The sequence below is a fragment of the Algoriphagus formosus genome (genome assembly GCF_002807035.1).
Taxonomy (GTDB): Bacteria; Bacteroidota; Bacteroidia; order Cytophagales; family Cyclobacteriaceae; genus Algoriphagus; species Algoriphagus formosus.
The window spans coordinates 57,672-115,162 of sequence record NZ_NIUC01000005.1; the positions used below are offsets into that span (position 1 = coordinate 57,672).

General features: G+C 42.1%; 60 protein-coding genes (2 of these 60 cut by a window edge). 33 read left to right on the top strand and 27 right to left on the bottom strand.

The genetic code is table 11. The features are described from left to right. On the top strand, window positions 1–336 hold the 3' portion of the coding sequence (locus CDH51_RS19145; protein WP_100630189.1) for a DinB family protein. 105 nt of this gene lie to the left of the window's left edge; the window shows 336 of its 441 coding nt (coding positions 106–441); the start codon falls outside the window, past its left edge; it ends in the stop codon at window positions 334–336. Between the two features lie 34 nt (window positions 337–370). Here the strand turns inward: CDH51_RS19145 and CDH51_RS19150 are convergent, their stop codons facing one another. Then, a complete protein-coding gene (locus CDH51_RS19150; protein WP_100630190.1) occupies window positions 371–2,896 on the bottom strand; it encodes an ABC transporter permease in 2,526 nt (841 codons plus the stop codon). Further along, on the bottom strand, window positions 2,889–3,566 hold the full coding sequence (locus CDH51_RS19155) for an ABC transporter ATP-binding protein (protein ID WP_026946913.1): 678 nt from the start codon (window positions 3,564–3,566) through the stop codon (window positions 2,889–2,891). The genes CDH51_RS19150 and CDH51_RS19155 overlap by 8 nt, the downstream gene beginning before the upstream one ends. Before the next feature lie 198 nt (window positions 3,567–3,764). Here CDH51_RS19155 and CDH51_RS19160 point away from each other — a divergent pair, with 198 nt between their 5' ends. Beyond that, the gene (locus CDH51_RS19160) at window positions 3,765–4,466 is read left to right on the top strand and encodes an arylesterase (RefSeq protein WP_100630191.1); all 702 of its coding nucleotides are present in this window, start codon (window positions 3,765–3,767) and stop codon (window positions 4,464–4,466) included. A 15-nt stretch (window positions 4,467–4,481) separates the two neighbouring features. Here CDH51_RS19160 and CDH51_RS19165 read toward each other — a convergent pair whose 3' ends face one another. From CDH51_RS19165 to CDH51_RS19175, 3 genes are read right to left on the bottom strand one after another with little or no spacing between them, the layout of a single operon-like run. After that, complete coding sequence (locus CDH51_RS19165) at window positions 4,482–5,174, bottom strand: LbetaH domain-containing protein (protein ID WP_100630192.1); 693 nt, start codon at window positions 5,172–5,174, stop codon at window positions 4,482–4,484. Window positions 5,175–5,181: 7 nt separating this feature from the next. After that, complete coding sequence (locus CDH51_RS19170; protein WP_100630193.1) at window positions 5,182–6,021, bottom strand: glycosyltransferase family 2 protein; 840 nt, start codon at window positions 6,019–6,021, stop codon at window positions 5,182–5,184. Window positions 6,022–6,027: 6 nt separating this feature from the next. Continuing rightward, window positions 6,028–6,867: a BKACE family enzyme gene (locus CDH51_RS19175; RefSeq protein ID WP_100630194.1), complete on the bottom strand. Its 840-nt coding sequence runs from the start codon at window positions 6,865–6,867 to the stop codon at window positions 6,028–6,030. Window positions 6,868–7,385: 518 nt separating this feature from the next. On the opposite strand from CDH51_RS19175, the gene CDH51_RS19180 reads away from it, so the two are divergent. The 5 genes from CDH51_RS19180 to CDH51_RS19200 all read left to right on the top strand — a co-directional run bounded on the left by CDH51_RS19180 (window position 7,386) and on the right by CDH51_RS19200 (window position 15,053). Continuing rightward, window positions 7,386–9,128, top strand: a complete 1,743-nt coding sequence (locus CDH51_RS19180) for a GMC family oxidoreductase (RefSeq protein WP_026946911.1) — start codon at window positions 7,386–7,388, stop codon at window positions 9,126–9,128. A gap of 3 nt (window positions 9,129–9,131) precedes the next feature. Continuing rightward, window positions 9,132–9,836 (top strand): gluconate 2-dehydrogenase subunit 3 family protein, encoded by a 705-nt coding sequence (locus CDH51_RS19185; RefSeq protein WP_100630195.1) that lies wholly within the window; start codon window positions 9,132–9,134, stop codon window positions 9,834–9,836. A gap of 70 nt (window positions 9,837–9,906) precedes the next feature. Then, window positions 9,907–11,103, top strand: coding sequence for a hypothetical protein (locus tag CDH51_RS19190; protein ID WP_100630196.1), 1,197 nt, complete (start codon window positions 9,907–9,909; stop codon window positions 11,101–11,103). 73 nt (window positions 11,104–11,176) lie between these two features. Beyond that, window positions 11,177–12,343, top strand: coding sequence for a hypothetical protein (locus CDH51_RS19195; RefSeq protein ID WP_100630197.1), 1,167 nt, complete (start codon window positions 11,177–11,179; stop codon window positions 12,341–12,343). 205 nt (window positions 12,344–12,548) lie between these two features. After that, the gene (locus CDH51_RS19200) at window positions 12,549–15,053 is read left to right on the top strand and encodes a VPS10 domain-containing protein (protein ID WP_100630198.1); all 2,505 of its coding nucleotides are present in this window, start codon (window positions 12,549–12,551) and stop codon (window positions 15,051–15,053) included. Window positions 15,054–15,124: 71 nt separating this feature from the next. On the opposite strand, the gene CDH51_RS19205 is transcribed toward CDH51_RS19200, so the two are convergent. The 11 genes from CDH51_RS19205 to CDH51_RS19255 form a co-directional block, all read right to left on the bottom strand. Next, the gene (locus tag CDH51_RS19205; protein WP_100630199.1) at window positions 15,125–15,718 is read right to left on the bottom strand and encodes a porin family protein; all 594 of its coding nucleotides are present in this window, start codon (window positions 15,716–15,718) and stop codon (window positions 15,125–15,127) included. 67 nt (window positions 15,719–15,785) lie between these two features. Next, a complete protein-coding gene (locus CDH51_RS19210) occupies window positions 15,786–16,157 on the bottom strand; it encodes a response regulator (RefSeq protein WP_100630200.1) in 372 nt (123 codons plus the stop codon). Window positions 16,158–16,292: 135 nt separating this feature from the next. After that, window positions 16,293–17,678, bottom strand: a complete 1,386-nt coding sequence (locus CDH51_RS19215; protein ID WP_100630201.1) for a sodium-dependent transporter — start codon at window positions 17,676–17,678, stop codon at window positions 16,293–16,295. Between the two features lie 39 nt (window positions 17,679–17,717). Beyond that, entirely contained in the window at window positions 17,718–18,635 is a 918-nt protein-coding gene (locus CDH51_RS19220) for an SDR family oxidoreductase (RefSeq protein WP_100630202.1), read from the bottom strand. Further along, window positions 18,625–19,470: a peptidylprolyl isomerase gene (locus CDH51_RS19225; RefSeq protein ID WP_100630203.1), complete on the bottom strand. Its 846-nt coding sequence runs from the start codon at window positions 19,468–19,470 to the stop codon at window positions 18,625–18,627. The genes CDH51_RS19220 and CDH51_RS19225 overlap by 11 nt, the downstream gene beginning before the upstream one ends. After that, on the bottom strand, window positions 19,467–20,402 hold the full coding sequence (gene hemC / locus CDH51_RS19230) for a hydroxymethylbilane synthase (RefSeq protein ID WP_100630204.1): 936 nt from the start codon (window positions 20,400–20,402) through the stop codon (window positions 19,467–19,469). The genes CDH51_RS19225 and hemC overlap by 4 nt, the downstream gene beginning before the upstream one ends. Then, a complete protein-coding gene (gene rimK / locus CDH51_RS19235; RefSeq protein WP_100630205.1) occupies window positions 20,399–21,307 on the bottom strand; it encodes a 30S ribosomal protein S6--L-glutamate ligase in 909 nt (302 codons plus the stop codon). Before rimK ends, hemC begins: the two co-directional genes overlap by 4 nt. Next, the gene (locus CDH51_RS19240) at window positions 21,304–21,756 is read right to left on the bottom strand and encodes an ATP-dependent zinc protease family protein (RefSeq protein ID WP_100630206.1); all 453 of its coding nucleotides are present in this window, start codon (window positions 21,754–21,756) and stop codon (window positions 21,304–21,306) included. Before CDH51_RS19240 ends, rimK begins: the two co-directional genes overlap by 4 nt. Then, window positions 21,740–22,888 carry a DNA polymerase III subunit gene (locus tag CDH51_RS19245; protein WP_100630207.1) on the bottom strand — a complete coding sequence of 383 codons (1,149 nt, stop codon included), beginning with the start codon at window positions 22,886–22,888 and terminating at the stop codon, window positions 21,740–21,742. The genes CDH51_RS19240 and CDH51_RS19245 overlap by 17 nt, the downstream gene beginning before the upstream one ends. A 17-nt stretch (window positions 22,889–22,905) precedes the next feature. Then, a complete protein-coding gene (locus CDH51_RS19250) occupies window positions 22,906–24,096 on the bottom strand; it encodes a GlmU family protein (RefSeq protein ID WP_100630208.1) in 1,191 nt (396 codons plus the stop codon). A gap of 69 nt (window positions 24,097–24,165) precedes the next feature. Continuing rightward, complete coding sequence (locus CDH51_RS19255) at window positions 24,166–24,408, bottom strand: type B 50S ribosomal protein L31 (RefSeq protein ID WP_100630209.1); 243 nt, start codon at window positions 24,406–24,408, stop codon at window positions 24,166–24,168. Window positions 24,409–24,615: 207 nt separating this feature from the next. Here CDH51_RS19255 and CDH51_RS19260 point away from each other — a divergent pair, with 207 nt between their 5' ends. The 7 genes from CDH51_RS19260 (at window position 24,616) to CDH51_RS19290 (ending at window position 32,825) form a co-directional block, all read left to right on the top strand. After that, complete coding sequence (locus CDH51_RS19260) at window positions 24,616–26,319, top strand: hypothetical protein (protein ID WP_232724866.1); 1,704 nt, start codon at window positions 24,616–24,618, stop codon at window positions 26,317–26,319. A gap of 100 nt (window positions 26,320–26,419) precedes the next feature. After that, on the top strand, window positions 26,420–28,252 hold the full coding sequence (locus tag CDH51_RS19265; protein ID WP_100630210.1) for an ABC transporter ATP-binding protein: 1,833 nt from the start codon (window positions 26,420–26,422) through the stop codon (window positions 28,250–28,252). Between the two features lie 29 nt (window positions 28,253–28,281). Continuing rightward, window positions 28,282–28,653, top strand: coding sequence for a hypothetical protein (locus CDH51_RS19270; RefSeq protein ID WP_100630211.1), 372 nt, complete (start codon window positions 28,282–28,284; stop codon window positions 28,651–28,653). 57 nt (window positions 28,654–28,710) lie between these two features. Next, entirely contained in the window at window positions 28,711–30,249 is a 1,539-nt protein-coding gene (locus CDH51_RS19275; protein WP_100630212.1) for a YifB family Mg chelatase-like AAA ATPase, read from the top strand. A 14-nt stretch (window positions 30,250–30,263) separates the two neighbouring features. Beyond that, a complete protein-coding gene (locus tag CDH51_RS19280; protein WP_100630213.1) occupies window positions 30,264–31,139 on the top strand; it encodes an ORF6N domain-containing protein in 876 nt (291 codons plus the stop codon). An 87-nt stretch (window positions 31,140–31,226) separates the two neighbouring features. Then, complete coding sequence (locus CDH51_RS19285) at window positions 31,227–32,108, top strand: restriction endonuclease (RefSeq protein WP_100630214.1); 882 nt, start codon at window positions 31,227–31,229, stop codon at window positions 32,106–32,108. A gap of 9 nt (window positions 32,109–32,117) precedes the next feature. Next, window positions 32,118–32,825, top strand: a complete 708-nt coding sequence (locus CDH51_RS19290) for a hypothetical protein (RefSeq protein WP_100630215.1) — start codon at window positions 32,118–32,120, stop codon at window positions 32,823–32,825. Between the two features lie 51 nt (window positions 32,826–32,876). Here the strand turns inward: CDH51_RS19290 and CDH51_RS19295 are convergent, their stop codons facing one another. After that, window positions 32,877–33,269: a DUF2784 domain-containing protein gene (locus CDH51_RS19295; RefSeq protein ID WP_232724867.1), complete on the bottom strand. Its 393-nt coding sequence runs from the start codon at window positions 33,267–33,269 to the stop codon at window positions 32,877–32,879. A 246-nt stretch (window positions 33,270–33,515) separates the two neighbouring features. Here CDH51_RS19295 and CDH51_RS19300 point away from each other — a divergent pair, with 246 nt between their 5' ends. Continuing rightward, entirely contained in the window at window positions 33,516–34,796 is a 1,281-nt protein-coding gene (locus tag CDH51_RS19300) for a metal-dependent hydrolase family protein (RefSeq protein WP_100630217.1), read from the top strand. Window positions 34,797–34,813: 17 nt separating this feature from the next. Here the strand turns inward: CDH51_RS19300 and CDH51_RS19305 are convergent, their stop codons facing one another. Then, complete coding sequence (locus CDH51_RS19305; protein ID WP_100630218.1) at window positions 34,814–35,371, bottom strand: HdeD family acid-resistance protein; 558 nt, start codon at window positions 35,369–35,371, stop codon at window positions 34,814–34,816. Between the two features lie 292 nt (window positions 35,372–35,663). Between CDH51_RS19305 and CDH51_RS19310 the strand changes: the two genes are divergently transcribed. Then, window positions 35,664–36,410 (top strand): MBL fold metallo-hydrolase, encoded by a 747-nt coding sequence (locus tag CDH51_RS19310; RefSeq protein WP_100630219.1) that lies wholly within the window; start codon window positions 35,664–35,666, stop codon window positions 36,408–36,410. A 20-nt stretch (window positions 36,411–36,430) separates the two neighbouring features. Next, the gene (locus CDH51_RS19315; protein ID WP_100630249.1) at window positions 36,431–36,868 is read left to right on the top strand and encodes a DUF2214 family protein; all 438 of its coding nucleotides are present in this window, start codon (window positions 36,431–36,433) and stop codon (window positions 36,866–36,868) included. On the opposite strand, the gene CDH51_RS19320 is transcribed toward CDH51_RS19315, so the two are convergent. The 5 genes from CDH51_RS19320 to CDH51_RS19340 all read right to left on the bottom strand — a co-directional run bounded on the left by CDH51_RS19320 (window position 36,865) and on the right by CDH51_RS19340 (window position 41,216). Next, on the bottom strand, window positions 36,865–37,956 hold the full coding sequence (locus CDH51_RS19320) for a 6-phosphofructokinase (protein WP_100630220.1): 1,092 nt from the start codon (window positions 37,954–37,956) through the stop codon (window positions 36,865–36,867). The two genes, CDH51_RS19315 and CDH51_RS19320, sit on opposite strands and share 4 nt — an antisense overlap. Before the next feature lie 224 nt (window positions 37,957–38,180). After that, entirely contained in the window at window positions 38,181–39,023 is an 843-nt protein-coding gene (locus tag CDH51_RS19325; RefSeq protein ID WP_100630221.1) for an MBL fold metallo-hydrolase, read from the bottom strand. Then, window positions 39,020–39,412, bottom strand: a complete 393-nt coding sequence (locus tag CDH51_RS19330; protein WP_026946877.1) for a PAS domain-containing protein — start codon at window positions 39,410–39,412, stop codon at window positions 39,020–39,022. The genes CDH51_RS19325 and CDH51_RS19330 overlap by 4 nt, the downstream gene beginning before the upstream one ends. Before the next feature lie 97 nt (window positions 39,413–39,509). Further along, window positions 39,510–40,622: a trans-sulfuration enzyme family protein gene (locus CDH51_RS19335; RefSeq protein ID WP_100630222.1), complete on the bottom strand. Its 1,113-nt coding sequence runs from the start codon at window positions 40,620–40,622 to the stop codon at window positions 39,510–39,512. Window positions 40,623–40,733: 111 nt separating this feature from the next. After that, window positions 40,734–41,216: a DUF4293 domain-containing protein gene (locus tag CDH51_RS19340; RefSeq protein ID WP_100630223.1), complete on the bottom strand. Its 483-nt coding sequence runs from the start codon at window positions 41,214–41,216 to the stop codon at window positions 40,734–40,736. Between the two features lie 101 nt (window positions 41,217–41,317). On the opposite strand from CDH51_RS19340, the gene truA reads away from it, so the two are divergent. The 8 genes from truA (at window position 41,318) to CDH51_RS19380 (ending at window position 48,261) form a co-directional block, all read left to right on the top strand. Further along, window positions 41,318–42,076, top strand: coding sequence for a tRNA pseudouridine(38-40) synthase TruA (gene truA, locus CDH51_RS19345; protein ID WP_100630224.1), 759 nt, complete (start codon window positions 41,318–41,320; stop codon window positions 42,074–42,076). Window positions 42,077–42,082: 6 nt separating this feature from the next. After that, complete coding sequence (locus CDH51_RS19350) at window positions 42,083–43,855, top strand: ABC transporter ATP-binding protein (RefSeq protein ID WP_100630225.1); 1,773 nt, start codon at window positions 42,083–42,085, stop codon at window positions 43,853–43,855. A 43-nt stretch (window positions 43,856–43,898) separates the two neighbouring features. Then, entirely contained in the window at window positions 43,899–44,480 is a 582-nt protein-coding gene (locus tag CDH51_RS19355) for a hypothetical protein (protein WP_100630226.1), read from the top strand. 1 nt (window position 44,481) lies between these two features. Then, window positions 44,482–45,000: a hypothetical protein gene (locus CDH51_RS19360; protein WP_100630227.1), complete on the top strand. Its 519-nt coding sequence runs from the start codon at window positions 44,482–44,484 to the stop codon at window positions 44,998–45,000. A 78-nt stretch (window positions 45,001–45,078) separates the two neighbouring features. After that, complete coding sequence (locus CDH51_RS19365; protein WP_100630228.1) at window positions 45,079–45,564, top strand: hypothetical protein; 486 nt, start codon at window positions 45,079–45,081, stop codon at window positions 45,562–45,564. 5 nt (window positions 45,565–45,569) lie between these two features. Further along, complete coding sequence (locus CDH51_RS19370; RefSeq protein ID WP_100630229.1) at window positions 45,570–46,091, top strand: hypothetical protein; 522 nt, start codon at window positions 45,570–45,572, stop codon at window positions 46,089–46,091. Window positions 46,092–46,204: 113 nt separating this feature from the next. Then, window positions 46,205–47,230: a uroporphyrinogen decarboxylase gene (hemE, locus tag CDH51_RS19375; protein ID WP_100630230.1), complete on the top strand. Its 1,026-nt coding sequence runs from the start codon at window positions 46,205–46,207 to the stop codon at window positions 47,228–47,230. A 290-nt stretch (window positions 47,231–47,520) separates the two neighbouring features. Beyond that, window positions 47,521–48,261, top strand: a complete 741-nt coding sequence (locus CDH51_RS19380) for a DUF6733 family protein (RefSeq protein ID WP_232724868.1) — start codon at window positions 47,521–47,523, stop codon at window positions 48,259–48,261. 48 nt (window positions 48,262–48,309) lie between these two features. On the opposite strand, the gene CDH51_RS19385 is transcribed toward CDH51_RS19380, so the two are convergent. Beyond that, window positions 48,310–49,107, bottom strand: a complete 798-nt coding sequence (locus CDH51_RS19385) for an MOSC domain-containing protein (protein WP_100630231.1) — start codon at window positions 49,105–49,107, stop codon at window positions 48,310–48,312. 400 nt (window positions 49,108–49,507) lie between these two features. On the opposite strand from CDH51_RS19385, the gene dnaK reads away from it, so the two are divergent. Both dnaK and CDH51_RS19395 read left to right on the top strand, forming a co-directional pair. Further along, on the top strand, window positions 49,508–51,424 hold the full coding sequence (dnaK, locus tag CDH51_RS19390; RefSeq protein WP_026946863.1) for a molecular chaperone DnaK: 1,917 nt from the start codon (window positions 49,508–49,510) through the stop codon (window positions 51,422–51,424). Window positions 51,425–51,501: 77 nt separating this feature from the next. After that, entirely contained in the window at window positions 51,502–51,876 is a 375-nt protein-coding gene (locus tag CDH51_RS19395) for a co-chaperone GroES (RefSeq protein ID WP_026946862.1), read from the top strand. 32 nt (window positions 51,877–51,908) lie between these two features. On the opposite strand, the gene hemB is transcribed toward CDH51_RS19395, so the two are convergent. The 3 genes from hemB to rocD all read right to left on the bottom strand — a co-directional run bounded on the left by hemB (window position 51,909) and on the right by rocD (window position 54,864). Next, window positions 51,909–52,877: a porphobilinogen synthase gene (gene hemB, locus CDH51_RS19400; protein ID WP_100630232.1), complete on the bottom strand. Its 969-nt coding sequence runs from the start codon at window positions 52,875–52,877 to the stop codon at window positions 51,909–51,911. A 2-nt stretch (window positions 52,878–52,879) separates the two neighbouring features. Further along, window positions 52,880–53,527, bottom strand: coding sequence for an HAD family hydrolase (locus tag CDH51_RS19405; protein ID WP_100630233.1), 648 nt, complete (start codon window positions 53,525–53,527; stop codon window positions 52,880–52,882). Window positions 53,528–53,595: 68 nt separating this feature from the next. Beyond that, window positions 53,596–54,864 carry an ornithine--oxo-acid transaminase gene (gene rocD / locus CDH51_RS19410; RefSeq protein ID WP_100630234.1) on the bottom strand — a complete coding sequence of 423 codons (1,269 nt, stop codon included), beginning with the start codon at window positions 54,862–54,864 and terminating at the stop codon, window positions 53,596–53,598. 72 nt (window positions 54,865–54,936) lie between these two features. On the opposite strand from rocD, the gene CDH51_RS20230 reads away from it, so the two are divergent. The 6 genes from CDH51_RS20230 to CDH51_RS19435 all read left to right on the top strand — a co-directional run. Further along, the gene (locus CDH51_RS20230) at window positions 54,937–55,095 is read left to right on the top strand and encodes a DUF5522 domain-containing protein (RefSeq protein ID WP_162142704.1); all 159 of its coding nucleotides are present in this window, start codon (window positions 54,937–54,939) and stop codon (window positions 55,093–55,095) included. Window positions 55,096–55,198: 103 nt separating this feature from the next. Then, window positions 55,199–55,441, top strand: a complete 243-nt coding sequence (gene rpmB, locus CDH51_RS19415; RefSeq protein WP_026946858.1) for a 50S ribosomal protein L28 — start codon at window positions 55,199–55,201, stop codon at window positions 55,439–55,441. Window positions 55,442–55,470: 29 nt separating this feature from the next. Beyond that, the gene (gene rpmG / locus CDH51_RS19420) at window positions 55,471–55,653 is read left to right on the top strand and encodes a 50S ribosomal protein L33 (RefSeq protein WP_026946857.1); all 183 of its coding nucleotides are present in this window, start codon (window positions 55,471–55,473) and stop codon (window positions 55,651–55,653) included. A 33-nt stretch (window positions 55,654–55,686) separates the two neighbouring features. Next, complete coding sequence (locus tag CDH51_RS19425) at window positions 55,687–55,839, top strand: DUF4295 domain-containing protein (RefSeq protein ID WP_081701440.1); 153 nt, start codon at window positions 55,687–55,689, stop codon at window positions 55,837–55,839. Window positions 55,840–55,932: 93 nt separating this feature from the next. Continuing rightward, window positions 55,933–56,889 (top strand): signal recognition particle-docking protein FtsY, encoded by a 957-nt coding sequence (gene ftsY / locus CDH51_RS19430; protein ID WP_026946856.1) that lies wholly within the window; start codon window positions 55,933–55,935, stop codon window positions 56,887–56,889. A 117-nt stretch (window positions 56,890–57,006) separates the two neighbouring features. After that, window positions 57,007–57,491: the 5' portion of an SPFH domain-containing protein gene (locus tag CDH51_RS19435; RefSeq protein WP_100630235.1), read on the top strand. Its footprint extends 364 nt past the window's final position; only the first 485 of its 849 coding nucleotides appear in the window; the start codon lies at window positions 57,007–57,009; its stop codon lies off the right edge, out of view.

The following is a 57,491-nucleotide window of genomic DNA, read 5'->3' on the forward strand; positions in this document are numbered from 1 at the left end:
ACAGTCAAGCTTTCCACCGGCAGAATTAAAATCCCTGAATTCACCCCTTCGGAAAAACAGTTAGAAATGAAACGTCTTTTACTCGATACTGAGATGGAATTTCCCAAAGGGATCAAAGCTCCAAATGATACCGGTGACCTTCCTGAGCTTCGCCACCCAAACTTGGATACGGCCAAAGAAAAGCTGGTACAAAGCCTCGAAGAGTTTGAGGAAAAGTATAAACAAGAACCTGACTTTAAGGCTATTCATCCTCGCTTTGGCTATTTAAATCACCAAGAATGGCTGCGCTTTCATGCGAAGCACTTCAAACATCATCTCAGCCAGTTTGGAATTTGACATAAAAAAAGGGCGAAACGCCCTTTTTTCCTTTTTATCCATTTCCTCTCAGGATTTCCATAGGAGGTTGATTGATGATTTTTCGACCATTCAACCAGCCTAGCACAATCGTAAGTCCTGTAATCGCCAAATAGAGCATCAGGCCTGCGCCCCAAGCCGGTCTAAAGTTCATATCGAACACAAATGCGCTCAAGAGCCAAGTAGCTGCAAAAGACAAGATTATCCCTGACAGTGAGGCTAGACTACCTAGGAAGAAATACTCCAGCGTATTGATCTTACTTACAGTTCCAGAACCGGCACCAAGCGTTCTGAGAAGAATACTTTCTCGCATCCGCTGATATTTGCTGATGATGAGTGAAGAAATCAAAACCAAAATTCCCGTAGCAATACTGAAAAATGCCATAAACTGGATCACAAAGCTAATTTTGTTCAAAATATCTTCCAGCGTTTCGACGATCACTCCCAGGTTGACTATAGAAATATTGGGAAATTCCCGCACCACTTCAGATTGAATAGCCGCAGATTCCCGATCATTTTTGGTCCGTGTAATGATCACATGGAATTTAGGAGCTTGCTCTAATACCCCATTTGGAAACAGTACAATAAAGTTGGTCGAGACTTGATTGAACTTCACATTCCGAAAGCTTCCAATGTAGGTTTTGATTGGTCGGCCCTGCACATTGAATTCGATCTCATCACCGATTTTCAGATTATTTCCCTCTGCAAAACTGGCTGAAAGACTCACAAAAATGGAATCTCCCCGAGCACCAACTGGGATCAGTTCACCTTCTGCTATTGTCTCGGTATCAATCAATGTATCCCGGTAAGTGACTCGATATTCCCGGTTGTACATCCATCGAGAGTAATTTTCATCATCCGGAAGCTCTTCATTTTCTCGCTTATCTACTCCGTTGATCTCATTCAATTGCATCGTCACAATAGGGACCTCCTGCAAAATCCTCAGATCACGTCCAGTCACTTTTTCCTTTACAGCCTCCAATTGGGGTGTTTGAATATCAAACATTAGCAAATTGGGCTGATCTTCCTTATCAGCAAATTTTGCTTCTTCGAGCAATTGATTTTGAAGAAAGAAAAGCGTACTAATCATCGCTGTACCCAAGCCGATGGTAGCAATCAATGAGATGGTTTGATTATTGGGTCGATAAAGATTAGATAAGGCCTGACGCACAGTATATCGGAGTGAAATCGGTAAAAACTTCCGTACTGCCCACATGATCAATTGGCCAACTCCCCATAGAATACCAAAGGCAAAAACTACAAACCCGGTAAAGCCAAAAGCTAGCTGTGCTGATCCAAGTAAGTAATAGCTAAAACCCCAAATGAAAATCAAAATCCCGGCAATCACAGCCCATCGAGAGGGATCCTTCATCAATCTAGAATCTGCCGTCTCAGGACGAAGCGTAGCCATTGGGGACACATTTCGAACCTTTAACAATGGTAAAAGCGCAAATAATACCGAGACAAAGAGTCCGGTAATCACTCCAAAGCCTACCGAAAGCCAAGAAATTCCGACTGTCACTTCCACTGGCAAGAAATCTGCAAAAACAGCAGGGAGAATAAATTGTAACAATGTCCCGAGTATGGAACCTAAAATCGCCCCAAAAAGCCCCATCACAAGAATCTCAAAAAGATAGATCAAAAGGACATCCCGTGAGGAAACTCCCAAGCAGCGTAAAACTGCCACGGAGGCTAGTTTTTCCTTCACAAATACATTGACAGCAGAAGCCACACCTACACAGCCCAAGAGTAGAGCTATAAATGCAACCAAGCTCAAGAAATTGGACAGATTTTCAAATGACCTCCCTGTTGATCGCTTTCTATCTTCTACCGTATCTGCGTCAATCCGCTCGATTTCCCATTCATCCTCGAAAGGCTCGATAAGTAAATCAATGTCTGTATTTTCGGCAAATACAAAATAGCGGTTATACTCCACACGACTTCCGTATTGGACCAAGCCAGTTTCTTCCAGGTAAGCCATTGGAATATAGACGGCAGGAGCCACAGTGGCAGTGATTCCGGTTTGACCAGGCACCGACTGAAGTTCTCCGGCAATTTCAAATTCTACCTCTCCTACCTTGATGATGTCTCCCACCTGAGCATCAAACTGGGCCATCAAAATTTTCTCGACCAGAGCTTTTTTTCCTCCAGCTCGAAAATCTGCATCCCCCGAAGCTGGAATTGTCTCTAGATAACCGTAAAATGGAAAATCCCCTTCCAAGGCACGAACCTGAGTCAATCGACTAGCCCCTGTGGCTGGAAAGGCAACCATTGATGCAAAATTGACCTCGGAAGCTGTATTTAAAGCCATCGAATCGATGGGCTGATCTCCGATAGGTTTGTTGTTTTCAAGAACCAAATCCGCCCCTAAAAGCTCTTTAGCTTGATTATCAATATCCGAAGTGAGGTTTTCACCAAAACTGCTTATAGCTACCAAAGCGGCTATACCAACCACGATGGAACTGACAAAGAGGAGTAAACGTGAGATATTTTTTCGGAAATCCCGAAAAGCCATCCTTAGAATCCAAGCAAAATCAGGCATGGGCATCCTCCTGTATTTTTCCTCCTTTGATGTGTATGATTCGCTGAGTCTTACCTGCTAATTCAGTATCGTGTGTGACCAAGACAAGCGTGGTCCCCTTTTCTTTATTCAAGTCGAAGATCAGCTTTTCAATCATTTCACCAGTCTCAGTATCTAGATTCCCTGTTGGCTCGTCCGCGAAAAGAATTTTGGGTTCATTGGCGAAAGCCCTTGCGATTGAAACCCGCTGCTGCTCTCCTCCTGAAAGTTGCGTGGGATAGTGAGTCGCCCGGTCGCCGAGTCCTACTTTTTCCAAAAGCTCTAAGGCCTTGGTTCTGGCATCTTTTCGCTTTTTAAGTTCCAAAGGGACCATGACATTTTCGAGGGCGGTGAGCGTTGGAAGCAATTGAAAATTTTGAAAAATAAATCCAACATCTTGATTTCTGACTGCTGCTCTTTGGTCTTCACTTAGCTTTTCAAGTGCTTGACCATTTAACTGAACTGATCCGGTAGAAGCAGAGTCCAAACCTGCACAAAGCCCCAAAAGGGTGGTTTTACCACTACCTGAAGGTCCGACAATAGAGATAGTCTCCCCTGCCTGGATATCAAAATTCACCTGATCAAGAACAGTCAAACTACGACTACCACTTTTATAGGTTTTACTCAGGTCTTTTACTGAAAGAATATTCATGAAATGTTATTTCGTTTTGGATTTTGCTCATAGCTAGATCAACTCTAACTGCCAATATATTTTGAAAGAAAATTTTTTATTGAGTGAATCTAAACCAATTATTGATGAAAATTGTAGAAGAAACTGTCAAACGGTCCAAATTGGTTCCTATTTGACTACTTATCAGAACATTTAACCACAGAAAGCGCTTTTGAAATAATGAACAAACTCCAAACCTCCTCTTCATACCTACTATTGTTGATTTTATTTTCGGTTACCATATTTTCATCCTGCAGTGAAAATAAAACTTCGAAAACTGAAGAACTTGGCAGCGTAGAGAATGAACCTGTAGAAAAAGAGTCCAAGAAGACAATCCTTTTCTTTGGAAATAGTTTGACTGCTGGATATGGAATAGATAAGGAAGACTCTTTTGCCGGGCTTACCCAGCAGCGTTTGGATAGTTTGGGTTTAGATTACCGCGTGATCAATGGGGGGCTAAGCGGGGAAACTACTGCAGGTGGATTTAGTCGATTAGATTGGTTTTTAGAAGAAGAGCCTTACATTTTTGTGCTGGAACTCGGTGGTAATGATGGTCTGAGAGGCATCCAACTTAGCGAAACACGTAGCAATCTGGAGAAAATTATCGACCAGGTTAGAAGTAAGTATCCTGAGACTCATATCATTTTGGCAGGAATGCAAATCCCACCGAATATGGGTCAAGAATATACCGATGAATTCAAATCCATTTACCCAGAAGTGGCTGCTGAAAAGAACGTGACACTTATTCCCTTTCTCCTTGAAGGGGTCGCAGGAAATCCAGATTTGAACCTACCAGACGGAATTCATCCTACTGAAGAAGGGCATCAGATCGTCTTTGAAACGGTTTGGCCTTATATCAGAGACTTGGTTACGAATAGCTAAGATTTTTAAAATAGACTAGACATCTTTCCAAATGGAATTCTCTTTTACCACTTTGCAGGGATTTCCATAAGCAATCACTCCGTCAGGAATGTCTTTTGTCACGACGCTACCAGCACCAATCAGGGATCGCTTGCCGATTTTGACGTTATTAGAAATAACTGCCCCCGATCCAATCTCACTTCCTTCACCCACTTCCACATATCCCGATAAAACTGCAGCTGGATTGATACTTACAAAATCCCCCAAGGAAGCATGATGCCCTACTGACGCAGAACGTTTTACAGAAACACCGAAACCCAGCCGAGAAAATGAAGAAACAACCGCTTGAGGTTCAATCAAAACACCTCCCTGATAGCTAGCACTCGGAGCAACATAACTTAGTCTGTGCCTTACCGGTAGATAATCTTCTTGGGAGATTCCTCCTAATTCATTGAAATGTTGAAATAAAATAAACCGTATATGGGATTGCTGAACGCCAAACTGGACCATAAAAGGCTTATTCGCTTCGAAATCATACTCTCTATCAGAAAAGTAATGGATATCATATAAGGAAGGGACAAATTGGCAATCCGGCAAATCGACATTTTTCACCACATCAAACTGAGAAATTCCAAAGCTTTCGTTTACAAGATCTGTCATTAAACCAACACCTGCTTCACTATGCCCCAATAGTATCAGCTTAAATTTTTCTTCTTTTGAAATCATCATTAGGAGATTAATTTATCAAATGAGCAAAATATCTTTTCAACTCATAAGAAAAGGAACGGAAGAAATGTGTGAAATCCTGATCGATATATCTGAATTTGTACCAAGCATTAGAAATATTCACTAAATGCTTATTCTTATTGGTTTGACTTAGATATAACCCGTTGGGATTGTAACGATACACACTGGTAATATCGGAGAGGTAAAAAATATCTCCCATTTGCTTATAAAAAGCAAACAATATGGCATCCAAGGGTAATGGTTTTTTAATGATTCTATTCTTTAAGAGTAAATTCATTCTATTTCTGACCAACCAACAAGAAACATGTCCAAAATAAGACATTTTCTTATGCTCTTTTTTTGTAAATATCTTATTTCCCTGAGGGATTTTTACTTCCCCTTCATTAGTGCCTATGCTATAATTGGTAATGCACATGTAAGCTTCAGGATATGATTCTAATGCATCTACTTGCTTTTGTAGCTTCAGTGGATCTAACCAGAAATCATCTCCATCACAAAATGCAACATACTTCCCTCTTGCTGACCCATACAATCCCAATTGATTTCCTCTACCTGCCTTTTTGCCAAAAAGTTTGATTTTTTTTGAGTCTTTTCTTAAAAATAATCTAATCTTATCTTGATTTTCGAGGGCAATTTTTTTGCATATTTCTCGAGTACGGTCCGGGCTTTCGTCTTCGCCTATCAAAATCTCAAATGGAAAGTCCGTTTTCTGGTTTAATATACTAGCTAGACATTCCTCAATGAATTTTTCATGCTGAAAAGTGGGGACACAAACCGATACTAAAGGTTCGATAGAATTAACTGGTTTCGACTCACCTAGATATTCCATTAAAAATTACAATTCAACTTGCTTTAGGGTATTGTAAAAACCCAACCTGCCAAATTCTTTTGGCTCCATAAAAGTTTTTTGATTGAGTTTGATAAGCTCATGAACTCGTTTTACCAACTGAGCATTAGTAGCTTTCTGATCTTTCGCTCGATCCCACCAAATGTTGTCTTCTAACCCAACTCTGACACCAAGACCCTGCGATATTGCCATCGAGTTGATTGACAGCTGATATTTGCCCAATCCTGCTAGAGACACATAATGATCACTTGGAATCTCTTGTAGAGCTGTAGCTACATGATTTAATTGAGCTTGGAATCCAGCGATATTCCCAAACAGTAAGTTCCAATAATAGGGGCCTTCCACAATTCCCTTTTGAATTAAATATTTTCCAAAATTGATCATTCCAAGATCAAAGCACTCTAGTTCTGGAATGACACCATTTTCTTTCATTTTATTGGCTAGACCAATTATGATATCAGGAGCATTTACTGAAGCTTGCTTCAAAAAGTTTAAAGAAGACAAGGTAAGTGAGCACATATCAGGCTGCAGTTCCAACAACTCAGAACGCTTTTCGAACTCTGGAAAATTTCTCCCCGAACTGCTTCCACAAATAACCAAATCTGGACAGTGCTTTCGTACACCTTCAAAGATCTCTTGATAAATACTTGCTTTGTAGGTAGGAACTCCATCTTTTTCCCTAGCATGAAGATGCGCTATAGTAATTCCAATTTCGTATGCCTCATGTGTCTGTTCTATGATTTCTGAAGGTGATACAGGCACATGAGGTGTCATCTCCTTGGTTGGAACCATGCCGGTAGGACAAAAATTGATTATTATTTTACTCATCTGATTCTTTTTGATTTATAGAAAAACCCTTAATCAAATATTCTATTAATTAGTGGAAACACAAAAAGTTTTTTGGAGTGAATAATGTGAAAAACAGTTAGTTTATTGATTTGACTCTCTTTGGTAAAAACTAAAATTGATCTGAGGAATTGATTAAAAATCTCCTAAATCAAATAAAAAGTAAGCTTATGAGAGGAAAGTCTTTGATGATAGCGGATGAAGCACTCAAATTAATGTTAATTCAAAATCAACGAGAAATAGAACTGTGATATAAAGGTGGATTTTCAAATACAAAAAGTCAGTAATTGCTCTATACAATAGATCAAATATGTCTTTTTTAATATTTGTTTTCTCTCCTTTACAAACAGAACCAACCTAAAGCTATCATTAAAAGAAAGTCTAAACCTGTTCCTAGCGAGTCACATTTTCAAAAACAAAAAAATTTAAGATGAATTACAAAGATTCCTTAATTTAAAAAAATCGTGTTATATTTTCGACTTCATTAAAATTTTTAAAAAATGAGCTTTCAAATCAAAGAGACTCCGGATACCTATGATGTGATTATTGTAGGCTCCGGTGCCGGAGGAGGCATGGCTTCCAAGGTTCTTTCAGAGGCCGGCCTTTCGGTAGCCGTTGTAGAGGCAGGTGGCGACTTTGATCCGGCTAAGGACGAAGACCGGACTCAACTCAGACCACCATGGGAATCACCAAGAAGAGGAGCAGGAACAAGAATTCGCCCCTTTGGAGATTTTGATGCAGCTATCGGCGGATGGGATATCGAAGGTGAACCTTACACTAGAAAAAACGGCACTCAATTCGACTGGTTCAGATCTCGTATGGTCGGAGGCCGAACAAATCACTGGGGAAGAATATCTCTTCGATTTGGTCCGAATGATTTCAAAAGAGCAAGCATTGACGGCATGGGTGATGACTGGCCTATCGGCTATGATGAGTTAAAGCCCTACTATGACCGTGTCGATAAGTTGATCGGAGTTTTTGGCACCAAAGAAGGTATTTACAACGAGCCTGATGGCTTTTTCCTTCCTCCACCAAAACCTAGGCTTCATGAACTATTTATAAAGAAAGGAGCAGATCGTGCCGGAATCCCTATGATTCCATCACGCCTCTCCATGCTGACCCGCCCTATCAATAATGAGCGGGGCGTTTGCTTTTTCTGCAACCAATGTAATCGAGCTTGTCAGGCCTATGCAGACTTTTCTGCAGGAACTTGTCTCGTACATCCTGCCATGAAAAAAGGAAAGGTTGACCTTTACACTTTTTCAATGGTACGCAAAGTAACGACCGATGATCAAGGTAAAGCAACTGGTGTTTCTTTTGTATCCAAAGTGGATATGAAAGAGTACAAACTCCGATCTCGGGTAGTCGTCCTTGGTGCTTCTGCTTGTGAATCAGCACGGATCATGATGAACTCCAAATCGAAGTCTCACCCGAATGGAATCGGCGGGGACTCAGGCGTTCTTGGAAGATATTTACATGATTCTACAGGTGCTGACCGAATGGGAATCATGCCTGACTTGATTGATCGAGAACGATATAATGAAGACGGTGTTGGTGGCATGCACATGTACACCCCTTGGTGGTTAGATAATAAGAAGTTGGACTTTGCAAGAGGCTACCACATTGAATACTGGGGAGGTATGGGGCAACCTGCCTACGGTACCGGTATGAGCATGGATAGCATGCGAAAATATATCAAAGATGAATTTGGTAATCCAAGTCCAAATGGCGGCTATGGAGAGGGACTGAAAAAAGATATTCGAAGAATTTATGGCTCCACACTGGGAATGTCAGGAAGAGGTGAAAGTATTCCTCGCTACGACAACTACTGTGAGATCGATCCGAATGTAGTCGACAAATATGGAATTCCTGTACTTCGATTTAATTATACTTGGTCTGATCAGGAAATCAAGCAGGCGAAACATATGCAGGATACCTTTGAGGAAATCCTGACCAATGCTGGGGCGATATTGCTAGGTTCAAAACCCGGACCTGAAAGCAAGTATGGACTAGCGGCACCTGGGCGAATCATTCACGAGGTCGGCACAACCCGAATGGGTAATGATGCTAAATCGTCCGTGGTCAACTCCAATTGCCAAGCCCATGACTGCGACAATTTATTCGTAGTCGACGCAGGACCTTTTGTCTCACAGGCAGACAAAAACCCAACTTGGACCATTCTTGCCTTGTCTTGGAGAACTTCCGATTACATTGTAGATCAGTTGAAACAAAAAAATATCTAAGCCATGAACAGAAGAGAAAACCTCAAATTGCTTTTCACAGGCTCTCTGGGAGCGGGCTTGATGATGACTGGATGCGAACCAGAGGAGCAAGCTGTTACCGGACAGATTTTCGAAGGCGGCACCCCAGGAGGTCGAACCGCTGAGGAAAAGGCAAGAGACGCCAAACTTTTGGCTGACTCCTTTTTCACAGAGGAGGAGCGCAAAAAACTGGATACCCTGGTAGATATCATTATGCCGGCTGATTCCGAGTCTCCGGCAGCTACTGAATTGAAAGTGACTGATTTCATGGACTTTATGATGCTGGATCAGCCAGGCTATCAGACTCCTATGCGGGGTGGTTTGATGTGGCTGGACTTTGAAGCTGACGAGAAATTTGGCAAGCCTTTCAATGAGCTTTCCAAAAATCAAGTGATTGAAATCGTCGAATTGGTAGCTTGGCCAGATAAGGCTGACCCTGCTTATGAAGGAGGAGTTCGCTGGTTCAATTTGCTTCGAAATCTAACCTGCACAGGCTATTTTACCACAGAGGCAGGCTGGAGGTACATGGGCTACAAAGGAAACACACCGAATGTCTGGGACGGAATTCCACAGCAGGTCTTGGATAAACATGGACTTTCCAATCCCGAAAAATATACAGCATTTTACCTCAAACCTGAAGACCGGGGTAAAGTCGTCGAATGGGACGATGATGGAAATATTGTTGGTTAATCAACTATAAAATCCACGATAACTTCGTGGATTTTTTTATTTTTAAAATTAAACTTAACCAACTCCTTTGATGAAACACAATGGATACTCCCTTCCTGCAGTGATGATTGCTGCTTTTATTCTTTTTTCCTGCGGAGAAAGCAATCAAACAGAAGAGGGACTTGAAGAAATGAATCCCCTCTCCATCGAAAAAGTAGACTCAGTAGATTACAAGCTTCTGGGGGACCCAATTTTGGCTGATGTGAGTCAAGATGGAAGCCATATCATGATCTATGATTATGCAGGCCAGGAAATCATCACCTTTGATCAAGCAGGGAATCTCTTAGGGAAATTTTCAAAAACGGAAGATACCCCTGACGCTTATGGGTTTATGATGGAATTACCCGGATTTCTAGGAAACGACCAAGTTGTGGTGAATGGGATGCGAGGTATTTTTATTTATGATTTGGAAGGAAATCAGATCAAAAAAATTGATCATCCTGAATCAGTCGGTGGAGCTGCATTCATGCCGCAGGTCGGCAAATCCATCGAAACCTTCACTCTCCAAAACCAGGAATTCATCTTATCAAAATCCGTTCGACCCAGAGATACCTACCCGGGAGAACAAGCTTTTTATGATCGTTTCAGGGCTTTGGAGTGGGTCAATGTAGCCTCAGGTGAATCCACCGAAATCATCCCTTTTGAAACTGGTAGTATTTTTAAAAACGGGAAAGGCTACATCGAGAGTGACTATACACCCTCTTTTGAATGGATAAATAGCAAACTATACATCAGCTTAGGCGGAGAACCTATCTTGAGAGTGTATGACTTGGCAGATAATACTGCCAAATTGGACACTACGATTAACTTGACTATTCCAGAATTTAAGGAGCTACCGGTTCGTGAAAGAAATGAGTTCTCCGAGGGATCCGTTGCCTTAGATGGTAGTACAGCTTCTATCCGGAATATTCATCGAGTAGGTAACAAATTGATCCTTCATTATTATGCGGGCATGGACCCCGAGAAAGTAAAAGAAGCTGGAGAGCTTTGGCAGTCCGGAAATGAAGAGGAAGCGGGGTTACTGTTTGATAAATTGGAAGCAGAAGTACCCAAGGGCTTTTTGGTTTTTGATCTGGAAACACTCCAGCTGCTAGATAGGGTAGATTTACCCCAAGGAGTGAATTTGGGAGGTTTTTTAGCTGCTGGCAATTCCCTCTGGTTTCAAAAAGCCCCTTCTGAGGAAGTAGAGGAAGATTTCGTGAGGATTTATGAATACAAGTTGGACTGATTTAGTTTTTTGTTTGTACTGAATAAATCATTGACAGAATAAGCTTACTTTTAAAATATTAATTAGAGCACAAATGAGATTTAATATCATCCTTTTTTCAATCCTCTTGGGATTTTTGGTTGCCTGTGGTGAAGCGGAAAGCGAAAAACCAAAAGCCCCTTTAAGCGAACAACAATTAAAATTCGAAATCTACGATTCCTTGGTGGTGGATTATTTGGGAAACCTTATGCTGATGGACATCAGTCCAGATGGGCAAAACTACCTCATGATCGATCAAAATACCGACACTGTTTTTGTTACCGATCCTCAGGGGGAAATCAAGCACAAATACTACCGAAACGGCGATGACCCGGAAGCTATTCCTGGTAATCGTACCGGTTTGGGCAAGTTTTTGGATAATCAGACTATCTTGGTTCCTGGAAGCCAAGGGATTGCAACCTATGAAATCTCGGGAAAGCTTAAGAAGGTATTCAAACCTGAATTCACTGGGATGTCAAGTCTAGTTATCCCATTCAGTCAGGTACATGATGCTTCAGGTCAAAAAGTTTATATCTATCTACCAGGCAGATATAGCGACTTGGGCCAGCAAGGCTTGGATTTTCAGAAAAATTCCAAAAGACTAGAAGTTTTAGATCTAAATTCAGGAGTATTTGAATCTGTGATGCCTTTTCCAAAAGAATCCAAATACAGTAGCGAGACCCAGGAATTTGGCAGTTTGGATTTTTACACCACCTTCAAAATCGAAGGAGACTCCTTGTTCTTGTTTTTTCGCAATGAACCGAAACTATTTACCTACCAACTATCCAATCTAGAAAAACCCGCTAGCGTCAAGTCCATCCCATATCCGGAATTTATTGAGCGAAAGGTGGATGATAAACCTGTAAATGGCGGCTTCAATATGAGAGACTTTTTTCTTGGAACAAACCTCTCTTTATTCCCCACAGAAAGTGGAGATTTTTTAATTCAATATCTGACAGGCCTCACAGATGAGGAAGCAAATGAAGTCACTTCAGCAGCAGGGGCTGACTTCAATAAAATGTTTGAAGATGCAGAGAAATACAATGGCGGTGGCTTTGTGCTTTTCGACGGTTCTCAACTCAGTCCCATTATCGAAAAACCGGAGATCCTAGGGACTCTTAACAAGTATGTTTCAAAAGATGAAATCTGGTTTTCGCTCAACTTTTCAGAGGCTGAAAATGACTATTCTGTGATCTATAAAACCAGGCTAATCAACCAATAAACACCACTTATCTATCCCCATTTCCTTTTGCGGGCAAAGCTGATTCTGTTTTGCCCGCTTATGCTTATATTCCATTCTGATCAATTGAATGTTATGAAATCGAGCACAACTCAAGCGACACACAAAAGGATGATTCTTAAATGTGCGAGATTCCATAGCCTGTCCCGATCAATCGGGATGACCTTTAAAAATTAATTATACACACATGAAAAAATCACCTAGCCACCTAATTTTGGCTGCAGCAGGACTTCTGTTTTTTGGCACTGCTACTGCCCAGGATATCAAACCAACCACTGAAAAGGAACTGATACAGGCAGTCGAAAGCCACAAGCAGCTGCTTTCCTCCACACCATTAAATAATTATAAAGCAAGGAACATCGGCCCGACCAATATGTCTGGTCGGATCGTGGACATCGAAGTTGCACAAAATCCTAATACCTTCTACATCGCCGCAGCTTCGGGAGGAGTTTGGAAAACAGAAGACAATGGTCAATCCTTTACCCCGATCTTTGATCATCAGGGAGCTTTGGGAATAGGTGACATGGCTTTGTCTCCCTCAGATAATAATATCCTTTGGGTAGGAACCGGAGAAAACAACTCCAGTCGATCCACCTACGCGGGCGCTGGAATCTACAAATCCATCGATGCGGGAAAAACCTGGCAATTCATGGGCCTACCCCACTCCCAGCATATCGGTCAGATCCAGATTCATCCGACCAATCCTGACATCGTTTGGGTCGGTTCTATGGGAGGACTTTACTCCCAAAACAAGGAACGAGGACTCTATATGACCAAAGATGGGGGAGCATCTTGGAAGAAAGTCCTTTACATCGATGATAATACCGGAATTATTGACATCAAAGTACATCCCAACAATCCGGATATCCTGCTTGCAGCCTCTTGGGAGCGATTCAGACAGGCTCATGACTTTATCGGAAATGGAAAAGGCTCTGCGATCTGGAGATCAGAGGATGGCGGTAAAACTTGGAAAAAAGCCGTAGATGGATTCCCCCAAAACGAATTTGTAGGCAGAATTGGTTTTGATTTTGCACAGAGTAATCCTGATGTAGTCTATGCTTTGCATGACAACCAAGGCCCTTCAGACAAAGAACAAGAGGAGCCAAGAAGGCGGAGAAATCAAGAAGAGAATCCCTTGAAATTTGAAGACTTTCAAAGCATGTCTGTGGATGATGCCATGGGTTTGGAAGATGGCCGTTTAAACTCCTTCCTCCGAAGAAATCAATTTGCTTCCAAATACACAGCCAGTGAAATCAAGCGACAGCTTCGAACCGGAAAAATCACAACAGCGCAAATCGCTAACTATAATGGAAATGCAAATGATGCCAATGAAGCTTTATTTTCAGCCCCCATCATCGGAGCTGAGGTCTTTCGCTCTGAGGATGCAGGTAAATCCTGGAAAAAAGTATCAGAATCTGATCTAAGCAGACTTTATAATACTTACGGGTACTACTTTGGCGAAGTCCGAGTTGGTACCGAAAATGAAGATGAAGTATTCGTCTTGGGAGTACCGCTGTTGGTCTCAAGGGACGGAGGCAAAAACTTCACCCGAACTGATTCTGTGGGTCGCCCACACTCAGACCACCAATCCATGTGGATCAACCCGCAAGATGGAAAGCACATTCTTCTTGGGAATGATGGTGGGCTCTATAGAAGCTATGGAGGTGGAGCTATTTGGGATCATTTGAATACTCAGATGCCTATATCCCAGTTTTACTCCATCATGACAGACAATGCTACTCCATACAATGTTTATGGTGGGATGCAGGACAATGGGGTATGGTTTGGCAGTTCCAAAAATGATCCATCGGAAGCTTGGGAATCCCTAATGGGTGGAGATGGAATGGTCGTGGCAGTAGATACTAGAGACAATGACATTGTCTATACTGGGTTCCAGTTTGGTAATTACTTCCGTATCGACAAATCTAACGGAGACAGAAAGCGAATCACCCCGGGTCATGATATCGGCAATGAACCTAATCGGTGGAATTGGCGAACACCTGCCAGGTTGAGTCATCACAACCAGGATATCATTTATATGGGTTCCCAGTATGTGTACCAAAGTTTGGATCAGGGTAGTACCTGGACAACAATCTCTCCTGACCTGACCAAAAATGAAAAAAGCGGAAACGTTCCATTTGCTACTTTGACGGTAGTGGAAGAATCACCTTTTGAATTTGGGACCTTGTACGCGGGCTCTGATGATGGAAATGTATGGATTACCAGAAATAATGGCGGTATCTGGGCATCCCTTAATGATGGCCTGCCTCAGGATCGATGGGTAAGTTCAATTGCCCCATCAAAGCATCAGGAGGGTTTGGTTTACATCACTTTGAATGGCTATCGCTATGATGAATTCAAAACCTATGTTTTCAAAAGCACAGATTATGGCAAGAACTGGACTTCCATCAAAGGAAACCTTCCCGAAGAGTCTACCAATATCATCGTGGAAGATCACACCAACCCGAATATCCTTTATTTAGGAACAGATCACGGATTGTATGTCAGCATGGATGGAGGAAACAACTGGAATCTTTTCCAAGGCGAACTTCCAAACGTAGCCATCTATGACATGGTCATTCAGGAACGAGAAAATGATCTTGTCATCGGTACGCATGGCCGAAGCGTTTACATCGTTGAGCTGGAAGAAATCCAAAAACTAGCCCAACCTGATCAAAAAGTGATGCAATAGAAAAGAGATTAAAAGTAGTAAGCCCGGTAAGTTTCACAATTACCGGGCTTTTTTTTTGAAAGTGAATGGCTTTAGAAGATTTTGAATCCAACAGAAAGAATCCACTGATTAAGGCGGTTGTCAGTATCAAAACCAGCAACCTGTTGGGTTACACTACTCAAGCCGCCTTCATATTTTAGGTCGATAAAAAGATTGCCTATATCCACCCCGGCACCAGCTTGATATCCTATACTAGCCTCTTTAAAGTTGACATCATTTACCGTTCCGGCCGCATTTTCCAAATTGGAATTCACATTGAATGAAGCAATCGGTCCTGCTTGTAGCCGGATTAATTTGAACATCTTAACTCCCAGCATTACAGGTAAATCGATGCGGTTAAAATCTGCCCGGTAGCTTTCAGTGCCATTATTCCCTTGAAGATTGAGCTTAAATTCCCCGCTTGTTTGAGTGAAGAGTAATTCAGGCTGCACGTAAAAACCAGCTCCTCCAAGTCTTGCAAAAATCCCTAAATGATACCCGGTAGTAGATCCATCTGGAATGAATTGCTGAGATTCAAAATCCACCTTTGAACTACTGAGTCCAGCTTTAATCCCGAATCCTGAGTTTTGACTGAAGGCAGGAAGACTAAGACCTGCCAATAAAATAATGACAAATAGCTTTTTCATAATGGTATTGAGGTTTAATGATCAAACGAAAAGACTTGATCAACCGTACAATTCCATTGCCAAAAAATCAATTCAAGTCATGAAGTGCTTTTTCCTTCGCGATATGATGAAGGTCTGAAAAGTTTAATGGTTTTGGCACAAGAGAATCAAATGGTATAGAAGATATTTTTCGGTAGTAACCCACATCTCCTGAGGTAAAGCCTACTACAGGTATCTTATTCGTTCGACCGTTTTCTTTTACTTTTGCCAAAAGTTCTACCCCGTCCATCTCCGGCATTTGGATATCTGTAAGGATTACATGGAAATCCGAATTCTCACTCAAAATCTCAAGGGCCTCTTTACCGTTTTGGGCGGTCACGACGATATCCTGCGAAGTTTCAAAAATTCGCTTTAAGATTAAAAGATGCATCAAATCATCATCGACAAGAAGGACCCGCATTTTTTTATATTTGAAATGATCATTCAATATTATGAAATAATCGTTCCAAACTTTTACTCCAGCTCGAATTTTTTAAAAATAAAAAAAGCTGCCTTGTGAAAGACAGCTTTTCAATAGTATGATTTAATAAGATTTTTAAGCAGCCTGAGGTGCTCCAAACAATCCTACCATGTTCAAAATCAATAGAATAATCACAATTGGACAAACCCATTTGATGAAGAAAACCCAGCCTGTACGATAGATTCCCTTAAAACCTGGAGAACCCAACGCTAATTCGTCAGCGAACTTTCCAATTTTCTGCGCCCATCCAGTGTAAAGAGAAAGCATCAAACAAATTACAATTACTGCGAATGTACCGAAGATAAAGTCCATTGCTCCGAAGAATCCTTCAATCGGATTGCTCAAGAAGTTGAATCGAATCTCAGCAAAGAAATTACCCTTAATTGAGGAAAGTGCAGAAGGTACAGACATCAACATCGCTGCAATACCTACAGTCCAAGTAGCTTTGGTACGGTTCCACTTTCTGTCATCAATCAAGTAAGAAACAGGAACCTCAAGCATCGAGATTGTAGAAGTCAAAGCAGCTACCATTAGCAATAAAAAGAATAGTGCACCAATGATGCTTCCGCCTGGCATGGCATCAAATACCCTTGGCAAAACGTCGAATACAAGTGCTGGTCCAGCTGCTGGATCTTTCCCTGGAAGAAGGGCAAACAATGCAGGAAACACCATCAAACCTCCCAAAAGGGCCACCATGGTATCCATTCCAGCAATCCAACCAGAGGACTGAATAATATTGGAGTCTTTTGGTAAGTAAGAACCGAAAGTAATCATCAATCCCCAACCAACAGACATGGAAAAGAAAGCTTGTCCCAAAGCTTGTAATACTACAGTACCGTTGATTTTAGAGAAATCAGGATTTAAGTAGTATTGAATACCTGCTTCTGCACCTTCAAGAGTGACAGAGCGTCCAGCGATGAAAATGATAATGATAAAGAGGATAGGCATTAGAAACTTAGCTGCCTTCTCAATACCACCGGAAATACCACCCAATACAATCAAAATTGTAATGAGGATAAACAAGAATGTCAGCGGGATAACGTAAAGAGGAGTCTGTACAAACTCTTCAAAATTCACAGGAATATTGATAATTTCTGTAACGATATATCCAACTGTCCAGCCTGCAATTACTGAATAGTAGCTAAAAACAAAAAAGCAGACCATCACACAAAGTACGCCTGCTAATTGCCAGAATTTATTTCCTCCCGTATCACGAATCGCTCCAATGGGGTTTTTACCCGATTTTCTACCTAGTGCGATCTCATTAAATAGAAGAGGTAAACCAATGAAGAGCACGCAGATGAGATAAACAAAAACAAAGGCTCCACCTCCATTTTCACCTGTCAAATAAGGGAATCTCCAAATATTCCCAAGGCCGACTGCCGACCCTGCTGCTGCCATGATAAAGCCTAGGCTTGAACCAAATTGTCCCCTCGATTCGGGGTTTGCACTTACTGCCATAGATGATGCGATTGTTAAATTTTTGGGAAATAACGCTTTTTAAGAGCGGGCTAAGATAATTTGTTTTGCCAAAATACCAATTGCCGCTCGGAAAGTTTTCGGCTCGTATCCAAGCTCTTTTTGGGCTTTTTTGATTACAAAACCTGTTTTTAAGGGGCGTTTGGCTGGCTGGGTAAACTTCGTGCTATCCGTTTCCTGAATCAAGCTTTGATCCAAATCAAAATAGTCTGCTACTTCTAAGGCCATTTGATATGGAGTCAATAAATCTGGACCAGAAATATTAAATACCCCTTCGGCACCCTTTTGAGCAATCAAGAAACAGCCCATCGCTAGATCTTCTGCCAAAGTAGGAGTACGAAACTGGTCATTGACTACCTGAATGGTCTTTCCTTGCTCCAGACTTTCCTTCACCCACAGCACAATATTACTTCTACTCAAACCGGGTGAGATTCCAAAAACTAAGACTGTTCGTGCTATTGCCCATTTTAGGCCCGATTTTTTTACGAGCTCCTCTGCCTCCAGCTTTGTCTGACCATAATAATTGACCGGAGCTGCTTCCTCTTCTTCGGTCAATAATTCTTTCTCTCCGGAGAAAATAAAATCTGTCGATACGAAAATAAAATGCGGGCTAAAGGACTGGGAAGCATCAAGAAGATATTTTGTCGCCAAGACATTAGCGCTGTAACAAGCCTCCTGGTTTTGCTCACAAATATCGACATGAGTCATGGCAGCACCATGAATAATAATATCAGGCCGAATTTCTTCAAGGATTTTGGTGAAAGTATCCTTGTCTTCCAGATCACAGGAAACATACTTCACCGCTCTATCCCCAAGACGGGATGACCCTCGTCCAGAAGCAATGAGCTCATAGTCTTGATGATTATCCAGCAAGTCTATGAGCTTCTGCCCCAGAAGACCATTTGCTCCCGTTAAAAATATCCGCTTTTTATTTTTCATTTTGATACACATAACCAAACTCCCGCTCGATTTGAGATCGGGACATGGATTCGACTTTGACGGTCATATATACAGGATTCACAGGCCTATCTCGAGAAGCTCTCGGCTCTTGAGCAATCTTCTCAGCGACATCGATTCCTGAAATCACCTCACCGAATACCGTATACTCCCCATCCAGGTGTGGCGTTCCTCCCACAGTGGTGTAAGCTTGAATTTGCTCTGCTGACATATCCTTGGTCAATTTCATATTCAGCGACTGTTCAATCTCGTCCCGCTTTGATAAAATCACCTGGGTAAGGGAATCAAATTCCTCCTGCTCATAAAGCTGATTGTATAGCATGCGTAGGGAATCCTGACTTTGAAGTTGCACATACTGCATAAAAGCTGCCTGAAGCTTAGGCATATCAGTCGTAAGCTCTAATTCCGTATATTCCTCGCCAAGGACAATGTAAAACTGTGAACCACTAGATCTACGTTCAGGATTGATATTGTTCCCTTGTCTGGCAGCGGCGATCATTCCTTTTTTGTGAAAATGATGGGGCAATATCTCAGCTGGCAATGTCGGCCACTCCTCTGCTGGCATTTCTTCCTTGCTAAAAACATCCCCACCCTGCACCATGAAATCAGGAATCACTCTGTGAAACTCGGTGGAATCAAAGCGTCCTGATTCAGCCAAATCAAGGAAATTCGACTTGTGAACCGGAGTATCATCAAATAGCACAGCCACGATTTCACCATGCCTTGTGTCTATTCGGATGACTTGTTCCTTCTGACCTGCGCAGCCAATCATTACGAATACAACCAGCGCAATACCAAGTAATGATTTTAAACTCATTGATTTAAATTGGATTTTATCTCTTCTAAAATTTCTTTTCCTCCTGCTGCAAAAACTTGCGCTGCGAGCTTTTCTCCAAGGCCTTCAGGATCAGTAACTGCCCCCTCTACCTCGAAGAAAATTCTTTTTTGCCCATCCAAACTGACAATCCCTCCTTTGAGTGTCAATCCGTCCTCTTTATGGCCAGCCAAAGCAAAAACAGGAATGCTACAACCCCCTTCTAAAACCCTCAAATAAGCTCTTTCCGCCCTCAACTTTTGGGATGTCTCGGGATGATCACAAGTGGCGATTATTTTTTCCTTTAGAAATGGATCAAGATTAGTAGATGCTTCGATCGCGACGGAGCCCTGCCCCACAGCCGGAATAAATTTGTCCAGTGACAAATTATCAGCAATCATCTCATCATACCCCATCCGATGAACTCCGGCATAGGCTAAAAGTAGGGCATCACACAAACCCTCTTCCATCTTTCGGATGCGGGTTTGGAGGTTGCCTCGAACTTCTACTGTTTTGACATGGGGATAAAAATGCTTCAAGGTAGCCACTCGGCGAGTAGATGATGTACCCAGAAGGAGAGGCTTGGACGAATCGTCCAGATCAATGGATTTTTTGTGAGAAAGAATCACATCGTGGGGAAGCTCTCGCTCGGTAAATGCGATGATTTCGAAACCTTCCGGAAGGGAAGATTGCATATCCTTTGCAGAATGAACTGCAATATCTATTCGTCCATCTTGTAGTTGATCTTCAAGCTCTTGGGTAAAAACCCCCTTGCTTCCAATTTTTGAAATGGAGACATCCAATATCTGGTCTCCTTTGGTATCGATGATGACAATCTCGGCTTCTAGCCCACCTTGCTCCAATAAATCCTGAACATGGTATGCCTGCCAAAGCGCCAGTTTGCTCCCTCTCGTCCCTATTTTTATTTTTGTCATTGATCTGCACTACGTTTTGGAGAATTTTTCAGTACTCCTTCCTCTATAAATTTGATAATTGCCCCGGCGACATCTACACCTGTAGCCTTTTCAATCCCTTCTAGTCCGGGAGAACTATTCACTTCCAAAATCAAGGGACCCCGGTCTGACTGCAGCATATCAACTCCCGCTACGTCAAGTCCTAGCGCTTTAGCAGCTCCCAAAGCCGCTGCTCGTTCAGCCCGGGAAAGTTTGATCACGGTAGCTTTCCCTCCACGATGTAAATTGGAGCGAAACTCACCCTCAGCTCCTTGTCGCTTCATTGCCCCGACGACTTTACCATTAACTACGAAAGCCCGGATGTCAGCTCCTTTAGCTTCTTTGATAAATTCCTGGACAATAATTCTAGCCCTAAGTCCATGAAAAGCCTCGATGACAGACTGCCCGGCCTTTTTGGTTTCAGCCAAGACTACTCCGAGCCCTTGAGTTCCTTCCAATAGTTTGATGATCAAAGGAGCTCCTCCCACATGCTCAATGATTTGCTTTTCTCCTCCTTTGGAAAAATTAGTGAATGCCGTCTTAGGCATACCCAAACCTGCTCTGGAAAGAATCTGAAGGCTACGCAACTTATCTCTACTTCGGACAATTGCCTGGGAATTATTAGCAGAAAATGCTCCCATCAGCTCAAACTGACGAACCACGGCAGTACCATAAAAAGTAACAGACGCGCCAATCCTGGGAATAATAGCATCAATATCAGTAAGACTTTGGCCTTTAAAAATGATCGAAGGGCCTTCCTGCTCGATGATCAGATCACAAATACTATGATCGACTACGGCCGCCTCATGGCCTGCAGCTTTGACAGCCTCCACAAGTCTGCGCGTAGAATACAAGTTACTGTTTCGGGATAGTATGGCGATCTTCATGAATTAATTGATTTTTGGTTTTTGGAAAGATTGATGGAATCTACATCGACCAAAAATCTCCCTTTTAAAATTTTACGCCCGAGCAAGATGGCGTTTTTCATTTTGGACCGATCAGTCAGGGTAAACTCAGCCTGAAACTTCTTTCCTCCAAGCTCCAACTCAGTCTCAATCAAATATCGGATTTCTGCCTGCCCGAATGAATTTTTAACTTTCTTTTCTCTGAAGTTTTCAAAAACGACTTCCTCTCCCGTGAATTTTTTATGCCCCGGCATCAAAACCTGAAACACGAGCACCTCTTTTCCTTCTTTCTCCTCCAATCGGATATGCTCCGCATGTAGCGCGCTCGTGTAGGCCCCTGTATCAACTTTGGCCCAGACAGAATCTAGCCCCAAGCCAGGCAAGCTGATGCGCTCTTTTCGTCCGATGATGGTTTTAGGCTGCTTTGACATTGCGATACATTAAGAGAAGGACCTGCAAAGAGAGATCAGTAAATATCAACTTCGCATTTCCATTTCTATTTAGATGATAGATGGCTGTATTAAATTTCTCATACAAAAGAGCAGCTGAGTCGGCATCAATTACAGACGCACTAATCTTTTGGATAAAATCCCGGTCCTCACCTTGGGTACGCAAAAGCTTTTCGGCATTGGCATTTTGAAGCAAAATCTCCCGCACGACATTCAGGCCTGTTTGTAACAAGGACATTTGATAGTCAAGGTTGGATTTACTGAATTCATCAGCTCGCTGAAATAAAGCAGCAAACTTTCGTGTCATACAAAGTCTAAACCAGTCCCGGATCCAAATCACCTGCTTATCTTCCACCTGATCGACCATTCGCACAGCCGTACGAATATTGCCATCAGCTATCATTGCTACTTGACGTGCCACTTCTTCGCTACATCCTTGCGAGGCGATCAAATAATCCTGTATCTCCTGATCGGTGAAAGAGCGAATGTTAATTTTTTGGGTTCGAGATAAAATAGTCGTCAACAACTGATCCGGCTGGGAAGTAATTAGCATAAAAAACGTCCCGGGTTGCGGTTCTTCCAAGATCTTCAATAATGCATTGGAAGCCTCTGTATTGAGATGCTCCACAGCCCAAATCATCATAATCTTATAGCTTCCCTCGAAGGACGAGAGGGAAAGAGATTGGATGACTTCTCTTGCAGCGGCTACTGAGATATTGAGCTTTTTCTTTTCAAATTTATTCAGCTGAATAAAGTCGTGAATATTCGCATAGGGCGTTTTGGAAGCAAACTCACGAAAATTGGCTAAGAGTTGAGCATTGATCTGATCTGCTCTTTTCTGCTCCTCTTTGGTCAGCGCTACTCGAGGGAAAACGAAATTAAAGTCAGGAAGAACCAATCGGGCCATTCGCTGACAGTTGGAGCAAGTGCCACAGGAATCGGTTTCTGTTGGATTCTCGCAGTACAGGTAAGTGGCAAGAGCCAATGGCATAGTCAGTGATGCCGAGCCTTCCGGCCCATGGAAAAGCAGGGCATGCGCCAGATGGTTATTTTTAACCGCCTGTACAAGCCTGGTCTTGGTATCTTCTAGTCCGGGAATTTGAGCAAACTGCATGCAAATGAGGTATTATATTATTTTTCCCAAATTCTGTAGTTCTTGCTGAAATCAAAAACTTTCTGAAGCATTTCTTGGTCTTTTTCCCCAAGCTCAACTTTTCTGCGCTGCATGACGGCTTGGGCAGTTTGGAGAAATTTTGGAAACTGGAAGGTAGAAAAACCTGCTGCTCCACCCCAGGCGAATGAAGGGATGAAATTTCTTGGAAAACCATCTCCAAAGATATTTGCTCCTACCCCCACAACAGTCCCTGTATTAAACATGGTATTGATCCCACATTTGGAATGGTCTCCCATCATCAATCCACAAAACTGCAACCCGGTATTGGTAAATCCTCCTCGGATATAATCCCAAAGTTTGACAGGAGCGTAGTTGTTTTTCAAGTTGCTTGTATTCGTATCCGCTCCTAAGTTACACCACTCACCGATGACCGAATTTCCCAAAAAGCCCTCGTGGCCTTTATTGGAATACCCAAAAATCACCGAATTGGAAACCTCACCTCCTACTTTGGAATGAGGGCCTATTGTGGTATCTCCCCGGAGTTTTGCACCCATATTCACCGTAGAGCCTTCACAAAGGGCAAAAGGTCCACGAATCAGAGAACCTTCTTGGATTTCTGTATTCTTTCCGATATAGATCGGTCCTCCCTCAGCATTCAAAATAGATGCCCTAATGACGGCCCCTTCTTCGATGAAAATATTTTCAGGAGAATAGACTTTGGTGTGAGGGTCTGTGATGGCTTGACTTTTTCGGTCCTTAGTCAAAAGCTCAAAATCCCGTCGAATTTCTCTGCCATTAAACTGGAAAATCTCCCAACTCTTTTGAATCATGACAGGCTCAAAATCAAGCTGGACAGCTTGCTTTTTTGATACCAGACCTAGATTTTTTTCAGTTTCACCGATATAGCTAGCTACGAGGGTTTTCCCAAAATACAGCGCCTGTCCATCACTTAACTTGCCAAATTCCTCCCATAATTCTGGTGTGGGAATAAGTGCTCCGTTTACAGCTAAATGAGCGCCAGCTTGACGAGGAAAAAGGTCCTGCAGATAGTCTTGGGTCAAAAAAGAAGGGGTAGAACCTGAGAACTGCGCCCATTTTTCGGATATTTTCAAAATACCTACTCTGATATCAGCGATGGGACGGGTAAAAGTGAAAGGTAGCAGCGCCCCACGAATCGAAGGGTCATCAAACAAAAGGATGTTTTCCATGAGGCAAAAATAAAAAAGTCTCCCAGAAACTTTGCTCTGGAAGACTTTTTAGCAGAAGGATATTGAAGCTTACTTCTTGTATCTTCTGTTGAATTTCTCTACTCGACCAGCAGTATCCAAAAGCATCTTCTTTCCGGTGTAGAAAGGGTGAGACTGAGAACTTACCTCTATTTTGTATAGGGGATATTCATTACCATCTTCCCAAACGATTGTCTCGCTGGTTTCGATAGTGGACTGGGTCAAGAATTTAAACTCAGAAGAAGTGTCATAAAAGACTACTGGTCTGTAGTTTGGATGAATATCTTTTTTCATATTTTCAGTGTTTTTGTCGGCGCTTGCTCAAATGAGGCACAAAGTTACCCTTTTTGTAAAAAGAGACAAAATCTTTGCTAAAAATAATCTGATCATCAGACTTTTTTTAGCAGAAATTGCCCTTACGGCAACTGAGTAGAATACAAAACTACTATTTTTCGATTTAAACAGCCCATAAAGGGCTCACTATTTAAATATCAGCCCTACATGAAGCAGCTCTTTTCTTGGGATAAATCTATATCAACTCTAATCATCGTCCTTTTCTCTAGTGTTTTCGCTTTGGACAGCTTGGCACAAGGAAGTTACATCCCTTTTGAGCGGGACTACTATCACCGATTTGAGCGATACGAAATTCTCCAAGGGTACAACAATCCCTTTTTTCAGACAGGCTACAAACCCATACGAAGGGATAAACTGGCCCTATTTTTAGACAGCCTCGCTCAGGACCCGGTCATCCAAACTGCTTCGGATCGATTCAACCTCTCCTATCTCGCTCAGGATAATTGGGAATTTGTAAATCAAGAGACTCCTGATTCCAAGAAACCTTTTCTCAAAAAGCTTTACCGACGTCCTGGAGACTTTGCCCATTCCTACTCGGAGGACTTTGATATTCATCTCAGCCCAGTTATTTATTTGGCCGGAGGCATGGAAAATGACTACGAGGATCGCCCGGCTCAACTCAGCCGTGGATTTGTAGTACGTGGAGCGATTGATAAAAAAGTGAGCTTTTTCACCTACCTCACGACTACTGAATTGTTTTTCCCAAGTTGGGTAAAAGACTATGCTGAATACCGAGGAGCCGTCCCTGGTGAAGGTTTTTGGAAAGAATACAATTCAAGCGGATACAGCTTTTTCTCAGCTAGAGGACATGTCAACTTTCACCTGACCAAAAGCATTCAGGCGCAGGTTGGACATGATCGCAATTTCATTGGTGAGGGATATCGCTCCTTTCTGCTTTCCGATTTTTCAAACCCCTACATGTTTGTCAAAATCAATACACGGTTTGGAAGATTTCAGCTGACTAATCTCTGGACCCAGATGACCGCAGATGTGATTTTTGACAGAGGAAGACCCACAGACGGACGCTATCCCCAGAAGTATTTCTCTATGCATCGATTGGGAGTCGATATCGGCAAAAAACTGAATCTCGGTTTCTTTGAGTCTGTCATGACGGATAAGGTCAATTTCAATTACTTCAACCCCATTGTCTTCTTTCGCTGGGTAGAGCAGCAGCTCGGAACACCCGACAAAGTGATGCTAGGGATGGATGCGAAATGGAATTTCCGACCTGGAATGCAACTCTACGGTCAGTTTGCGCTGGATGAGTTTGTATTCAATGAATTCTTCGGAATAGATGGTAAAGGCTCAAAAAGAAATAAGTACGGCGTCCAAGCAGGTTATAAATACATCAATGTATTGGGTCTATCAAACTTAGACCTTCAGCTAGAATTCAACACCGCTAGGCCTTATACCTTTCAGGAAAAATTTGACTATCAATCTTTCACCAACTGGCGGACTCCACTGACTCACCCCCTAGGCGCCAATTTCAAGGAGTTTTTGGGCATACTTCGATATCAACCCATTCCGAAACTACAGCTAACTTTTCTTGGTAACTACCAACTGTACGGCACAGACCCTGATCAGGAGACGAACTGGGGAGGAGATATCCTGAAAAACAGGCTGGAAGGAAGTCCGACAGGCCTTTTTGGAAATGTGACTGGACAAGGAATCGAGAATAAGGTAATCCAAACAAATCTGGTGGCTAGCTACATGCTCAAGCATAATCTCTTTGTGGATGCCACACATATATTCCGAAGACGAACAGCACAAGATCTCGATGCCCCTGATAATTCCCAAGTCATTCAGTTGGGTTTACGATGGAATTTCATTCGTCCGGAATATAACTTTTGAGTTTGAAGAGCTTTCCTGGAATCACGATTCTGACCATCCAAGTGGAAAGCTCCTCACTAAATTTGCGTAACTTGCAGGCCAAAATTGGCTTGTTTACTTCATGAAGACCCATCTAAGGATCCTGTCCTATGCCAGACCCTATGGCAAGTTCGTTCCTGCTTATATTCTTTACACCTTACTGTCCATTATTTTTGGCTTAGTCAATTTCACCCTTCTCAAGCCACTTTTTGATGTGATTTTTGATCAAGTTTCGGCAGATAAGCTTGATCAGTTTCGGGAAGCTCCTTCCTTTGAATTAAGTCTTTCCTATTTCTCTGGGCTGTTCAATCATTATTTTATTCAGGCTCAGGAAAGCTATGGCAAAGTGGGTACACTAGCCTTTGTCTGCATAGTAATTGTATTTTCCGTCTTTTTGGCCAACCTCTTCACTTACCTATCAGGGGTAGTTTTGGCTAAAGTTCGGGCAAAAGTCATCAAGGGAATGCGCACCGATATTTTCCAGAGAGTGAGTGGGCTTCACTTGGGTTATTTTTCTGATGAGCGAAAGGGTGATTTGATGTCCAAAATGACGAATGACGTGCAGGAGGTTGAAAACACCATTGTACAGTCTCTTCGGGTAGTTTTCCGTGAACCTGCTACGATCATCCTCTATTTCGCGGTTCTATTTTTCATGTCAGTCAAATTGACCATTTTCACCATTTTATTGATTCCTATCTCAGGGGCAATCATTGGAGGCATCACCCGAAGACTAAAAAAACGAGCTGTAGAAAGTCAACAGAGTTTAGGACGAATCGTCAATATTTTGGATGAAACGCTGGGTGGCATGCGGGTCATCAAGGCCTTCAATGCGGAGCGTTTTATGTTTGGGAAATTTGACGAAGAAACCGATCAATATGCGGCAGTCAATATTAACATGGCTCGTAAAAACGAGCTTGCTTCTCCCATTTCTCAATTTTTGGGAGTGACCGTAGTGGCAGGCATACTGGTCTATGGAGGAAGCTTGGTTCTCAGTGGTGAATCCAGCCTGGATGCAGCAGAATTTATCACCTACATTATCATTTTCACGCAAGTACTCAATCCGGCAAAGGAAATTTCCCGGGCTGTTTCAAGCATACAGCGAGGTATTGCTTCGGCAGAGCGGATATTCGAAGTAGTGGATACACAGCCAAAAATCCAATCCAAAGCAAAAGCCGAGAAACTTCAGGGCTTTCAGGACAGAATTTCTTTTCAGCATGTCAGCTTTTCCTATGGGGATAAGCGAGTGCTAAGTGATATAGATTTTGATTTAGAAAAAGGAAAGACCATTGCATTGGTTGGTCCTTCGGGAGGGGGTAAATCCACTTTAGCTGATTTGGTTCCAAGATTCTATGATCCCAGTGAGGGAAAAATCCTGATCGACGGAGTCAATCTCCAAGACCTCGACTTGCAATCTCTTCGAAAACAAATGGGTATTGTGACCCAAGAATCGATACTTTTCAACGATACCGTATTCAACAATATCGCCTTTGGGCTGGAGGGAGTGACAGAGGAAGCCGTCATCGAAGCAGCTAAAATTGCCAATGCTCATGATTTTATCCTCAAAATGGAAAATGGCTATCAAAGCAGCATTGGAGAGCGAGGCGGCAAACTTTCCGGAGGACAGCGACAACGCCTCAGCATTGCCCGAGCAGTCCTCAAAAACCCACCTATTTTGATTCTGGATGAGGCTACTTCAGCTTTGGATTCTGAATCCGAAAAACTGGTTCAGGAGGCCCTAACCCAATTAATGAAAAACCGGACTACCTTGGTCATTGCACATCGACTAAGCACTATTCAGCATGCCGATGAAATTTTGGTCATTGAGCAAGGAAAAATCATACAGCGGGGAAGCCACCAAGACTTGATTCAGGAGCAGGGCTTGTACCAAAAGCTTTCCAGTATTCAGTCCGTTTAGTATATTCGAATGATTTAATATTTATACCCATGCAAAAATTTCACAGGATTCTTCAGATTATTCTCCTTGTCTATTTTGTAGGCATTTTGATCTTTTTCATTGCATTCGACACCATGGGAAACCTCGTGGGTATTGCAGAGGTCACTTCCAATTCGGTCGTCAAAATCATGCTCACTGGCTTGGTCCTTTTCTTGATTTCGTGGTTGATAGGAAAAGCTGTAAAATCCTCCCTAAATGGAAAAATCAAAAAAATGGAGTCTGAAATGAATTCCTTAAAAGCCAAAATTTACGATTTTGAGCATCCCAAGACAATGGACAAACCCAAGAAGGAGACACCACAAAAACCTTCAGAAGGAGATTCTGGGTCAATTCCTCCAAGACAAAATTTTACCGAAGATTAACGGTTTCAATCCGAAACCTGTATATTAAGGAAACCAAAAACGGTTTCCTTTTTTATTATGGTAGCAAAAACTTTTGGCAGTGCGGTATCGGGAGTTGATGCCAATCTCATCACAATAGAAGTCAATGTCGGACAAGGTACCAGTTTCTACATGGTGGGACTACCCGACTCGGCGGTCAAGGAATCTCAGCAGCGGGTGGAATCCGCGCTGAAGTACTTCGGATTTCGAATGCCGAGGCAGAAGGTGGTCATCAATCTAGCCCCTGCCGACATTCGGAAAGAAGGCTCAGCCTACGACCTTCCGATCGCCATGGGAATCTTGCAAGCTTCAGAGCAAGTGGAATTTCCTGAGCTAGATCGCTATGTCATCATGGGTGAGCTATCCTTAGATGGTAATCTCAGACCAATCAAAGGCGTACTACCTATCGCCATCGAAGCCCGAAAGCGCGGATTCAAGGGTTTTATCCTTCCCCTCGAAAATGCAAAGGAGGCTTCCATTGTCAATAATTTGGATATCATAGGAGTAGAGACCCTTCAACAGGCCGCTGATTTTTTGATGGGGGATTTGGAGATCGAACCCTTAGTTACCGATACACGGGAGATTTTCTATCACTCCTTAGATGATGTGGAGTTTGACTTTGCGGATGTGCAAGGCCAGGAAAATATCAAGCGAGCCATGGAAATCGCCGCAGCGGGTGGCCATAATGTGATCATGATCGGCCCTCCTGGAGCGGGAAAAACTATGCTTGCCAAACGGCTTCCTTCTATTCTACCTCCACTCTCGCTGCAGGAAGCCTTGGAAGCTACAAAAATCCACTCAGTAGCTGGAAAGCTTGGAAAAAACGCATCACTGCTTGCCAATCGACCCTTCCGGAGTCCCCACCATACTATTTCAGACGTTGCTTTAGTTGGCGGCGGAGGGAACCCCCAACCCGGAGAAATCTCCCTAGCGCATAATGGTGTGCTGTTTCTGGATGAACTCCCGGAATTCAAACGGACAGTCCTCGAGGTGATGCGACAACCCTTGGAAGAACGGAAAGTCACCATCTCTCGAGCTAAAGTTTCGGTAGACTATCCAGCCAACTTTATGCTGATCGCCAGTATGAACCCCTGCCCTTGTGGCTACTACAACCATCCCGAAAAGGAATGCGTCTGTGGCCCCGGGATCGTGCAACGCTACCTCAATAAGGTGAGTGGTCCCCTACTCGACCGAATCGATCTACATGTGGAAGTCACTCCAGTGAAATTTGACGAGATGACCTCCACGCGAAAAGCAGAGTCCAGCAAAGCTATCCGTGAGCGAGTGATTCAGGGTCGAGAAAGACAAAAAGAACGCTTCCAAAACAATCCCGAAGTCTACTGCAATGCCATGATGCCTTCACATATGGTCAAGGAAGTTTGCCAAATCCATGAAGCTGGAAAAGCCCTGCTGAAAACCGCCATGGAGCGGTTGGGACTTTCTGCCCGTGCCTATGACCGCATCCTGAAAGTTGCCCGGACCATAGCCGATATTGCCGACAGCAAGGACATCAAAGTAGAACACCTAGCCGAGGCCATTCAATACCGAAGCTTAGATCGTGAAGGTTGGGCGGGGTGATTTCTTATGAGTAAATGATGAATATTCCATCGAAACAAGAAATAGAAAACCAAATTCATACTGTCAGAGGACAGCAGGTGATGCTGGATAGTGACTTGGCAGTCTTGTATGGAACAGAAACAAAATTCATTAATCGTGCAGTCAAAAGAAACCAAGAGCGTTTTCCAGTAGCATTTGCTTTTCAATTATCAGAAAAAGAGTGGTCCAACTTGAAGTTCCAAATTGGAACCTCAACTTCTCACGGAGGCAGAAGAACTGTGCCAACAGTATTCACAGAGCAAGGTATCGCCATGCTTTCAGCCGTTCTCAAAACAGAAACAGCGATCCAAGTGAGTATCCAGATCATACAGGCATTTGTGGAAATGCGCAGATTTTTGGGACAAAACGCGACCCTGTTTCAACGACTGGACCAATTGGAAATCAAGCAGATTGAGAATGATAAAAAGTTTGATCAATTGTTCCATGCCTTGGAAAAGAACCAGCTTAGTCCGGAAAAAGGGATTTTTTTCAACGGACAGATTTTTGACGCCTATGTATTTCTGGCAAAACTGATAAAAAAACCAAAAGAGGAAATCATCATTATTGACAATTACCTCGATGAGTCTGTTTTGATCCTATTGAGTAAATGCTCTCCAGGGGTATCAATTACCTTTTATACCAAGGAAGTTAGCAATAAGCTCAAGCTGGATTTTGAAAAATTCACACAGCAATATCCTAATGCAAGTCTGAAATTATTTTCAAAAAGTCACGATCGTTTTATAATTATAGACAAGTCAGAGCTTTACCACTTTGGAGCTTCACTAAAAGACCTTGGGAAAAAGTGGTTTGCTTTTTCTAGAATGGATGATTTTACAGATATCCTAATGAATGAATTAGAAAGAGAGTTATAAAAAATGTTTATTTCTAGAACCAATCGATTGGAGATTAGACCTATAAGGGTGGGCAAGGTAAATAATGATGAATATTAAAATTAAAAAATGAAAGAAATTCCAAAGTTTCACGAAACATTCAATCCCATTTTGGATATACTCAAAGATGGAAAACCTGTTCATCATAGAGATCTAATCAAATCGGTCATTCAAAAATACTATTCGGATCTTCCGAAAGACTTATTAGAGGAAAAAACCAAAAGCGGAGAAATTTTAATTGAAAACAGAATAGCTTGGGGTAAGTCTTATTTGAAAAAAGGAGGTTACATACATTATCCAAAAAGAGGGATCGTTCAAATTTCAGAGAAGGGACTTAATCAAATCGGAGATTTAAAACTAAAAGACCTAGAATCAGAAAGTGGTCTTTTTGACTTCTATTCGGAGGAAAAGTCCAAGGGGATTTCAAAAGAAACAGAAATTAAATCTTCAACTCCACAGGATTTAATAGATCGAGGAATTGCAGAATTAGAAAACCAAGTGAAATCAGAGCTTTTAGAAAAGTTAAAGGCTATAGATCCTTATTATTTTGAAAAGGTTGTCCTCAAACTTTTCAAGAAAATGGGGTATGGAGACTTTTTAGAAACCCCAAAATCTGGTGATGGCGGCATTGATGGAATAATCAACGAAGACAAATTAGGGCTTGATAAAATTTACATCCAGGCCAAAAGATTCGATTCCAATAAAGTAAGAGAAAAAGACATTCGGAATTTTATTGGAGCCATGAGTGGGGATACATCAAAAGGCATTTTCGTTACCACTTCTGAATTTGATAAGGGAGCAATCGACAAAGCAAAGTTTGCTCATCACAATATAATCTTAATTGATGGGGAAAGACTGGTGACCTTAATGCATGAATATGAAGTGGGGGTACAAATAAAATCAACCTACACGGTTAAAGAACTTGATGAAGATTTTTTCGAAGGCCAATAAAACTCCATAATGCCCCACTCTAACGAATTTTTTTCCAAGGAATTTATCCTAAAACTTTACCGAGAGCTTCGGGATGCAGATACGGAAACCAAAATCCAGTTCACGTTGGATTATATTGATACTGTCAAAGCAGACTATCCCCTTGAGCTAGTCGAGTACATGACAAAGACTCAACTTGCAAATATCTATTTTGACCAAGAGGAGTATAAAAAGGCTCTACCCCTCCTAGAAGAAATCAATGCTCAGGATGCCCCAAAGGATACCGCAGGAAAACACCTTTACATCCTGCTACTTATCCGGACAAATCGACTACTTAGGAATTTAAACACGGCATTCTCTCACTTGGAGCAAAATCTCCTGCCTGAAAAAAACCAAGAAGAGGGTTTTGATACTTTAGACTTATTAAAAGAGTATGTAGATCTTTGCCATGATGCAGATTGGGAATTTGATCCGAGATTTCAGGATAAAATTGATTTTGTCGTGGAAAGTTTGGGATTTGAAGAAAAGGACCTCAAACCTCTTGAAATGATTGACTTTTTAGACAAAACGAATTTAGAATGGAACGTACGCATGGGTAAAATCATTCTAAAAAAAGATATTGCAGGAGAGGAAAAAACCCAATTATTCGAAGATTTTCTGATGGAATGTCCAATCAGGTGGTATAGAGATTATGTAAAAGACATGATCAATCACTACAGAAGTCGAAATCAGAATTGATTTTGTAAAAGAGTCATACAACAGCCCTGATTCATTCTGCACAAACTTTTATTATTCAGAAATCTTTGCTGTAGATCTCCTTTTCCAAAAATTCACCCAAATCGACATCCCAAGTGCCAAAAGGGTAAAGGCTAGGGTACCCATATCCACCCACTCTTGATTGGGCTGCCAGTTTAGAAGACGTTCCAAAAGATAGCTGATATATGAATTGGGCAGTCCTTCAGTACCCATTCTTTCCAATACTTGCCAATGCCAGTCAGTCAGCGGACAATAACCCCAACCGTACCAAATCCCCAGAAAACCCCAAGAAAGTAGCGTGAGGCTAATCGTAATGAGGTGGGCTTTTCTGGTTTTTCTCCATACCCAACCAAAAAGATTAAAAAGGATAAGTACCGAATGAAAAATGACAAAAAACCAATCTGCCAGAATTAGTGAAGTACTCATAATTGGTATCAAAATGGTCATTTTCCGGATTTTTCAATTCAAAAGAAGAAATAGATTTACTTTCAGATTTACGAAATATTCAAAGTGTTAAGTTTCTAAATCCCTTCTCAAATTACAGCTTTGCTTGTGATATTAAATCTATTGGTAATATTGAAGCATGAAATCAAGCTTTTCTACCAGAAGCTGGGATTAAGCCAAGCATAGTTTGAGGCAGGTTATCTGGAAGAAAAACCGAATTATTAAAAAATGAAAAAGACAATTTTCCTTCTAATTCTAATAGCAATAACTTCCCATCTTTCCCTAGCTCAAGAAAAAACGGCAATTCTCTGTGGTAAACTGATTACAGCAAGCAATGATCAGGTTTTAAACAATCAAGTTATTTTGATCGAGGGAGAGCGAATCGTAGCGGTCGGAGATCAAAGTCTACTCAGTGAGGAATACACTTTAATTGACCTTTCGGAATACACGGTTTTACCCGGACTCATTGATGCTCATGTACATCCTTTGATTTATGGCAGCGCCTATCAAACCAATTTCCTAAAAGGCTCTTCAGCATTTAATGCACTTCGTGGACTCAAAACAGTTCAAACCTGGCTCAAAGAAGGTTGGACAACCTTGCGTATAGCCGGAGATGCGGATGTGCAATATGCGCATTTGGAAATTCGGGATGCTATCAATCAAGGGATGTTTGAAGGTCCCCGGATTTACGGTGCAGGACACTACCTATCCATTACAGGTGGTGGTGGAGATATCAATAATTTTTCTCCAGAGCAAAAACTCATTGCGGACGGGCTAGTCGTGGATGGTGTGGATGAAGTTCGGAAAGCTGTTCGCCAGGAACTAAAAAACGGCAGCGATTGGATCAAAGTACTGGTGACAGGAGCATTCATGTCTGCAGGCGACAATCCACAAAACGTACATTTCAGTGAAGAAGAACTTCAAACAGTCATTCAGGAAGCCGAAAGACGTGGAGTTCCTGTCATGGCTCATGCCCATTCTACCGAAGGGATCAATATGGCTATCCGGATGGGAGTTCGGTCTATTGAGCATGGTACATTTCTATCCGATGAAAGTATTGACCTATTTCTTGAGCATGGGACTTACTTGATTCCTACGATTTACATCGGAGAGTATGCCGTGAACAATTGGGATGGTGATCCTGCCCAAGCCAAAAGTGTCGCTCTCCATAAAAAGTATCAGGAACCCACCAATCGTATGTATAAAAAAGCGATTGAACGGGGAGTGAAAATTGGAATTGGCTCAGACAATGTGGGATTCCCTCCCAATTTTGCAGCCAACGAATTTGGAGAATTGGTCAAATTGGGTATGTCACCCATGAAAGCAATTCAAGCGGGTACCCGTGTCAATGCTGAATTATTAGGCAAAGACCAGGAGATCGGTACGATTGAATCCGGGAAGTTTGCTGATATTATCGCGACAAAGGATAACCCTCTTGATGATATCTATGAATTGACAAGAGTGAAATTCGTGATGAAGGGAGGAAAGGTTATTTTGTCTGATGAATAATAGGCTCCCAAATTATCCTAGCTCATAAAACGACTACTTTCTAGTCGTTTTTTTAGAAAACGCTTCAAAAAAGCAAGGATAATAAAACCAATACCAGCCAATACCGCCTGAAGCCCTAGGAACACACTGACTCCGACAGCTCCTTTACCGATATCAAAAACCATCATAACTCCTCCAATGACTGCTATCAATCCCAGTCCAAAAATAACCCATCCAAAACTGATTGCTTCTTTTAAGCTCCAACCTTGAATAGCCAGAAATGCTCCGGTAGAAAACAGCCATAGCCCAAAGAAGATGGTGATTAGTTTCATAGTGGCCACTAGGTTTGCCAGCATCAGTACAGCCAGAATAGCTGTCAACACACTCCAAAAAAGGGACTGATTTTCTCTTTCTTCTTTTGGTGCAAAAAAGTAGCCCAAAAGCCCTGTAGTTCCTGCTACTAATGTCAAAATCCCCAACCAAAAGGAAAGACCTGCCAACATATCAGTTGGATGACGCATCACATAAATCCCTAGGATCACAAAAAGAAGCCCCTGAATTAGGATTACCCACCATTTTTTAAAAATTGATTTCATCACGATTTTATAGTTAAATGAATATTTAAACAAGAAAATTGAGCTATAGGAGAAGATCCTGGCCAAACAATACTAATCCTCTCAAAATAAATCTACAAAAACTTCTTTCAGAAAAGAATTTTCTCTCTTAAAATTTCATTCTACTGAATATCTGACTCTTTTTTTCCTAAATTAACCAAAGTGAATTTCATGACCGTTTGAAAAAATCATTAAACCTTGAGTCGCTGGAAAGGTTATTTTACCATAACAAAAATCATAAAGAATCAAATCTTACATTAAATCCAAAATTGAAATGATAAAGAAAGCTCTCACACTGTTTTTAATAGTTTTCTCATTTTATGCACAAGGTCAAGACATCGTTAAAACTGATCGATCTCAAGTAGAAATCAATCCAATTTTGCATGGTTCGTTGGCTTTAGAATATAATGATTTGACCATCTTCGTTGACCCTTATGGAGGAGCGGAGCGATTTGAGTCTTTTGGTCCCGCCGATCTGGTATTGATCACAGATATCCATGGTGACCACCTCAATCAGGAAACGCTGGATGGTCTAGATCTTTCTCAAGCTACTATAGTTGCCCCGCAGGCAGTCGCGGCGCAACTTCCTGCTGAGAAATATAAAAGTATCGTAGTGATCGGCAATGGAGAGATGAAAAGCATTTTGGGACATAATGTGGAAGCTATTCCCATGTACAATCTACCAGAGACAGCCGATAGCCGCCATCCAAAAGGACGAGGCAATGGCTATATTGTAGAGCTAGATGGTAAAAAATTCTATTTCTCAGGAGATACAGAGGATATTCCCGAAATGAGATCTTTGGAAGGGATCGATGTTGCCTTTGTATGCATGAACCTTCCTTACACCATGGATGTGGATCAGGCTGCTAGTGCCGTATCGGACTTTAAGCCCAAAGTCGTTTATCCTTACCATTATCGGGGTACAGGAGGTCTGGCAGATGTTGAGAAGTTTAGATCTCTTGTCAATTCGACCGCCCCTGGAGTAGATGTAAGATTGAGAAATTGGTATCCAGAGAATTAAATTACACCGAACAAACCTTAATGGAAATCCTCCTCCGCTATCTACACTTCATCTCCGTCATAACCCTTTCAGGAACTTTGATTGCCGAGTTTTTTCTTTTGAAGAGTTCTTTAGAGAAAAAAGAGATTCGTCTCCTAGGCCAAATTGATGCAGTCTATGGCATTTCTGCCCTGATTCTGCTTGGTGTAGGCCTGACGCTTTGGCTTGGTGGATATGGAAAACCCACTGAGTTCTATAGCGAAAATCCAACCTTCCACCTCAAGCTTGGCCTTTTTGTATTGATCGGCCTGATCTCAATCTATCCGACAGTTTTTTTCATCAAAAATGGAAAAGGAGATGCCACTGACATCGTAAAAATCCCATCCTTGGTTCATTGGTCTTTGAGGGCAGAGCTGATTCTGCTGGCATTAATCCCACTTTTTGCTGGGCTAATGGCAAAAGGAATCAGAATATTCTAATCCCCAAAACACATCCCCATTCCTTTGGCTGCCTGAACCAAAGTACCGGATGGATCTACCACGTTGTAGGTACTAATCGCTTCCTTGATCGGAGCTGAGGAAAAGTCATTATTTCGAAGCACGACCAATTGACCGAATTTTCCATCCAAAACCAATTCCATCGCTTTCACTCCAAAAACAGAGGCAATCACTCTGTCAAAAGCGACTGGAGTGCCTCCACGCTGAATATGTCCTAGAATTGTCTCACGGATATCTGCTTCCAAGCCTGCATCTTTGAGCTGCTGACTGAGTGTAAAAGCAACTCCACCTAATTTAACTGCCTGACGCCCCTCCTCGCCTTTCGTGGAGGTGATCGTCCCATCTTTGGCATATGCGCCTTCAGCGATGACAATATTGACAAATCCACGTCCATCATCATAGCGGGACTTGATTCGATCAATCACCTTTTCTAAGTCGTAAGGAATCTCCGGTATGAGGCAAATTTCAGCTCCTCCGGAAAGTGCTGTGTAGAGGGCAATCCAACCAGCATTTCGACCCATCACTTCCATAATCATCACCCGATGATGACTTGCAGCCGTGGTCACCAACCGGTCCAAAGAATCTGAGGCTACCTGTACAGCTGTCTGAAAACCAAAAGTAAAATCAGTGGAAGACAGATCATTATCAATCGTCTTTGGTACACCTACTACTGGTATGCCTTGCTCAAATAGCGCTTGGGAAATTTCCTGGGAACCATCCCCTCCAATATTTATTACGGCATCAAACCCTTGATCCTTGATTTTCTGAATCAATAAAGGGAGACGGTTCTCAATTTCAATGGTTCCATCTGCTTTTTTGACCGGAAATCGTATTGGGTTGCCTTTATTGGTAGTACCGATTAGGGTGCCACCTTGTACATGGATTCCAGCGGTATTGGATTCATTTAGCTGCATCAACCTCGGAGGATCTTCCATCAGCCCGTTGAAAGCCTCAAAACTTCCCCAAACCTGCCATTCACCAGTCTTTGCTGCTCTTTTGGTGATTCCTCGGATCACTGCATTCAATCCCGGACAGTCTCCACCGCCAGTTGTAATCAATACCTTTTTCATGTGTTTATAATATGCTTTTCAATTGTCACAACCTGTCCCGTGACAAAGGAAACGGGATGGAATCCCTGCCTGCTGCAGGCAGGTCGCTTGGTAAATAATTATTCCAGTGTGTGACTTTTTAGTCATGCTCGATTTCAAATTCTTGTGGTAATAGGTTTCTCTTGCAAAAAGAAGAAATCAAGAGTAAAAACCAACTTAAAACTCCATCAATAAGGTACAAAAACTCAAGTATCAAAGATATACTCAGCACCCTCACGACACATCTCCACCGAAAAATCGAGTTCCTTCCCTGCTAGCCTTTCAGCGAGTATCTCATCCAACCGGGAGTCTGTATTATTGGGTTCATGATGAAAAATCCCCAAATGCTTCACTTTACACATGCTTGCAAACTCAATGGTATCCTGAACAGCACTATGCCCCCAACCAGCTTTCTCCTCATACTCAGCTATGGTGTAGGCACCGTCATGAAGCAACAAGTCTGCTTTTTTGGCAATCTCATACCCACTGGTCCATTCTGGATCATTCGGAAAATCGTTTGACCCCAAGCGAACCTCATGGTCAGGAATGTAAGCCAGGACAGTATCCCCATGACTGATTCTAAATCCTAAAGTAGGCCCTGGATGACAGACAAATTCTGAATGAATAGCAAAACTCCCAATTTGGATTTGATCGTCAGAAAGCTCGTGAATAATGGGATGATTGGGTAAATCTCCCAATCTCACTGGGAAAAGCGGCGGTGAAAAGTATTTTCGAAGTCTTTGGAGAAGTGGTGTATCAGAGGTACTTGGTCCCCACAAATGCACCTCTACGTTTGGATTGTACAAAGGCAAGAAGAAACCTAGCCCCATCGTATGATCAATATGTAAATGGGTAAGAAAAATATGAATCTGCCGAACATCTTGATCTAAAAACCTCCCTAATCGCTGAATACCTGATCCCGCATCTAAAACCAAACAAGTCTCTCCATCCGAAACCTGCACACAGGATGTATTCCCTCCGTAAAAATTATTCTCTGGACCTGGCGCAGGAAGGGAACCACGACAACCCCAGATTTTGACTTTCATCATTCATCAAGGGTCCAAAAGATTGCCATTGCTCCTAGAAAGCGGTCAGGTCTTGCGATAATGGGAAATGCGGTGACTTGAATATGTTCATCTCTCCCCTGCATATTCTTAATAAAGAAGCTACCAGAAGTAGGTTTTTTGGTTTGAAGTGTTTGCACAAGCGGAAGACCTTCAGGAGAGATGAGTTCTCCTTTTTCATTGTATGGAGTAAAAATGGTAGCCCATTCTTCTACCCGCATTCCTCCTGTCTCCCCAAATTTCAACCCAAAAACAGTCTCAGCCGATTCATTGTAAAACAATAAGTTCCCCTCTGTATCAACAAGAAAAGCAGGTAAGGAAATCGTATCAATGAATTGTCGACCCAAAATCAACTCCAAAGGTTGTGCTGGCATATCAGTAGAACATTGTCCAAAATCAATTAAAAGTTAAGAAAATTCTTGAAATAATTATTTTACAATTAAAAAACTCTATGAATTAGATTAAGTCGATTCAATTTATTTTAGAGAAAGCCTGATCTAAATCCTCCAACAGATCGTCTGTATGTTCCAAGCCAACTGAAACCCGAATAAGATTCGGAGGTGTGAGTGTATCAGGTCCCTCCACAGCTGCTCTTCGCTCGATCAGACTTTCTATTCCACCTAAGCTTGTTGCGTTTGCAAAGAGTTTTAACTCGGAAATCAATTTATCCGCAGCCTCAGCACCTCCTTTGACCTGAAAGGAAACTACCCCTCCAAAACCGCTCATTTGAGAAGCAGCTATCTCATGTCCGGGGTGACTTTTGAGACCTGGATAGAAAACTTTTTCCACTTTCGGATTTACCAGAAAGTAATCCGCCAATACCATTGCATGCTCGGCATGTCCTTTCATCCGGTAAGCCAAGGACCGAATACTCCGAGCCAACCAGTAGCAGTCACTGGCAGAAGGCACAGCCCCTCCTACTCGTTGAGTGGTTCTTATTTTTGTCCAAAAATCATTTTTCTCTTTGGTCACCAAAGCTCCTCCAAGGATATCACTATGCCCTCCAAAATACTTGGTACTACTATGCATGACAATATCTGCTCCAAGCAAGAGTGGATTTTGGAAAACGGGAGTCGCAAAAGTATTATCACAGGCCAAAATCGCTTGATGCTCATGAGCGATTTCTGCAATTTTTCGGATATCACTGATCTTCAACAATGGGTTAGAAGGAGTTTCCACCCAAATAAGTCTAGTATTTGGTTGCAGTGCAGCTTTGATAGCTTCTAGATCGCTCATATCCACAAAACTGACCGTGTGAATTCCCTTGAAAAGCTTGGTCATGGAATTATGTAGCCCATGATACATATCATCCGGTGCGATGATATGTGAGCCAGGCTCGAGTGCCTGAAATACGGCAGTTCCGGCAGCATTTCCTGAGGAAAAAGCCGCAGCATCTGCACCCTGCTCTAGAGAGGCAATCAATTCTTCAAGGGAGATTCTATTGGGGTTACCAGCTCTGGTGTAAAGTAAACCAGCTTCATTTCCATGCTCAAAAGTGGTACTAAGGGTAATTGGCTGTACCACGGAGCCAGAATTATCAGTCACATGGTTACCTTTATGGATGGCGCGAGTTTCGAATTTCATGAGGCTTTTTGGATTTTGCCATCAAGTTATCAAAACCAACCAAAAAACAACCTGAGAAAAGTCACACAAAATTTAAACGCCCAATTCTTTTGAAAACTGGGCGTCGATTTTTTATCTAATCCGATCAACCGACCTGACCAAAGCTTCATCCTTGCGGATAAAACGATTAGCCAGCATATTAAAGACCATCGCTGCCAAGACTACCCAAAAACCCAATTGATAGGTACCAGATGAGGTAGCATTGATGGCATTATTTATTCCATTGGTGGTCAAGAATACAGCTACAACCAAGCCAACCATCACTAGGCTATTGATCATATTAAAAAGCATCTGCCGAGTGCGATTTTTATACTGAAAAATAGAAATTAAGGCCATCAGACCTGCAAAAGCAGCCAAAGTCGCAATGTACCACTTGGAAGATTCCTGAATAACCTCACCTGAGGTGTCTAGATTGCTGAGCATAAATGCAGATAATTGCCAGGAATCATCAGTCCCTGAACCTGTCTCTGTTTGCACCCAAAGGGTCGAACCGATGGTAATACCCATACAGATGACTACTAGGAAAAGAAATATGGTTTGAACGCGTTGGATCATTTTATCAATTTTTTGGCAAAGAAAAGGCCAATTCCCCGCTTTCACAAGGATTGAATAAATCTGATATCAGGAATCCTTACGGAATTGTATCTTTGCGGGGTATGAGTCAAAAAAAGCGTTATTTTCTGGAATTAAGCTACCATGGCAAACCCTTTCATGGCTGGCAGATACAGAAAAATGCCTTTTCCGTCCAGGAATCAATCGAATCGGCACTTTCCACTTTCTTTCAAAAACCCACCACCATCATGGGTAGCGGGAGAACGGACACGGGAGTACATGCAAGTCATCAAGTCTGTCATTTTGACTGCGATGTGGCATTTGAGCCTGAAAGATTGCTGAAAGCACTGAATGGAATCTTACCAAAAGAAATAGCCATTAAACGGATTCGGGAAGTAGAAAAAGATGCCAATGCCCGCTTTGATGCAATCGAACGTTCCTATTTCTACCGAATTATATTTCAAAAAAGTCCTTTTCAGGATGAGTTGGCCTGGACTCTTTTTGCCAATCCAGATTTAGAAAAAATGAATCTAGGGGCAAATTTTCTTTTGGGGGAGCAAGATTTCGAGGCTTTTAGTAAGGTTCATACGGAAGTCAATCACTTCCGCTGTCAAATAAAGAAGGCCTATTGGGAACAAAAAGACGGGGAATTGTTATTCCATATAACCGCTAATCGATTTTTGCGTGGGATGGTACGGGCAATTGTCGGAACTTTGGTGGATATTGGTCTCGGAAAGCGACTTCCAGAGGATATGCCAAAAATCATAGCTTCCAAGGACAGAGCACAAGCCGGTAAGGCTGCACCCGCAAAAGGATTGTTTTTGTGCAAAGTCATTTATCCCGAGAGCATTTATTTAGATTAAGAAATCTTGAGCTTAGAAAAAGAAAAAACTTCTTCCGGTGAAATTTTAGACACCAAAGTCCTGAAGCAATTGTACCGCTATGTACAGCCCTACAAGTTTCAGTTTTACCTGCTGGTGTTTTTGACCATTTCCTTGGCTTTGTTGGCTCCGACCCGCCCCTATTTCATCCAGGTAGCGATTGATGATTATGTGGCCATTGGGGACAGTTCTGGGCTGGTTCGGATGATCTACATCCTAGTAGGCCTGATGATTTTGCAGGCGATCGTGCAATGGGCTCATACTTTTTATTCAGGCTGGATCGGTCAGGTCATTATCCGAGACCTTCGAGTCAAACTCTTCAATCACTTACTGAAACTCAAGCTGAAGTTTTTTGACAATACACCCATTGGAAGGCTAGTTACCCGAAACGTCTCCGATATCGAAACATTGGCAGATGTTTTCAGCGAAGGCCTTGCAGCGATTATCGGTGACTTACTTCAGCTTGTGACCATTTTGGGTGTGATGTTTTACATCGACTGGAAGCTCACCTTGGTCAGCTTGTGTACTTTACCACTGATGATTATTTCGACTTACATCTTCAAGGAGAAAATCAAAGTCACCTTCAACGATGTCCGAAATGCAGTGTCTAATCTCAATTCCTTCCTTCAGGAGCACATTACCGGGATGAATATTGTGCAAATTTTCAATCGAGAAGAGCGAGAATTTGACAAATTCAAAGAAATCAACCGAGAGCATCGAACGGCACATATTCGCTCGGTACTTTATTATTCTATTTATTTCCCGGTAGCTGAAATCATCCAAGCAATAGGTATCGGCTTGGTAGTTTGGTACGGAGCAGTCGGGGTTTTAGGGATGGAATTGCAGGTAGGGGTATTGATCTCCTTTATCATGTACCTTCAGCTTTTCTTCCGCCCCATTCGGATGATTGCGGACCGATTCAACACCCTGCAAATGGGAGTGGTCAGTTCATCTAGGATCTTTAAGCTGTTGGACAGTGACGAGTATATTGCCAATGAAGGTGATTTCAAGCCAGAAAAAGTCAAGGGAAATATCCAATTTCAGGACCTTTGGTTTGCCTATGTGGATGAGGACTACGTTTTGAAAAACATCAATTTTGAGGTAAAAAGCGGACAAACTGTTGCCTTGGTTGGTGCCACAGGCGCTGGAAAGTCTTCCGTCATCAATTTGCTTTCACGCTTCTATGAAATCAATAAAGGAGCCATTACCATCGATGGGGCTGATATCCGGGATTTTGAATTGGGCACCCTTCGCAAGCACATTGGAGTGGTACTACAGGACGTTTTCCTTTTTTCGAACACCATTTACTACAATATCACCCTCGGCAATCCAAAAATCACCCGTGAACAGGTAATGGAAGCTGCCGAGATGGTTGGCGCTCGAAAATTCATCGAGCGACTTCCCGGAGGACTGGATTACAATGTGATGGAACGTGGAGCAACTCTCTCGGTGGGTCAGCGCCAATTAATTTCCTTTGTAAGAGCCATGGTGTACAATCCGGAGATCATTATCCTGGATGAGGCGACTAGCTCAGTTGATACTGAAACTGAAGAATTGATCCAGGAATCCATCGAAAAAATGATGAAAGGCCGAACCTCCATCGTAATCGCTCACCGACTTTCTACCATCCAAAAAGCTGATCAAATTATTGTTTTGCACAAAGGAGAGATCATGGAGCAAGGTCGACATGACGAACTTCTGGAAAAAGGTGGATACTACACCCAATTGCATCAAATGCAACTTAAAAGCATGGCAATCTAGCCTGGAATTTGCTTGAATCATCAAAACCAACTATTTATTCATCGTGAGAAACAAATTACTATTGCTTCTTTTCATGCTCCCATTTGCCTCTCTAGCCCAAGAAAGGGGAGCCGGTATCAGACTGGGCGAACCTTTTTCACTGACCTACAAAGATTTCTTTGACGACTATTGGTCTTGGGAAGTCATGCTGGGAAGTGGTGGAGTGAATGGCCCGAGCTACTATCAACGGGATTTCGAAAACAACCCACCCAACTCAAATGCATTCTATATTGGTCATTCGACCCGAAAAGGCGCCTCTATCCATGGTCGGGTAGCCTATCACGAAGATATCACCGATGCCTTTGACATTACTCAAGGCTATTTGCTAGGATATGGAGGAGCGGGAGTCCAGATACGTACCACTCAGGTCAATTATACCTACAATGTGGGAAATGGAAACGGCAACATATTCTCAGAGGACAGAAGCAACATAGATTTTGGTCCTGAGGTATTTGGAGGAGCTGAATATTACTTGGATGAGTTACCAATTTCGGTTTTTGGTGAGGTGGGACTTTTTGTAGAGCTACTGGACCGTGTCGGCCACATCAAATTCCAAGGTGGGATCGGGGTCCGTTATTTATTCTAAAATGAAAAATAAATTAGGCCTTGCTCTAATAGGTTTGGTAGTAATAGGAACTGTCGCCTACATCGTTTTCAACAAATTGGGTGGAAATACCCCGATAGAAATCTCCCTAATCAAGAAAAGTCCAGAGCCGCTTTCTGGTTTTTACTATGTAGGAACTCCCCAAGATGAAAGGCTATCGGAGGCATTTCAGGAAATGGAAAAACAAAAAAATCTCCATCCCGGCACCTTCCTACATACCATCTATGAGGTAGAACCTGCGGGAAAGCTCGACACCATGCGGGTTTTTGTTGGGATCAATCAAGCACTTTCCGGAGAAGAAATTGAGACGCGAATCTTTAGAGAACAAAGCTTTTTGTTAGCCAAAATTCAAGCCAACCGATGGGTAATGCCCGGGCCGGAAAAGGTTAAGGAACGAATCCGGGAATTTGCTGATTCAGCACAAATAAGTCTATCAGAGGTTTTCATTGACAAGATAATCGCTGAAAATGAAGTACATGTGATTGCCCCGGTAAAAGACTGAAAACAATTTAGGTTTTTTAATCAACCCTAGGATATTTATTACCGTAATAAAGACTATACTCTATTTAATAAATCAAAAATGAGAAAATTAACTGCAATTTTTGGACTTTTTGTTCTAACTTCCCTTAATGCTTTTAGTCAGTCTTCTACTGATTATTTAAATAATACACAGTATACAGTTAGAGGATTTCAACTTCCCATATATAAAATAATCCCCTCCTTAATATATATTTCAAGTACTGAGCAGGATTATGTAATTGAAATAGAGCAAGAAAGAGTTTATGAATATGACAATTCCAATATAATTGTAGATTCAACACTTGATTTTAAATTTCTCGTTTCTAAATGGACAAACCTAAGAACTTCTAGCGGACCTCGCGGCTCTGGTTCAACAACCGAAAGAAGGCTCATAAATATTGGATATGGAAATCAAGGTGAAAGAGGCACAATAGTTGTCCGAGAAGATAAAATAGTTGGAACTGCAATAATTATATATTTAACTCCAAACGGCCCCTATGAAGTGCCAATCAATATTTTAATATCTCCTTCAACAAATAATCTCTAATAAACATGTATAGAACTTTTAAACACCTGTTTTTCTTTATTGGAATAATTTCCCTGCAAGCCTGCGAAGGGCCTGAAGGCCCCATGGGTCCAGAAGGCGAACCAGGAATAAATATATTAGGGACAACCTATGAAGTGGAAATTGACTTTACAGAATCAAATGATTATACTGATCTATTTGAGTTTCCAGAAGACATAGTTGAAAGCGATGCAGTGTTAGTATATAGACTTTCCGGAGTTGATAATGGAAGAGATGTATGGAGAATTCTCCCTCAAAACTACTTCTTCGAAGAAGGTGTAATGATTTATAATTTTGACTATACTATCAGTGATTTTTCGATTTTTTTAGATGGCCCGATTAATTATTCTATTCTTGGATCTGAATGGACAGATGGACAAATTTTCAGAGTAATAGTCCTTCCTTCTGATTTCTTATCTGGAAGGATAAATTATTCTGACTATGAAAATACTTTGAAGTTGCTAAGTATTGACGAATCCGACTTCATCAGAATTGACGCAAAAAATTAAGCTATTTTCTAAACCAACTCTTCCCACAAACAGGATTGAAGCCATGCTCTAATCCTGTTTTTTTATGTCCAAAATTTTAAAGGCAAAACGCATTTGCTTCCTATCTTTGCCCCATGCAATTTCAAAATGATCTGCTGCTCCGGGCAGCCAAAGGCGAAAAAGTAGAACGAACACCCGTATGGCTTATGCGACAGGCAGGAAGAATCCTCCCTGAGTATCGAGCAGTCCGAGAATCCGTTTCAGGTTTTATCGAATTGGCTCAGACGCCTGAGTTGGCGGCGGAGGTTACCATTCAGCCAGTGGATCTACTAGATGTGGATGCAGCGATTATTTTTTCAGACATTTTGGTGATTCCCGAGGCCATGGGTTTGCCATACGAGATGGTGGAAAAAAGAGGCCCTTGGTTCCCAAATACCGTAAGCTCAGCGGCTGACTTAAAAAATCTTCGGGTAGCAGATGGTGCCAATGACCTTAGCTACGTGATCAAGGCCATCGAAATCACCAAAAAAGAATTGAATGGACGGGTTCCACTTATCGGATTTGCTGGAGCACCATGGACCATTTTTGCCTACATGGTGGAAGGCAGCGGAAGCAAAACTTTCTCCAAGGCTCGGGCCATGCTGTACCGAGAGCCGAAGCTTTCCCACCAATTACTTCAGATGATCACGGACAGCACCATCAATTATTTGAAAGCTCAAATCAAAGCGGGTGCTGATCTCGTACAGATTTTTGATAGCTGGGCAGGGATCTTGGGACCAGAGCAATACGATGAATTTTCTCTCCAATACATCGCCCAAATCTGTGATGCGGTACAAGAAGTTCCAAAAACCGTCTTTGCAAAAGGCGCATTTTTCGCTCGGGAGGCCATGGGTAAGTTGAACTGTGATACAATCGGCTTAGACTGGAATATGGGTATAGCTGAATCCAGAAAAATGATCGGTGCAGACAAAACGCTTCAGGGAAATCTTGACCCGGCAGCACTTTACGGAAATCCCGATCAGGTACGAAAGGCCACCCAAAATATGATGGAGCAATTCAAAGGAAGCAGACACATCGCCAATTTGGGGCATGGCGTCTATCCGGATATTGATCCTGAAATGGTCAAGGTCTTCATCCAAAGCGTAAAGGATTTCCAATAAACTTCTTTCACATATCTAATATCAAACTGTGATTTTTTAATCAGAGCCTGGATATCTATGCTTTTTTCCATCTCGGATATTGCCTGCTTGCTTTTTCTCTTATTCCCAATTTAAAGGTAGAATTATTGCGCTTTCCCCAATAAACCCTCAGTCTATTTGAAAAAATATTAATAAAAAGATTGATTTTTTATTTTATGGTATATTTTTGAGCCATATATCCTGACTAATACACTGAAATCTTATTATCAGGGTATAATTCAAACCTATTCTCAAACAAAACCTATTAAATCATGAAAAATCAGTTTAAAATTAAACTGAGAATGCTCTGTATTCTTTTAACAGGATACTCATTTCTCGCCATCTCTAACTCTGCCTTGGCGCAAGAAGAGAAAGAATTCAATTTCAGCGCTACGCTAAATTCCGATCAGTTCTTTGGGTTCTACCCAACCTTTGCAGGTTCCTATGGATTTTCAGATAAGGCTAGCTTTACCTTCTATGGAATCCTCTGGTCTGGAGGTACTGGTGGAGGCTGGGGCAATTGGACGGAGTTTGGAGTTGGAGCCAATTTCAAAGCAGCTGATGGCCTAGACATCAATCCGCAGATTGGTATTTTGGGCGGTAACTTGCTGAGCTCCGGTACCGCGGGCCCTGCTGTCTTTGGAGACGGGATCGTTCCTAATTTGACCGTCAATCTCAATAGAGACAAAACAGAAGGCCAAATTTATTTTGGCTACTACGCGCCACTTCGAGATGAGACCTTCGCTGATGGTACGACACTAGCCTACATTCACTATTGGGTGAACTTTGGGTTCAAAGCCAGTGACTTCTTCTCCATCGGTGCTCACTATGAGCATTTGATCAATTCGGGCGGATCCAATGTCGCTACCTCCACGGATGTCTATCAATGGTTAGGCCCATACGTGCAATTCGCTGATCCCAAAGGCGGTCCCTTTGCGCGCTTTTCATTCGGAACAGACCTTGTCGAAGGGAATGACTCCTTCTTTAAGTTGACAACCGGATTTTCCTTCTAGGAATCATTAAGTAAAACCAAAAAAGAGTCGATCAGAATTGATCGACTCTTAATTTAAGACTTCGATTTTGTCCCCTATACGGACTACTCCCTCGCCTAGCGCTACCATATTTTGACCAAAAAACACCTTACTACCTACTGTTCGGTAGCTAGCCAAAGTTTTTAATGGCTCCTTGCTAGTTTCAGCTGTATTTTGATTTACGGTTGTCATCACACAGCGCGCGCAGGGCTTTACTATTTGGAAAGCCACCTCCCCGATTTGGATTTTTTGAAGGGAGTCTTCCTGGAAAGCTTCTCCTCCTGAAAAAACAATATTTGGCCGAAATCTATCCATGGGCACGGGTTGATCCAATCGTCGATTCAAGTCTTCCAATGACTCTTGACCGATTAATAAATAAGGCATTCCATCCGCAAAACTGACTGCTTCTGCATTGACAGCATACTTGGGGCTCACTGCTCGTCTGGTAGATTCAGGCATGATTACCAGCCTAACTTCTTTATCTAAAAATTCCGAAAACCATTGATCATATTGCTCGGCAAGCAACCTAGCTTTCATCGTATCATCCCAGACTACCACAGAAACTTCTTCCCCCGGCGCCAAAGTATAGGGAATAAGAATGGAGTCATGTTGACGCTTCTTTTGATAAACCAAAAGTCCCTCAGGGGTGAGTTCAACTCCAAGTAGGGCAAGCTTAGGATAGGTCCTTTGGGATACAAAAAGTCCTTCTGAATCGATCAGCATCCACCTCCGGTCATATTTAAACCCCTTTTCTTCAACCTCAGCTTGATCCAAGCGGATACCACCCAAGGACTTGATCGGATAGATGAAAATATCTTGCACTACCATAGAACTCTAGCTATTTATTCCTACCCTGAAAGATAGCTGGAAGTTTGGAGAAACTTCAATAAAACCACTGGAAGAGAAACAAGACAAGACCAGTCCTGTAAACCAAGCTAAAACCCAATAGTACAAAGACAATCAAAAACCAACGAAGCCGATCCTGATTATTTTTATTATCAAAAAAACCTCTCATGACCAATAGATGCAGTCTAGATCATCAAAGTTGCATCGAAGGAAGAAAAATCTGTCAGGAAAAATCAGCCACTGTGCCAATATGCAGGAAAAGTCAGGAATCCACCCACATAAAATCTGACATTGTGACACAAAAATCTCAAAAACCCGGGATGGCATACGCATTGATTCAATGGAATTAAATTAAAAAAGCAACTAAATAAAATTTATAATCATGGGAAAAATTATAGGCATTGACTTGGGTACCACCAACTCCTGCGTAGCCGTGATGGAGGGAAATGAACCTGTAGTCATCCAAAACAGTGAAGGAAGAAGAACCACACCATCAATTGTGGCTTTTCTTGACAATGGAAATGGAGAACGAAAAGTAGGTGATCCTGCCAAGCGTCAGGCTATTACCAACCCTGCCAATACGATTTCATCTGTGAAGCGATTCATGGGTAAAAAGTTTTCTGAAGTTTCTGAAGAAAAAAAGCATGCTTCTTATAAAGTAGAGCAAGGCTCAAATGACACGGTAGCCATCAAAATCGGTGACCGTTCTTATACTCCACAGGAACTTTCTGCTATGATCCTTCAAAAAATGAAGAGCACTGCGGAAGATTTCTTGGGTCAAGAAGTGACTGAGGCGGTAATTACTGTACCGGCTTACTTTAACGATTCCGAGCGTCAAGCGACAAAAGAAGCTGGACAAATTGCCGGTTTGGAAGTGAAGCGTATCATCAACGAGCCAACTGCAGCAGCATTGGCATACGGGATGGACAAGAAAAATCAGGATATGAAAATCGCCGTGTATGACCTCGGTGGTGGTACGTTTGATATTTCTATCCTTGAGCTGGGTGATGGAGTATTTGAAGTGAAGTCTACTAATGGTGATGTACACCTTGGTGGTGATGACTTTGATCAAGTTATTATCAACTGGCTAGCTGACGAATTCAAAGCAGAGGAGCAAATTGACTTGAGACAAGATCCAATGGCTCTTCAAAGACTGAAAGAGGCTGCAGAGAAAGCTAAAATCGAACTTTCGAGCTCCTCTTCCACTGAGATCAACTTGCCTTACATCACTGCAACTCAGACTGGTCCAAAACACTTGGTACGCAACCTTTCTAGAGCAAAGTTTGAGCAGCTATCCGAAGACTTGGTAAGAAGAAGTATGGAGCCATGTAAGAAGGCGCTTCAGGATGCTGGATTGAGTGCTTCTGATATCGATGAAGTAATCCTAGTGGGTGGTTCTACTCGAATCCCTAAAATCCAGGAAGAAGTAGAAAAATTCTTCGGCAAGAAGCCATCTAAAGGTGTAAACCCTGACGAAGTAGTAGCTATCGGAGCAGCTATCCAAGGTGGTGTCTTGACAGGTGAAGTGAAAGACGTACTTCTATTGGATGTCACACCACTATCACTTGGTATTGAAACCATGGGTGGAGTGATGACCAAGCTTATCGAAGCTAATACGACTATCCCTACCAAAAAATCTGAAGTATTCTCAACAGCTGCTGATAATCAGCCTGCTGTAGATATACACGTGCTACAAGGTGAAAGACCGCTAGCGAAGGACAATCGTACAATCGGTAGATTCCAACTAGCAGATATTCCACCAGCACCACGTGGTGTACCTCAGATCGAAGTGACCTTTGATATCGATGCCAACGGTATCCTGAATGTATCTGCCAAGGACAAAGGAACCGGCAAAGAGCAAAAAATCAAGATCGAGGCATCTTCTGGACTTTCTCAGGAAGATATCGACCGAATGAAGAAAGAAGCAGAAGCAAATGCTGCAACAGATAAAGCTGAAAAAGAGAAAATCGAAAAACTAAATCAGGCAGACAGCTTGGTGTTCCAGACAGAAAAGCAGTTGAAGGAATACGGAGACAAGCTTTCCGAAGGTAACAAAACAGCTATCTCCGGAGCTTTGGATCAGTTGAAAGCAGCACATCAAGCTCAGGATTTGGGAGCGATCGACTCTGGAATGGAAGCTCTAAACAAAGCTTGGGAAGCAGCTTCTCAGGAAATCTATAACGCAACTCAAGGTGCCGGTGCACAGCCAGGAGCTGATGCAGGTGCCGGAGCCTCTGCCGAAAGTGGAGATGGAGTTTCTGACGTAGATTACGAAGAGGTAAGCGAAGACAAAAAATAATCAAAGCTAAACCAATAAAAGATGGCATCTGTATATAGTACAGGTGCCTCTTTTTTTGATTCAAACACCGATCTTCTATGCAACTGACAGCCGACAATAAATTGAAAAAAATAATAGTGGTTGGAGACCGGGTTCTGATCCGCCTCAAAAAGCCCAATGAAAAAACTTCCTCCGGACTCTACCTTCCTCCAGGAGTGCATGAGAAAGAAAAGGTTCAGCAAGGCTATATCATCAAAGCTGGTCCCGGATATCCGATTCCGATGCCTGTAGACGATCACGAGCCTTGGATGGACAGTGAAGAAAAGGTGAAATATGTACCCCTTCAAGCAAAAGAAGGTGATTTAGCCATCTTTCTACTCTCAGGAGCACATGAGGTGATGTACGAGGGAGAGAAATACTACATCGTTTCGCAAGGAGCTATTTTGATGCTAGAGCGAGAGCAAGACTTATAAAAAAAAGAGGCTCAAAAGCCTCTTTTTTGTTTTTATTTAAGAGAAGCAAATTCTTTGGCAAAGTAGGTTAATATAATTTTTGCCCCTGCACGCTTAATAGATGTCAGGACTTCTAGCATAGCTCGTTCTCCATCTATCCAGCCTTTTTCTGCTGAGGCCTTGATCATGCTATATTCACCGGAGACATTATATGCAGCTATTGGCAGCGGGAAATTGTCTTGAAGCAGTTTAATGATGTCCAAATAACTCAGGGCAGGCTTCACCATCAAAAAATCAGCACCTTCCTCCATATCCAAATCCGCCTCAATTAAGGCTTCCTGACTATTTGTAGGATTCATTTGATAGGTCTTCTTGTCTCCAAACTTCGGAGCGGAATCCAAGGCATCCCGAAACGGTCCGTAAAAAGCACTGGCATACTTAGCCGTGTAAGACATGATCGAAACATCCGTGAATCCGTGACTGTCCAACTCTTCCCGGATATAGCCTACACGACCATCCATCATATCAGAAGGACCTAAAATATCCACTCCAGCGTCAGCCTGAGCCAGGGACATTTTGGCTAAAATCTCCAAAGTCTCGTCATTCAGGATTTTTCCATTCTGCACGATCCCATCATGACCGTCAGAGCTATACGGATCCATGGCGACATCCGACATCAAACAGATTTCAGGAAACTCCTTTTTGATCGCACGAAGCCCTTGAAGATAAAATGTCTCCGGATTATAGCTTTCCTTTGCAAATGGATCTTTTAATGACTCCGGATAAGCCGGAAAAACATCAAAGGCCTGAATTCCCAGTTTCAGGCAGGACTCTATCTCCAAAAGCATCTCATCAATCGAGAATCGATAAATTCCCGGCATGGAGTCCACCTCGATTTTCTTCTTCTGACCATCAATCAGGAAAAGAGGAAAGATCAAGTCTTTAGTGCTCAAAGATGTTTCTTCCACCAATTCACGGACTGATGCTGATTTTCGGTTTCTTCTTGGTCTACGGTATTGCATAATTATAGCGAATGAATTGCTTCGAATGAAAGTTTAGAATAATCTTCGATATATAAGTCACAGGTTGGCAAATCCTCTTTACCATGCGATGAAAGTACTCCAACTACTTTCATTCCTGCATTTTTTGCTGCCATGACTCCTGAGAAAGAATCTTCAAACACCACGCACCTATCCGGAGCTACTTCCAACTTGGACGCACTTTTTAAATATACTTCGGGGTCAGGTTTGTGTTTATTGACATGCTCACTGGCAAAAGTTGATTCGAAGTGAGGGTATAAATTCAATTTCCCCGCAATCAATTCCAAGTTGAGTAATGGAGCAGAAGTTGCTACACCAGTCTTAAAATTATTGGATTTCAGCATTGTCAAGAATTCCAAAAATCCAGGAATTGGGTCAACATGATGCTGATAAATCTCTCTGAAAAGCCCCTCTTTTTCATCTTCCAGTTCCAAAAGTTCTTGACCTTCAATTTTCCTACCCAAAAAATGACTTAGAATATAGGAGTTATTTTTCCCATACATATGCTGAGCAAATTCCTCCTCGGTGGGGTATACATTTCTTTTCTCGAAAAAAATCCTAAACGCTTTAGAATGGTATGGATTGGTATGACATATAACCCCATCCATATCGAAAATCACTGCTTGATTCATACTATTTTAAAAGAAAGGCCGCCATTCTTATCGAACAAAGCGGCCTTAGCATTTGATCTTTTATTCAATTAATTAAACTCGGCTATTACTCGCTCGATAATATCACAGCATTCATGAAGCTGCTCTTCAGTCATCACAAGCGGCGGAGCAAATCGAATGATATTTCCATGGGTTGGCTTAGCAAGCAAGCCATTCTCTGCTAGCTTCACACAAATATCCCAAGCAGTAGAGCTATCCTCTGAATCGTTGATGACGACGGCATTAAGTAACCCTTTGCCTCTCACAAGCTTTGCGATTGGGAATTTATCAACCATTTTTTGCATACGATCTCGGAAAATCTGTCCCAGTTTTCGAGCATTTTGGGCTAGCTTCTCATCTCTCACAACTTCCAAGGCTGCCATAGCTACTTTAGTTCCAAGAGGGTTTCCTCCAAAAGTAGATCCATGCTGCCCTGGTTTGATAACATCCATGACATCTCGATCTGCCAATACTGCAGAAACAGGATAAAAACCTCCCGAGATGGCTTTCCCTAGAATCAACATGTCTGGTTTGGTGTACGTGGACTGACGCTCACAGTGAGCTTCACAGCTACAATTCCCACAGACCGCCAATAAGGAACCTGTACGGGCTATGCCCGTTTGGATTTCATCAGCTATGAATAGTACGTTTTTCTCTTCGCAGGCTGCTTTGGACTTTCGGATGAAATCTTCCGAAGGAGTATATACTCCAGCTTCCCCTTGGATGGGCTCCACCAAAAATGCTACTACTTCTGGATCCTGAAGTGCCGCTTTTAGGGCATCGACATCATCATAAGGAATTTTTATAAAGCCTGCCGTGTAAGGTCCAAAGTTCTTTCGCGCATTGGCATCATTAGAGAATGAAATGATGGTAGTCGTCCTACCATGGAAGTTATTTTCTGCAACAATAATTTTGGCTCGGTTTTCATCAACTCCTTTTCGCTCGTAGCCCCACTTTCGAGCAATTTTGATAGCGGTCTCCACGCCTTCAGCGCCCGTATTCATCGGCAGGACTTTTTCAAAGCCGAAGTACTCGGTGATATACTTTTCGAACGGACCTAATACATCATTATAGAATGCTCTAGAAGTAAGCGTCAAAGTACCCGCTTGCTCGATTAGAGCATCCTTGATCCTAGGATGACAGTGTCCTTGATTGACCGCCGAATAAGCGGATAGAAAATCATAATATCTCTTTCCTTCTACATCCCAAAGAAAAACACCTTCCCCCTTTGTCAATACTACGGGCAGTGGATGATAATTATGAGCACCGTATTGGTCTTCAAGTTGGATTGCCTGCTTACTGGAAGTGATGGTCTGCATATCTTTTAGTAATTTTGGGATTATGTTAGAACAATAAAGTTCAAATATACAAAATGCCCTATTGCCCACGGAATGAAACCTGAAAAGAAAGCAAGCAATCCTCCTTCTTTAGAACCCGGAGATTATTATTTCAATGAGCAGGGCTTGATGGTTTTTACAGAAAAATACCATCTCAAGCGGGGCTATTGTTGCGGAAGCGGGTGTAAGCACTGTCCTTTTCCAAAAAGCTGAGGATTTAACCAGAATATTTTCAGGGGCTTTATTGCTTATTCGCAAAAAGTTCCGATATTTGCAGACCAATTACAGAAACGCACATCCATTACGATACTGAATCATGGCAAAAGTTTGCGACATTACCGGAAAAAGACCTCAAGTGGGTAACAATGTGTCCCATGCTAATAACAAAACCAAGCGTAGATTTTATCCAAATCTACACAAGAAGACCTTCTACGTACCAGAAGAAGATGCTTGGATCACATTGAAAGTTAGCTCCAAGGCACTGAAGACGATCAACAAAAAAGGTATCTCTGCAGTATTGAAAGAAGCTCAGAACAAAGGGATGATCGTTATCAAATAATCATATCTCAGCGATAAACATTTAGAAAGATGGCTAAGAAAGGAAATAGAGTTCAGGTGATTTTGGAGTGCACAGAGCACAAGACATCCGGAATGCCAGGTACTTCTCGGTATATCACGACCAAGAACAGAAAGAATACAACAGAGCGATTGGAATTGAAAAAATTCAATCCTATTCTTAAGCGTGTGACCGTACACAAAGAAATTAAGTAATTCACAAGGAGCAATCCCTAACCCATATTCATCATGGCAAAGAAAGTAGTAGCAACCCTGAAAAAAGAAGGTGGTGTGACTTACGCCAAAGTAATCCGTGCTGTCAAGTCTGACAAAACCGGTGCTTATACCTTTAAAGAAGAAATGGTTCCTAGCACACTCGTGCAGGATACGTTGAAAAAATAAGTTGCCATCAGGCATATTTCATAGCAAAGTCCCTCTGTACTTCGGTCAGTAGGGACTTTTTTAGTATTTTTCAATTCATACAATCGAATCAACATGGGAATCTTTGGTTTTTTCTCAAAAGAAAAAAAAGAAAGCTTAGATCAAGGACTTCAAAAGTCGAGTCAATCCATCTTTTCAAAACTCAGTAAGGCAGTCGTAGGGAAATCCAAGGTGGACGAGGAAATCCTTGACGAACTCGAAGAGGTATTGATCACTTCCGATGTAGGAGTGGATACGACCATCAAAATCATTGAGCGGATCGAAGAACGGGTAGCTCGCGACAAATATGTCAATACGGAGGAACTCGACACAATTCTCCGAGAAGAAATCATTGGGCTTTTGGAAGAAAATCAATCCCAAGACTTTTTAGATTTTGACATTCCTCAAGATAAAAAGCCCTACGTCATCATGGTGGTCGGAGTCAATGGTGTTGGAAAAACTACCACAATCGGAAAATTAGCCAGCCTATTCAAAAATGCCGGAAAATCAGTGGTTTTAGGCGCAGCCGATACTTTCCGTGCTGCTGCAGTGGACCAATTGATTCTATGGGGAAACCGAGTAGGTGTCCCGGTAGTTTCTCATGGCATGAATACAGATCCAGCTTCCGTAGCTTTTGATACAGTCAAAAAAGGAAAGGAAGAAAATGCAGACGTAATCATCATTGACACCGCAGGAAGATTACATACCAAGGTCAACCTGATGAATGAACTCACCAAAATCAAGCGGGTGATGCAAAAATTCATCCCTGATGCTCCTCATGAGATACTATTGGTGCTCGATGGATCAACAGGTCAAAATGCATTTATCCAAGCAAAGGAGTTTACCAAAGCCACCGAAGTCACTTCTCTTGCCATCACCAAACTAGACGGCACAGCAAAAGGTGGCGTAGTCATCGGAATTTCTGATCAATTTAAAATCCCAGTAAAATATATCGGTGTAGGAGAAAAGGTAACTGACTTACAACTATTTAACCGAAAGGAGTTTGTAGATTCTCTTTTCTCGAAGAAGTAATTTAGCCCCTCAGATAAATTATAAAGCCCCGTTTTGGGGATTTTTTTTTGCCAAAATTTGAACCTTAAATTTTTTTTATCGTAATTCAATGTGATATCAATTTAATATCATACTGAAATGGAAAAAATAACAAAACCCATCACTGGCTATTTGATCATCTTAATTGATCTTTTGATGATCCCGGCTGCAGTTTTCTCATTCCTCAATGAAATGCCGATTCCCGGAGTAATCTGCATTTTTCTTTTGATTTTGATCATTCCAGGCTTTTTCATCGTGGAGCCAAACAAATCCATGGTATTACTTCTCTTTGGTGAATACAAAGGGACCGTCAAAGCCAATGGCTTTTTCTGGGTAAATCCTTTTATGACCAAAAAGAAGATCTCTTTGAGGGTTAGAAACTTCGAAAACAAACCTTTGAAGGTTAATGACAAAATCGGTAATCCCGTCATGGTCGGAACTATTGTCGTCTGGCAGGTGGAAGATACATTCAAAGCAACTTTTGATGTAGAAGACTATGAAAATTTCGTCCATCTTCAATCCGATGCAGCAGTAAGGAAAATGGCTGGACTTTATCCTTATGACAATTTCGAGGATGAAGATGC

Bases quoted from the DNA above. Each gene is read 5' to 3' on its own strand.
- CDH51_RS19150 (WP_100630190.1), bottom strand. From the start codon at position 2,896: ATGCCTGATTTTGCTTGGATTCTAAGGATGGCTTTTCGGGATTTCCGA.
- CDH51_RS19155 (WP_026946913.1), bottom strand. From the start codon at position 3,566: ATGAATATTCTTTCAGTAAAAGACCTGAGTAAAACCTATAAAAGTGGT.
- CDH51_RS19160 (WP_100630191.1), top strand. From the start codon at position 3,765: ATGAACAAACTCCAAACCTCCTCTTCATACCTACTATTGTTGATTTTA.
- CDH51_RS19165 (WP_100630192.1), bottom strand. From the start codon at position 5,174: ATGATGATTTCAAAAGAAGAAAAATTTAAGCTGATACTATTGGGGCAT.
- CDH51_RS19170 (WP_100630193.1), bottom strand. From the start codon at position 6,021: ATGGAATATCTAGGTGAGTCGAAACCAGTTAATTCTATCGAACCTTTA.
- CDH51_RS19175 (WP_100630194.1), bottom strand. From the start codon at position 6,867: ATGAGTAAAATAATAATCAATTTTTGTCCTACCGGCATGGTTCCAACC.
- CDH51_RS19180 (WP_026946911.1), top strand. From the start codon at position 7,386: ATGAGCTTTCAAATCAAAGAGACTCCGGATACCTATGATGTGATTATT.
- CDH51_RS19185 (WP_100630195.1), top strand. From the start codon at position 9,132: ATGAACAGAAGAGAAAACCTCAAATTGCTTTTCACAGGCTCTCTGGGA.
- CDH51_RS19190 (WP_100630196.1), top strand. From the start codon at position 9,907: ATGAAACACAATGGATACTCCCTTCCTGCAGTGATGATTGCTGCTTTT.
- CDH51_RS19195 (WP_100630197.1), top strand. From the start codon at position 11,177: ATGAGATTTAATATCATCCTTTTTTCAATCCTCTTGGGATTTTTGGTT.
- CDH51_RS19200 (WP_100630198.1), top strand. From the start codon at position 12,549: ATGAAAAAATCACCTAGCCACCTAATTTTGGCTGCAGCAGGACTTCTG.
- CDH51_RS19205 (WP_100630199.1), bottom strand. From the start codon at position 15,718: ATGAAAAAGCTATTTGTCATTATTTTATTGGCAGGTCTTAGTCTTCCT.
- CDH51_RS19210 (WP_100630200.1), bottom strand. From the start codon at position 16,157: ATGCGGGTCCTTCTTGTCGATGATGATTTGATGCATCTTTTAATCTTA.
- CDH51_RS19215 (WP_100630201.1), bottom strand. From the start codon at position 17,678: ATGGCAGTAAGTGCAAACCCCGAATCGAGGGGACAATTTGGTTCAAGC.
- CDH51_RS19220 (WP_100630202.1), bottom strand. From the start codon at position 18,635: ATGAAAAATAAAAAGCGGATATTTTTAACGGGAGCAAATGGTCTTCTG.
- CDH51_RS19225 (WP_100630203.1), bottom strand. From the start codon at position 19,470: ATGAGTTTAAAATCATTACTTGGTATTGCGCTGGTTGTATTCGTAATG.
- hemC (WP_100630204.1), bottom strand. From the start codon at position 20,402: ATGACAAAAATAAAAATAGGGACGAGAGGGAGCAAACTGGCGCTTTGG.
- rimK (WP_100630205.1), bottom strand. From the start codon at position 21,307: ATGAAGATCGCCATACTATCCCGAAACAGTAACTTGTATTCTACGCGC.
- CDH51_RS19240 (WP_100630206.1), bottom strand. From the start codon at position 21,756: ATGTCAAAGCAGCCTAAAACCATCATCGGACGAAAAGAGCGCATCAGC.
- CDH51_RS19245 (WP_100630207.1), bottom strand. From the start codon at position 22,888: ATGCAGTTTGCTCAAATTCCCGGACTAGAAGATACCAAGACCAGGCTT.
- CDH51_RS19250 (WP_100630208.1), bottom strand. From the start codon at position 24,096: ATGGAAAACATCCTTTTGTTTGATGACCCTTCGATTCGTGGGGCGCTG.
- CDH51_RS19255 (WP_100630209.1), bottom strand. From the start codon at position 24,408: ATGAAAAAAGATATTCATCCAAACTACAGACCAGTAGTCTTTTATGAC.
- CDH51_RS19260 (WP_232724866.1), top strand. From the start codon at position 24,616: ATGAAGCAGCTCTTTTCTTGGGATAAATCTATATCAACTCTAATCATC.
- CDH51_RS19265 (WP_100630210.1), top strand. From the start codon at position 26,420: ATGAAGACCCATCTAAGGATCCTGTCCTATGCCAGACCCTATGGCAAG.
- CDH51_RS19270 (WP_100630211.1), top strand. From the start codon at position 28,282: ATGCAAAAATTTCACAGGATTCTTCAGATTATTCTCCTTGTCTATTTT.
- CDH51_RS19275 (WP_100630212.1), top strand. From the start codon at position 28,711: ATGGTAGCAAAAACTTTTGGCAGTGCGGTATCGGGAGTTGATGCCAAT.
- CDH51_RS19280 (WP_100630213.1), top strand. From the start codon at position 30,264: ATGATGAATATTCCATCGAAACAAGAAATAGAAAACCAAATTCATACT.
- CDH51_RS19285 (WP_100630214.1), top strand. From the start codon at position 31,227: ATGAAAGAAATTCCAAAGTTTCACGAAACATTCAATCCCATTTTGGAT.
- CDH51_RS19290 (WP_100630215.1), top strand. From the start codon at position 32,118: ATGCCCCACTCTAACGAATTTTTTTCCAAGGAATTTATCCTAAAACTT.
- CDH51_RS19295 (WP_232724867.1), bottom strand. From the start codon at position 33,269: ATGAGTACTTCACTAATTCTGGCAGATTGGTTTTTTGTCATTTTTCAT.
- CDH51_RS19300 (WP_100630217.1), top strand. From the start codon at position 33,516: ATGAAAAAGACAATTTTCCTTCTAATTCTAATAGCAATAACTTCCCAT.
- CDH51_RS19305 (WP_100630218.1), bottom strand. From the start codon at position 35,371: ATGAAATCAATTTTTAAAAAATGGTGGGTAATCCTAATTCAGGGGCTT.
- CDH51_RS19310 (WP_100630219.1), top strand. From the start codon at position 35,664: ATGATAAAGAAAGCTCTCACACTGTTTTTAATAGTTTTCTCATTTTAT.
- CDH51_RS19315 (WP_100630249.1), top strand. From the start codon at position 36,431: ATGGAAATCCTCCTCCGCTATCTACACTTCATCTCCGTCATAACCCTT.
- CDH51_RS19320 (WP_100630220.1), bottom strand. From the start codon at position 37,956: ATGAAAAAGGTATTGATTACAACTGGCGGTGGAGACTGTCCGGGATTG.
- CDH51_RS19325 (WP_100630221.1), bottom strand. From the start codon at position 39,023: ATGATGAAAGTCAAAATCTGGGGTTGTCGTGGTTCCCTTCCTGCGCCA.
- CDH51_RS19330 (WP_026946877.1), bottom strand. From the start codon at position 39,412: ATGCCAGCACAACCTTTGGAGTTGATTTTGGGTCGACAATTCATTGAT.
- CDH51_RS19335 (WP_100630222.1), bottom strand. From the start codon at position 40,622: ATGAAATTCGAAACTCGCGCCATCCATAAAGGTAACCATGTGACTGAT.
- CDH51_RS19340 (WP_100630223.1), bottom strand. From the start codon at position 41,216: ATGATCCAACGCGTTCAAACCATATTTCTTTTCCTAGTAGTCATCTGT.
- truA (WP_100630224.1), top strand. From the start codon at position 41,318: ATGAGTCAAAAAAAGCGTTATTTTCTGGAATTAAGCTACCATGGCAAA.
- CDH51_RS19360 (WP_100630227.1), top strand. From the start codon at position 44,482: ATGAAAAATAAATTAGGCCTTGCTCTAATAGGTTTGGTAGTAATAGGA.
- CDH51_RS19365 (WP_100630228.1), top strand. From the start codon at position 45,079: ATGAGAAAATTAACTGCAATTTTTGGACTTTTTGTTCTAACTTCCCTT.
- CDH51_RS19370 (WP_100630229.1), top strand. From the start codon at position 45,570: ATGTATAGAACTTTTAAACACCTGTTTTTCTTTATTGGAATAATTTCC.
- hemE (WP_100630230.1), top strand. From the start codon at position 46,205: ATGCAATTTCAAAATGATCTGCTGCTCCGGGCAGCCAAAGGCGAAAAA.
- CDH51_RS19380 (WP_232724868.1), top strand. From the start codon at position 47,521: ATGAAAAATCAGTTTAAAATTAAACTGAGAATGCTCTGTATTCTTTTA.
- CDH51_RS19385 (WP_100630231.1), bottom strand. From the start codon at position 49,107: ATGGTAGTGCAAGATATTTTCATCTATCCGATCAAGTCCTTGGGTGGT.
- dnaK (WP_026946863.1), top strand. From the start codon at position 49,508: ATGGGAAAAATTATAGGCATTGACTTGGGTACCACCAACTCCTGCGTA.
- CDH51_RS19395 (WP_026946862.1), top strand. From the start codon at position 51,502: ATGCAACTGACAGCCGACAATAAATTGAAAAAAATAATAGTGGTTGGA.
- hemB (WP_100630232.1), bottom strand. From the start codon at position 52,877: ATGCAATACCGTAGACCAAGAAGAAACCGAAAATCAGCATCAGTCCGT.
- CDH51_RS19405 (WP_100630233.1), bottom strand. From the start codon at position 53,527: ATGAATCAAGCAGTGATTTTCGATATGGATGGGGTTATATGTCATACC.
- rocD (WP_100630234.1), bottom strand. From the start codon at position 54,864: ATGCAGACCATCACTTCCAGTAAGCAGGCAATCCAACTTGAAGACCAA.
- CDH51_RS20230 (WP_162142704.1), top strand. From the start codon at position 54,937: ATGAAACCTGAAAAGAAAGCAAGCAATCCTCCTTCTTTAGAACCCGGA.
- rpmB (WP_026946858.1), top strand. From the start codon at position 55,199: ATGGCAAAAGTTTGCGACATTACCGGAAAAAGACCTCAAGTGGGTAAC.
- rpmG (WP_026946857.1), top strand. From the start codon at position 55,471: ATGGCTAAGAAAGGAAATAGAGTTCAGGTGATTTTGGAGTGCACAGAG.
- CDH51_RS19425 (WP_081701440.1), top strand. From the start codon at position 55,687: ATGGCAAAGAAAGTAGTAGCAACCCTGAAAAAAGAAGGTGGTGTGACT.
- ftsY (WP_026946856.1), top strand. From the start codon at position 55,933: ATGGGAATCTTTGGTTTTTTCTCAAAAGAAAAAAAAGAAAGCTTAGAT.